This is a genomic window from Blautia sp. Marseille-P2398 (genome assembly GCF_964240315.1).
Lineage (GTDB): Bacteria > Bacillota > Clostridia > Lachnospirales > Lachnospiraceae > Blautia_A > Blautia_A wexlerae.
This window is the reverse complement of the sequence record NZ_CAXSTD010000001.1, coordinates 57,672-115,342: the sequence shown is the minus strand read 5'-3', so window position 1 is coordinate 115,342 and position 57,671 is coordinate 57,672. Positions and strand designations below refer to the sequence as shown.

The 57,671-nt window shown below is 41.3% G+C and carries 48 protein-coding genes, 1 other RNA gene and 1 riboswitch (1 of these 50 only partly in view); of the genes, 42 read left to right on the top strand and 7 right to left on the bottom strand.

Annotation, left to right across the window (positions count from 1 at the left end; genetic code table 11):
- Nucleotides 1-121: 121 nt before the first annotated feature.
- The 3 genes from ACESZG_RS00470 to ACESZG_RS00460 all read left to right on the top strand — a co-directional run bounded on the left by ACESZG_RS00470 (nt 122) and on the right by ACESZG_RS00460 (nt 4,024).
- Nucleotides 122-922, top strand: coding sequence for an AraC family transcriptional regulator (locus tag ACESZG_RS00470; protein WP_161275918.1), 801 nt, complete (start codon nt 122-124; stop codon nt 920-922).
- A gap of 469 nt (nt 923-1,391) precedes the next feature.
- Nucleotides 1,392-2,240, top strand: a complete 849-nt coding sequence (gene larE, locus ACESZG_RS00465) for an ATP-dependent sacrificial sulfur transferase LarE (RefSeq protein WP_161275919.1) — start codon at nt 1,392-1,394, stop codon at nt 2,238-2,240.
- Nucleotides 2,237-4,024, top strand: a complete 1,788-nt coding sequence (locus ACESZG_RS00460; protein WP_173702303.1) for an aminopeptidase P family protein — start codon at nt 2,237-2,239, stop codon at nt 4,022-4,024. The genes larE and ACESZG_RS00460 overlap by 4 nt, the downstream gene beginning before the upstream one ends.
- A gap of 87 nt (nt 4,025-4,111) precedes the next feature.
- On the opposite strand, the gene ACESZG_RS00455 is transcribed toward ACESZG_RS00460, so the two are convergent.
- Both ACESZG_RS00455 and ACESZG_RS00450 read right to left on the bottom strand, forming a co-directional pair.
- Entirely contained in the window at nt 4,112-5,878 is a 1,767-nt protein-coding gene (locus ACESZG_RS00455; protein ID WP_118340071.1) for an ABC transporter ATP-binding protein, read from the bottom strand.
- The gene (locus ACESZG_RS00450; RefSeq protein ID WP_118340068.1) at nt 5,875-7,689 is read right to left on the bottom strand and encodes an ABC transporter ATP-binding protein; all 1,815 of its coding nucleotides are present in this window, start codon (nt 7,687-7,689) and stop codon (nt 5,875-5,877) included. The genes ACESZG_RS00455 and ACESZG_RS00450 overlap by 4 nt, the downstream gene beginning before the upstream one ends.
- Before the next feature lie 244 nt (nt 7,690-7,933).
- On the opposite strand from ACESZG_RS00450, the gene ACESZG_RS00445 reads away from it, so the two are divergent.
- The 11 genes from ACESZG_RS00445 (at nt 7,934) to ACESZG_RS00395 (ending at nt 23,343) form a co-directional block, all read left to right on the top strand.
- Nucleotides 7,934-9,205, top strand: coding sequence for a 2-hydroxyacyl-CoA dehydratase subunit D (locus ACESZG_RS00445; protein WP_368208678.1), 1,272 nt, complete (start codon nt 7,934-7,936; stop codon nt 9,203-9,205).
- The gene (locus tag ACESZG_RS00440; protein WP_055152891.1) at nt 9,198-10,877 is read left to right on the top strand and encodes an acyl-CoA dehydratase activase; all 1,680 of its coding nucleotides are present in this window, start codon (nt 9,198-9,200) and stop codon (nt 10,875-10,877) included. The genes ACESZG_RS00445 and ACESZG_RS00440 overlap by 8 nt, the downstream gene beginning before the upstream one ends.
- A gap of 235 nt (nt 10,878-11,112) precedes the next feature.
- A riboswitch (glycine riboswitch) is annotated at nt 11,113-11,244 on the top strand.
- A gap of 136 nt (nt 11,245-11,380) precedes the next feature.
- Entirely contained in the window at nt 11,381-12,796 is a 1,416-nt protein-coding gene (locus tag ACESZG_RS00435; RefSeq protein WP_008703562.1) for a sodium:alanine symporter family protein, read from the top strand.
- Between the two features lie 319 nt (nt 12,797-13,115).
- Nucleotides 13,116-14,027 (top strand): 1-phosphofructokinase, encoded by a 912-nt coding sequence (pfkB, locus tag ACESZG_RS00430; protein ID WP_055060007.1) that lies wholly within the window; start codon nt 13,116-13,118, stop codon nt 14,025-14,027.
- Nucleotides 14,028-14,044: 17 nt separating this feature from the next.
- Nucleotides 14,045-15,958 (top strand): fructose-specific PTS transporter subunit EIIC, encoded by a 1,914-nt coding sequence (locus ACESZG_RS00425; protein ID WP_008703560.1) that lies wholly within the window; start codon nt 14,045-14,047, stop codon nt 15,956-15,958.
- Between the two features lie 59 nt (nt 15,959-16,017).
- Nucleotides 16,018-16,275, top strand: coding sequence for an HPr family phosphocarrier protein (locus ACESZG_RS00420; RefSeq protein ID WP_020993975.1), 258 nt, complete (start codon nt 16,018-16,020; stop codon nt 16,273-16,275).
- Nucleotides 16,276-16,569: 294 nt separating this feature from the next.
- On the top strand, nt 16,570-17,313 hold the full coding sequence (locus tag ACESZG_RS00415; protein ID WP_008703558.1) for a DeoR/GlpR family DNA-binding transcription regulator: 744 nt from the start codon (nt 16,570-16,572) through the stop codon (nt 17,311-17,313).
- 40 nt (nt 17,314-17,353) lie between these two features.
- A complete protein-coding gene (locus tag ACESZG_RS00410; RefSeq protein ID WP_330584157.1) occupies nt 17,354-18,517 on the top strand; it encodes an exonuclease SbcCD subunit D in 1,164 nt (387 codons plus the stop codon).
- Nucleotides 18,514-21,867 (top strand): AAA family ATPase, encoded by a 3,354-nt coding sequence (locus ACESZG_RS00405; RefSeq protein ID WP_368210989.1) that lies wholly within the window; start codon nt 18,514-18,516, stop codon nt 21,865-21,867. Before ACESZG_RS00410 ends, ACESZG_RS00405 begins: the two co-directional genes overlap by 4 nt.
- Before the next feature lie 353 nt (nt 21,868-22,220).
- Nucleotides 22,221-22,772 (top strand): DUF3793 family protein, encoded by a 552-nt coding sequence (locus ACESZG_RS00400; protein ID WP_008703555.1) that lies wholly within the window; start codon nt 22,221-22,223, stop codon nt 22,770-22,772.
- A 148-nt stretch (nt 22,773-22,920) separates the two neighbouring features.
- Nucleotides 22,921-23,343, top strand: coding sequence for a flavodoxin (locus tag ACESZG_RS00395; RefSeq protein ID WP_008703554.1), 423 nt, complete (start codon nt 22,921-22,923; stop codon nt 23,341-23,343).
- A 282-nt stretch (nt 23,344-23,625) separates the two neighbouring features.
- On the opposite strand, the gene ACESZG_RS00390 is transcribed toward ACESZG_RS00395, so the two are convergent.
- Nucleotides 23,626-24,534 (bottom strand): AraC family transcriptional regulator, encoded by a 909-nt coding sequence (locus ACESZG_RS00390; protein ID WP_008703552.1) that lies wholly within the window; start codon nt 24,532-24,534, stop codon nt 23,626-23,628.
- A 114-nt stretch (nt 24,535-24,648) separates the two neighbouring features.
- On the opposite strand from ACESZG_RS00390, the gene ACESZG_RS00385 reads away from it, so the two are divergent.
- The 16 genes from ACESZG_RS00385 to ACESZG_RS00310 all read left to right on the top strand — a co-directional run bounded on the left by ACESZG_RS00385 (nt 24,649) and on the right by ACESZG_RS00310 (nt 42,830).
- Nucleotides 24,649-26,004 (top strand): MATE family efflux transporter, encoded by a 1,356-nt coding sequence (locus tag ACESZG_RS00385; RefSeq protein ID WP_008703550.1) that lies wholly within the window; start codon nt 24,649-24,651, stop codon nt 26,002-26,004.
- Nucleotides 26,005-26,136: 132 nt separating this feature from the next.
- Nucleotides 26,137-26,772, top strand: a complete 636-nt coding sequence (locus ACESZG_RS00380; RefSeq protein ID WP_020993972.1) for a sugar O-acetyltransferase — start codon at nt 26,137-26,139, stop codon at nt 26,770-26,772.
- Nucleotides 26,773-27,056: 284 nt separating this feature from the next.
- Nucleotides 27,057-27,359: an STAS domain-containing protein gene (locus tag ACESZG_RS00375; protein ID WP_008703548.1), complete on the top strand. Its 303-nt coding sequence runs from the start codon at nt 27,057-27,059 to the stop codon at nt 27,357-27,359.
- A 76-nt stretch (nt 27,360-27,435) separates the two neighbouring features.
- Nucleotides 27,436-27,849, top strand: a complete 414-nt coding sequence (locus ACESZG_RS00370; protein WP_306452303.1) for an ATP-binding protein — start codon at nt 27,436-27,438, stop codon at nt 27,847-27,849.
- A gap of 366 nt (nt 27,850-28,215) precedes the next feature.
- The gene (locus tag ACESZG_RS00365; RefSeq protein WP_008703546.1) at nt 28,216-29,505 is read left to right on the top strand and encodes an SPFH domain-containing protein; all 1,290 of its coding nucleotides are present in this window, start codon (nt 28,216-28,218) and stop codon (nt 29,503-29,505) included.
- Nucleotides 29,506-29,529: 24 nt separating this feature from the next.
- On the top strand, nt 29,530-30,618 hold the full coding sequence (locus tag ACESZG_RS00360) for a hypothetical protein (RefSeq protein ID WP_008703545.1): 1,089 nt from the start codon (nt 29,530-29,532) through the stop codon (nt 30,616-30,618).
- 15 nt (nt 30,619-30,633) lie between these two features.
- Complete coding sequence (locus ACESZG_RS00355; RefSeq protein WP_025577097.1) at nt 30,634-31,476, top strand: TPM domain-containing protein; 843 nt, start codon at nt 30,634-30,636, stop codon at nt 31,474-31,476.
- A 286-nt stretch (nt 31,477-31,762) separates the two neighbouring features.
- Entirely contained in the window at nt 31,763-32,539 is a 777-nt protein-coding gene (locus tag ACESZG_RS00350) for an ABC transporter permease (protein ID WP_373217337.1), read from the top strand.
- 62 nt (nt 32,540-32,601) lie between these two features.
- The gene (locus tag ACESZG_RS00345; protein ID WP_055053624.1) at nt 32,602-33,342 is read left to right on the top strand and encodes an ABC transporter ATP-binding protein; all 741 of its coding nucleotides are present in this window, start codon (nt 32,602-32,604) and stop codon (nt 33,340-33,342) included.
- Nucleotides 33,343-33,411: 69 nt separating this feature from the next.
- On the top strand, nt 33,412-34,506 hold the full coding sequence (locus tag ACESZG_RS00340) for an acyltransferase (protein WP_373217334.1): 1,095 nt from the start codon (nt 33,412-33,414) through the stop codon (nt 34,504-34,506).
- Nucleotides 34,507-34,568: 62 nt separating this feature from the next.
- Nucleotides 34,569-35,675: a glycosyltransferase family 1 protein gene (locus ACESZG_RS00335; protein WP_196027565.1), complete on the top strand. Its 1,107-nt coding sequence runs from the start codon at nt 34,569-34,571 to the stop codon at nt 35,673-35,675.
- A gap of 7 nt (nt 35,676-35,682) precedes the next feature.
- Nucleotides 35,683-36,717 (top strand): Stealth CR1 domain-containing protein, encoded by a 1,035-nt coding sequence (locus ACESZG_RS00330; RefSeq protein WP_025577094.1) that lies wholly within the window; start codon nt 35,683-35,685, stop codon nt 36,715-36,717.
- A complete protein-coding gene (locus ACESZG_RS00325; protein ID WP_026649218.1) occupies nt 36,698-37,957 on the top strand; it encodes a CDP-glycerol glycerophosphotransferase family protein in 1,260 nt (419 codons plus the stop codon). The genes ACESZG_RS00330 and ACESZG_RS00325 overlap by 20 nt, the downstream gene beginning before the upstream one ends.
- A gap of 60 nt (nt 37,958-38,017) precedes the next feature.
- The gene (locus ACESZG_RS00320) at nt 38,018-38,434 is read left to right on the top strand and encodes an adenylyltransferase/cytidyltransferase family protein (RefSeq protein ID WP_008703533.1); all 417 of its coding nucleotides are present in this window, start codon (nt 38,018-38,020) and stop codon (nt 38,432-38,434) included.
- A gap of 10 nt (nt 38,435-38,444) precedes the next feature.
- Nucleotides 38,445-39,734, top strand: coding sequence for a CDP-glycerol glycerophosphotransferase family protein (locus tag ACESZG_RS00315; RefSeq protein ID WP_373217332.1), 1,290 nt, complete (start codon nt 38,445-38,447; stop codon nt 39,732-39,734).
- A 207-nt stretch (nt 39,735-39,941) separates the two neighbouring features.
- Complete coding sequence (locus ACESZG_RS00310; protein WP_118571082.1) at nt 39,942-42,830, top strand: CDP-glycerol glycerophosphotransferase family protein; 2,889 nt, start codon at nt 39,942-39,944, stop codon at nt 42,828-42,830.
- Between the two features lie 139 nt (nt 42,831-42,969).
- Here ACESZG_RS00310 and sigG read toward each other — a convergent pair whose 3' ends face one another.
- Both sigG and ACESZG_RS00300 read right to left on the bottom strand, forming a co-directional pair.
- Entirely contained in the window at nt 42,970-43,749 is a 780-nt protein-coding gene (gene sigG / locus ACESZG_RS00305; protein WP_022381304.1) for an RNA polymerase sporulation sigma factor SigG, read from the bottom strand.
- Nucleotides 43,750-43,968: 219 nt separating this feature from the next.
- Nucleotides 43,969-44,223, bottom strand: coding sequence for a YlmC/YmxH family sporulation protein (locus ACESZG_RS00300; protein ID WP_008703528.1), 255 nt, complete (start codon nt 44,221-44,223; stop codon nt 43,969-43,971).
- Nucleotides 44,224-44,503: 280 nt separating this feature from the next.
- Between ACESZG_RS00300 and nrdR the strand changes: the two genes are divergently transcribed.
- Nucleotides 44,504-44,953 carry a transcriptional regulator NrdR gene (nrdR, locus tag ACESZG_RS00295; RefSeq protein WP_008703527.1) on the top strand — a complete coding sequence of 150 codons (450 nt, stop codon included), beginning with the start codon at nt 44,504-44,506 and terminating at the stop codon, nt 44,951-44,953.
- A gap of 137 nt (nt 44,954-45,090) precedes the next feature.
- On the opposite strand, the gene gdhA is transcribed toward nrdR, so the two are convergent.
- A complete protein-coding gene (gene gdhA / locus ACESZG_RS00290; protein WP_008703526.1) occupies nt 45,091-46,425 on the bottom strand; it encodes an NADP-specific glutamate dehydrogenase in 1,335 nt (444 codons plus the stop codon).
- Nucleotides 46,426-46,963: 538 nt separating this feature from the next.
- On the opposite strand from gdhA, the gene ACESZG_RS00285 reads away from it, so the two are divergent.
- From ACESZG_RS00285 to ACESZG_RS00265, 5 genes are all read left to right on the top strand, one after another.
- The gene (locus ACESZG_RS00285; RefSeq protein WP_008703524.1) at nt 46,964-48,325 is read left to right on the top strand and encodes a citrate/2-methylcitrate synthase; all 1,362 of its coding nucleotides are present in this window, start codon (nt 46,964-46,966) and stop codon (nt 48,323-48,325) included.
- 94 nt (nt 48,326-48,419) lie between these two features.
- Complete coding sequence (locus tag ACESZG_RS00280) at nt 48,420-48,923, top strand: YqeG family HAD IIIA-type phosphatase (RefSeq protein WP_008703523.1); 504 nt, start codon at nt 48,420-48,422, stop codon at nt 48,921-48,923.
- The gene (locus ACESZG_RS00275; protein ID WP_008703521.1) at nt 48,920-49,444 is read left to right on the top strand and encodes a shikimate kinase; all 525 of its coding nucleotides are present in this window, start codon (nt 48,920-48,922) and stop codon (nt 49,442-49,444) included. Before ACESZG_RS00280 ends, ACESZG_RS00275 begins: the two co-directional genes overlap by 4 nt.
- A 143-nt stretch (nt 49,445-49,587) precedes the next feature.
- Nucleotides 49,588-50,145, top strand: coding sequence for an elongation factor P (gene efp, locus ACESZG_RS00270; protein ID WP_008703519.1), 558 nt, complete (start codon nt 49,588-49,590; stop codon nt 50,143-50,145).
- A 112-nt stretch (nt 50,146-50,257) separates the two neighbouring features.
- Entirely contained in the window at nt 50,258-51,265 is a 1,008-nt protein-coding gene (locus ACESZG_RS00265; protein WP_025577088.1) for an aldo/keto reductase, read from the top strand.
- Nucleotides 51,266-51,300: 35 nt separating this feature from the next.
- On the opposite strand, the gene ssrA is transcribed toward ACESZG_RS00265, so the two are convergent.
- Nucleotides 51,301-51,649: a transfer-messenger RNA gene (ssrA, locus tag ACESZG_RS00260) on the bottom strand.
- Between the two features lie 406 nt (nt 51,650-52,055).
- On the opposite strand from ssrA, the gene ACESZG_RS00255 reads away from it, so the two are divergent.
- From ACESZG_RS00255 to ACESZG_RS00230, 6 genes are all read left to right on the top strand, one after another.
- A complete protein-coding gene (locus ACESZG_RS00255; RefSeq protein ID WP_020993968.1) occupies nt 52,056-52,736 on the top strand; it encodes a response regulator transcription factor in 681 nt (226 codons plus the stop codon).
- Nucleotides 52,733-54,277 (top strand): cell wall metabolism sensor histidine kinase WalK, encoded by a 1,545-nt coding sequence (locus ACESZG_RS00250; protein ID WP_020993967.1) that lies wholly within the window; start codon nt 52,733-52,735, stop codon nt 54,275-54,277. Before ACESZG_RS00255 ends, ACESZG_RS00250 begins: the two co-directional genes overlap by 4 nt.
- A 219-nt stretch (nt 54,278-54,496) precedes the next feature.
- Nucleotides 54,497-55,135 (top strand): imidazole glycerol phosphate synthase subunit HisH, encoded by a 639-nt coding sequence (gene hisH, locus ACESZG_RS00245; protein WP_008703502.1) that lies wholly within the window; start codon nt 54,497-54,499, stop codon nt 55,133-55,135.
- A 1-nt stretch (nt 55,136) separates the two neighbouring features.
- Nucleotides 55,137-55,895: an imidazole glycerol phosphate synthase subunit HisF gene (hisF, locus tag ACESZG_RS00240; protein ID WP_008703500.1), complete on the top strand. Its 759-nt coding sequence runs from the start codon at nt 55,137-55,139 to the stop codon at nt 55,893-55,895.
- Between the two features lie 32 nt (nt 55,896-55,927).
- The gene (gene ung, locus ACESZG_RS00235) at nt 55,928-56,602 is read left to right on the top strand and encodes a uracil-DNA glycosylase (RefSeq protein WP_008703498.1); all 675 of its coding nucleotides are present in this window, start codon (nt 55,928-55,930) and stop codon (nt 56,600-56,602) included.
- A gap of 45 nt (nt 56,603-56,647) precedes the next feature.
- On the top strand, nt 56,648-57,671 hold the 5' portion of the coding sequence (locus ACESZG_RS00230; RefSeq protein ID WP_008703496.1) for a polysaccharide biosynthesis protein. Its footprint extends 605 nt past the window's final position; only the first 1,024 of its 1,629 coding nucleotides appear in the window; the start codon lies at nt 56,648-56,650; its stop codon lies beyond the right edge, outside the window.

The window sequence follows — 57,671 nt, the reverse complement described above, 5'->3', positions numbered from 1 at the left end:
TAGGTTGCTCATTTGCAATTCCTCCTTTCCTTATTTACAAGTTGATTATAAGATAGGTGTAAAAGGATTGCTTGCCAAATCGAAAGAAGATATAGACAAATGTTGCAAAGGGGAGTATTTCATGCAGTTAAAATATGTTGACACAAAAGAGGAGATCATAGCAATAAATAGGAAGTCAAAACATATTGAACCACATCTTCATAATGCACTGGAGATCGTTTGTGTAACAAGTGGAGCATTAGAATTTGGTGTCGGACAGGAACTATACCATATGGAAAAAGGAGATATAGGCTTTGTATTTCCAGATGTTATTCATCACTATCAGGTACTGACACCCGGTGTAAATAAAGCGACTTATCTGATTGCATCGCCATTTACGATAGCCAAATTTTCAGATATCATGCAATCCATGGCTCCTGAATACCCAATCATCAAAGTGGAAAAGGTTGAACCGGAGGTATATAGAGTTATAAATGCAATTTTAGAGACAGAACAGTCGGATATTACTGTTGCACAGGCATATCTTCAAATTGTGTTGGCACGCTGCATAGGAAAATTAAATTTGGTAGAAAAGAGTAATGTGGGGAGCAACGATCTTATTTACCAGACAGTTTCCTATATATCAGCAAATTTTAAGAAGAAGTTTTCTCTGGAAGAGATGGCAAAAGATCTGGGGGTGAGCAAATATGTTTTATCCAGACTCTTTTCCAAAACATTCCATAGAAACTTTAATCAATATCTTAACGATGCAAGGCTGAACTATGCATGCCATCGTTTGGAAAATACGAGTGATTCTATTACAAACATTTGTCTGGATAGTGGATTTGAAAGTCAGAGAACATTTAACCGAGTATTTAAAGAAAGATATAAAATATCACCGAGTGACTACCGGAGTACATGTCTGAAAGATATGTTGTCATAACATATAGATTAATAAATTCAATAAAAATCTGATTATCAGTCTGAAATAAGTATCTCTGGGTGTTATTTATAATATGGGGTAGTGGTTAATTATTATGTCATGTATGAATGGGGAAGAAACAAACGGAGAACTGCTTCAGAAAAAGAAGTAGACAAACTGTAAATAAAGAAGTTAAGAGAGGCTGTTACTTTAGAAACTATTTAAAGAAGTAACAGAAGTCGGGGAAGCGTTAGAAAAGATACAAGAAACATAAATCAATATTGTTCGTTCTATTTTCAGTAACACATTTCGCAATGCGAAAAATAGGTTGCTGAACAGTCATTGCCTATATTATAATGAAGCTATAGCACCCTGTTAAATAATACATTTGAGAAAGTTCAACTTTCACGCTCTGTTGAGCCAGATCAATATACATTATTTACGAGGAGTGCTACAGGTACAATAAAAAACGGACAAGAGGCAGACTGATATGGAAAATAAACTGGAATATTTAAAAGAATATCTGAAGGGACTTGGCAGTGTAGCAGTTGCTTTCTCAAGTGGAGTGGATTCTACATTCTTATTAAAAGTAGCTCATGATGTGCTGGGTGATAAGGCGATTGCGATTACGGCTCAATCCTGTTCTTTCCCGAAAAGAGAGCTGAATGAAGCGAAGGCATTCTGCGAGAAAGAGGGGATTCAGCATGTGATCTGCCAGTCTGAGGAATTGGAGATTGAAGGATTTTCAAAGAATCCTCCGAACAGATGTTATTTATGTAAAAAAGAACTGTTTGAGAAGATTGGCGATATTGCAAAAAAGAATGGGATTGAATATATTGCAGAGGGATCAAATATGGATGATAACGGCGATTACAGACCAGGTCTGATCGCCGTAAAAGAACTTGGAGTTAAGAGCCCGCTACGTGAGGCGAAGCTGACGAAAGCGGAGATCAGAGAATACTCAAAGGAACTGGGGCTTCCGACTTGGGACAAACAGTCATTTGCCTGTCTGTCCTCCAGGTTTGTCTATGGAGAGACCATCAGTGAGGAAAAGCTTGGAATGGTTGAGAAAGCAGAGCAGCTTTTACTTGACTATGGATTCCATCAGGTACGTGTCCGTATTCACGGTTCACTTGCAAGAATTGAGACTATGCCGGAGGAATTTCCGAAACTTCTGGAAAAAAATGTCCGAGAGGATATTGCAAAGAAATTTAAGGAGTATGGATTCACTTATGTGACCATGGATATTCTGGGATATCGTATGGGAAGTATGAACGAAACACTTGGCGAAAATGACAAAACGACTGCAGATAGCAGCCTTAGGGGTAAAAACGAATGACAGTAAAAGAGAGAATAACAGCACTTCGTGCACGCATGAAAGAGACAGGAATTGATGCATATCTGATCCCTACAGATGATTTCCATGGTTCGGAATATGTAGGTGAATATTTCAAATGCAGAAAATATATCACAGGATTTACCGGTTCTGCAGGCACTGCGGTGATCATGCAGGATATGGCAGGATTGTGGACGGATGGACGTTATTTTATCCAGGCTGCAGATCAGCTGGAGGGAACAGGAATTACTTTATTTAAAATGGGTGAACCGGAAGTTCCCACAGTTCATGAATTTCTGAAAAAAAATCTGACACAGGGAAGGTGTCTGGGATTTGACGGACGTACTGTCAGTGCAAAAGAGGCAGCAGAATTGGAGAAAATGCTGGATGAAAACGGTGTGTCTCTCAGTGTTGATCACGATCTGGCAGGCGATATATGGGAAAACCGTCCGGTACTTTCCTGTGAACCGGTTACAGAGCTGGATATAAAATGGGCAGGAGAATCCAGAGCTGATAAATGCGCAAGAATCCGCAAAGCAATGGAGAAGAAGGGTGCAGATTTATTTGTACTGACTTCTCTGGATGATATTGCCTGGCTGTTAAATATACGTGGGGGAGATATCCACTGTTGTCCGGTGGTTCTTTCTTATCTTGTAATGACAAAAACAGAGATCAGACTTTTTGCAAATGAGAAAGCCTTTCAGACAGATGTACTGGAAGCGCTGGAAAAAGATGGTGTGACCCTTTTTCCCTATGACAGTATCTATGAGTATGTGAAAACATTTAAAAAGGACAAAAAAGTTCTTCTCTGCAAAAAGAAAGTCAACAGTCGTCTGGTTAGCAATATTCCGGCAGACACTCGGATTTTGGATGAAGAAAATCTTACACTTCTTCCCAAGGCAACGAAGAATCCTGTTGAGGTGGAAAATGAACGCATTGCGCATATCAGAGACGGAGTTGCAGTTACAAAGTTCATATACTGGTTAAAGAAGAATGTTGGAAGGAGTCCGATCACAGAATTAAGTGCAGCAGAAAAGCTATATGAATTCCGTTCGGAACAGGAGGATTTCATAGATAACAGTTTTGATCCGATTATTGCCTATGGAAAGCATGCTGCTATTGTACATTATTTTGCAACACCCGAAACGGATATTCCTCTGGAACCATCCGGCTTTCTTCTGGCAGATACAGGAGGACATTATAAAGAGGGAACTACTGATATTACCCGTACTGTTGTCATGGGATCGACTACTGAGGAAGAGAAAAAGTACTTCACAGCAGTTTTGCGGGGAACTCTGAATCTGGGAGCTGCCAGATTTCTTCATGGCTGTACCGGTGTAAATCTGGATATTCTGGCGAGACAGCCGTTGTGGGAAATGGGAGAGGATTTTAAACATGGAACCGGTCATGGAGTAGGATATCTTCTGAATGTCCATGAAGGACCCAATAGCTTCCGATGGAAAATTGTTCCGGGTGGAAATGCAGTGCTGGAGGAGGGAATGATTACCTCTGATGAGCCGGGATATTACAGAGAGGATGGATTTGGAATCCGTCATGAAAATCTGATGGTCTGTAAAAAAGCTGAAAAAACAGAGTATGGTCAGTTTATGTGCTTTGAATTTCTGACTATGGTACCTTTTGATCTGGATGGAGTGGTGCCGGAACTGATGAGTGTCCGGGAACGTAACCTTCTCAATGATTACCATGCGCAGGTATATGAGAAGATTTCTCCGTATTTGAACGAAGAAGAAAAAGAATGGCTGAAAGATGCTACCCGGGCAATCTGATAAAAATAAAAAAACATTTTACAAAATCAAAAAGAGGAACAGCCGTGATGGACAGCTGTTCCTTTTTGATTTATTATCTGGCTTGTTTTATTCAGAAACTTTTGCAAACTGGCTGTTATATAAAGTATGGTAAAATCCACCTTTTGCAATCAGCTCATCATGAGTACCCTGCTCAATGATACTTCCGTCTTTCATAACAAGAATCAGATCTGCATTTCGGATGGTTGAAAGCCTGTGAGCTACGATAAAGCTTGTTCTTCCCTCCATCATTCGTTCAAACGCTTCCTGAATTTGTAATTCTGTTCGTGTATCAATACTGGAAGTGGCTTCATCCAGGATCAGCATCGGAGGCAGACAGAGCATAACTCGTGTGATACACAGCAGCTGTTTCTGTCCCTGGCTTAAGCTGTCTTCGTTGAGCATGGTGTCCAGTCCTTTAGGAAGCCTCCGGATAAATTCCCAGCTGTGGGTAAGCTTGGCTGCTTCGATGATTTCAGTATCTGTAGCTTCCGGTTTTCCAATCGAGATATTGTCGCGGACAGTTCCGTTTTTGATCCATGTTTCCTGAAGCACCATACCATAGCTGCTTCTGAGAGAATGGCGGGTAATGTCTCTGATTGGTTTGCCGTCAACGGAAATAGATCCGGAATTTACATCATAGAATCTCATCAGAAGGTTGATAAAGGTTGACTTACCGCATCCGGTAGGTCCTACAATGGCAACGCGCATACCTGGTTTTACATGGAGATTAAAGTCCTCAATCAGTTTCTTTGATTCATCATAATGGAAGCACACATTCTTAATATCTACTTCACCCTTTACATCTTTCAGTGTCTCAGAAGCCTCTGCAACTTCCGGTTCCTCCTCCAGCAGATCGAAGATTCTGCCTGCACAGGCAAGAGCATTCTGAAGTTCTGTAACAACGGAACTGATATCATTGAATGGTTTCATATACTGGTTGGCATAGGAGAGAAGTACGGAAAGTCCTCCGACTGTCAGTCTGCCTCCAGGGATAATGAATGCACCCACCAGTGCAACACAGGCATAAATAATATTATTGACAAAACGGGTGGAAGGGTTTGTCAGGCTGCTGTAAAAAACAGCCTTCAGACTGCATTCCTGTAATTCTTCGTTAACCTTTGCAAAGCGTTCAGAAGATTTTTCCTCATATCCAAAAGCCTGAACAACCTTCTGGTTTCCAATCATCTCTTCAATGAGAGCAGTCTGACGTCCTCTGGCATCGCTTTGCTTCCGGAACATCTGGAAGGTATGGGAAGAAATAAATTTGGCCACCAAAAAGCTTACGGGGGTCAGGACAATGACCATCAATGTAATCCAGAAGTTTTTGGAGAACATGAAGATCAGTGTTCCGATGATCGTTACGATTCCGGAAAAAAGCTGGGTAAATCCAAGCAACATACCATCGGATAGAATATCTGTATCTGCGATAATACGGCTGATGATATCTCCGGTACTGTGTCCGTCAAGGTAAGAGAGGGGAAGTACCTGAATGTGTCGGATGGCTTTGGCACGGATATCCTTTACTGTCTGGTAGGTCATGCGATTATTTATCACATTCATAAGCCACGTGGCAGCAGAAGAGAGGATGACCATTACAAGGATACGTGACAGGTAATACCACATCATTTCGAAGTTTACCTGATGTTGGGCAATGACCTGATCAATGGCATTTCCGAATAGGATTGGGACATACAGCTGAAGGATAACGGAAACTGCTGCCAGTATGATACTGAAGATCAGCAGAAAACGGTATCTTCCGATGAAACGCAGTACTTTAAAAAAAGTTTCGCTGCTTTTGCTTTTAGCAGGATCTTTTATTGTTGATCTGCTCATACAGTCACCTCCTTCATTATATTACCTGCAGATACAGAGGAGTATCTGGCTCTTTCTTCCGGAAACTGAGAGAAGTAGATTTCCCGGTAAGTATCACAGGTACGCAGCAGTTCAGCATGAGTACCCTTACCTGCCAGAGTACCGTTATCAAGGACAAGGATCAAGTCTGCCTGCTGAATGCTGGAGGAACGCTGGGATACCAGAAATGTAGTTACTTTCCAGTCAAGTCTGTTGAGAGACTTACGCAGTGCTGCATCAGTGGCAAAGTCCAGGGCACTGGCACTGTCATCCAGAATCAGGATTTCAGGTTTTTTTACCAGGGCACGGGCAATGGTAAGTCTTTGTTTCTGGCCGCCGGAAAGGTTTTTACCGTTCTGTTCCAGCATAAAATCAAGCTGTCCCGGTTTACCCTCTACTACCTCTTTTCCCTGTGCTGTGGTAAGTGCCTGCCATAGATCCTCGTCAGAGGCATCTTCCCGGCCCCATTTCAGATTGTCTCGGATAGAGCCTTTGAAAAGAGCTGCCTTCTGTGGAACAACGCCGATTCTGGAGCGGAGATCACTTCTGGTGTAATTTTCAATATTCTGACCATCCAGCAGAACAGTTCCTTTGCTGGCATCATAGAATCTGGAGATCAGATTTACCAGAGTGGTTTTTCCGCTTCCTGTACCACCGATAATACCTACGGTCTGTCCCTTTTTTACAGAAAAACTGATATGGGAAAGACTGGGGGCACCGGCTTTGCTGTACTCAAAGGTTACGTCATTGAATACGATGGCATTTTCAGAAAGTGATGCATCAGCAGTTGCTGTTGCAAGGTCCTTCGATATCTGAGCAGAATATGTGGAGGAAGAGGGGTAATCCATAGTAGATTTCACTTTCAGGATATCTGCCACACGTCCTGCGCAGGCTGCAGATTTGTTCAGGGTGATGATCAGGGAGGCAAGCTTGATCAGTTCCACGATCATCTGAGCCATATAGTTATAAAGGGCAACAACCTGTCCCTGCTGCATACCGCCAAGATTTACTTCTACTCCTGCTTTCTGGATCAGAATAACAGTAGCAATATTGATCAGTACATAAGTGACCGGATTTAACAAAGCGGAAAGCTTTCCTACAAAGAGATTTAACTTTGTCAGCTCCTGATTGCGGGTATCAAATTCTGCAACTGCCTCTTTTTCGCGGCAGAATGCACGGATAACGCGGACGCCTGTAAGGTTTTCTCTGGTCAGTCCGGTTACTGTGTCCAGTTTTCCCTGTACCTTTTTAAACAGAGGAATACTGAAAAACATAATGACAAAGACAACCAGAAACAGAAACGGGATCGCAACAGCAAAAACCAGAGCACATTTAAAATCAATGGTAAATGCCATGACCATGGATCCAAGTACGATAAACGGACTTCGAAGAAGAAGACGAAGCCCCATGTTCAGTCCGTTCTGGACCTGATTGATATCGTCGGTAAGTCTTGTGATCAGGGTGTCTGTTCCCAGGGTATCCAGCTCTGTAAAAGACAGATGCTGTACATGGTCATAAACTGCCTGTCTTAATTTAGTGGCAAAGCCCACGCTGGCTTTGGCTGCAAAGAACTGAGCTGTAATGCTGCTGGCAAGACCAAGAGCTGCCATTAAAATAAGAATAAAAAATCTCTGGACAATGTATTTGTTGTCATGGTTTGCAATACCTACATCAATGATCTGTGCAATGACGATAGGCACGATCAGGTCAAATACAACCTCCAGAAATTTAAAAAATGGCGCCAGGATGCTTTCTTTTTTGTAGTTTTTTAAATAAACTGCCAATGAACGCATTTTAAAAATTCCTTCCTTTCGTAAAAAATCTTTCCTATATTATTTCTTCCTTTTTTTGAAAAATAATACATTCAAAAGTGTATCATTTGAGACTTTTTTGTCAAGAAGAATGTGCAAAAACAGCTGAACTTTGGAGAAAATTCAGCTTGACTTCAAAAAAAGATATTATTAAAATATTCCGTGGCACTATTTGTGCACTGACAATTGATAAATTATTATTACCATAATGAGGAAGAGACAGACTATGGAGATTATTGAGACATTTGGTCATTATGTGGAAAATCTGACGGATAAAAAGCCTCAGTCAGCCCGCCGGCTGTTAAAAACCGGTTGGGAGGTGCAGAATCTGAAGTTCCGTTACATGCAGGACAAGAGACTGATGCCTGCAGACAGGCACCTTGCAAATCTGATGATGGATACCATGCTGCGTCCACTTCAGAAACCGGAAGATTCTGTTATTGTAAGTATTTTTACTCCCTGTGAAATGATGCAGGAGGTGGGATTACATCCCTATAATGTAGAAGGATTTTCCTGCTATCTTTCTGCAAGCAAAGCAGAGAGGGCATTTTTGCAGCAGGCAGAGAATCAGGGAATTGCAGAGACACTGTGCAGTTATCACAAGACATTTCTTGGTGCAGCGCAGAAAGGACTTCTGCCAAAGCCTAAATGTATTGTTTATACCAACCTGACCTGCGATGCTAACCTGCTCACCTTCCGTACCCTGGCAGATTTTTACCAGGTACCTGTATTTGCCATTGATGTACCATGGAATCAGACCACAGAGAATGTACAGTATGTGGCAGATCAGTTAAAGGATTTAAAAATATTTCTGGAAAAAAATACAGGAAAAACAATCTCTGAGGACAGATTAAAGGAACGTCTTGCCTGCAGTAAGCGGACTCTGGAGAATTACAAAAAATATCAGCAGATGCGTGCAGACAGATATGTGCCCTCTGATCTGGTCACACCCTTGTATGCAGGAATGACAAACAATATCCTTCTGGGAACAGCAGAAGAAGAGAAGTATACACAGATGCTTCTTGAAGATATTAAGAAAGCACCGGCAGCGAAAGGGAAGCACATTTACTGGATGCATACCATTCCATTCTGGTCGGATGCAGTGCGCCAGGAGCTTTGCTTCAGTGAGAAAGCCCAGATCGTAGGATGTGAACTTGCAGAAACCTGTGAGCCGGATTTTGATCCTGAGAACCCCTTTGAAGCAATGGCAGAAAGAATGGTATATCATTCACTGAACGGAAGTGCCCTTAGAAGGATTGAAGCCGGTATCCGCCATGCGAAACAGGCAGGAGCAGACGGTGCTGTGTGGTTTGGACATTGGGGATGTAAACATACGCTTGGTGCGGCACAGCTTGCAAAGAAGAAGTTCGAGGAAGCCGGTCTGCCCCTTTTGATCCTGGACGGTGACGGGTGTGATCGAAGCCATGGAGGAGAAGGACAGACTTCCACCAGGCTGGGAGCTTTTCTGGAAATGCTGGGAGGTGCTGAGAATGAATAAAACTTACTATGTCTGTAAATATACCCCAATTGAACTTCTGGAATCTCTTGGCGGGGAATGTGAGAACTTTAATCATATGCCGGAGGGATTTGACCTGGCCGATCAGGTTTCACATCCCAATATCTGCGGTTTTGGAAAAACACTTCTGGAAGGAGTCATGGAGGGGAAAATCAAGGAACTTGTCCTGGTGAGCTGCTGTGATACTATCCGGAGTGTCTATGACATTCTGCTTGAAAGCGGCAAGCTGGATTTTCTCTATATTTTGGATGTGCTTCACTGTGACAGTGCCTGTAGCAGAGAGCGTATGGCTGTACAGTTAAAAGGGTTGGCGAAGGCTTATGCACAGTACAAAGGCACAGAGTTTGATGCCGGAAAATTCCGGGCTGCTTTCCATGCACAGGAGAAAATCACAAAGTCCCATATTGCAGTGCTTGGCGCCAGAATGGGGCAGGAATTATTTGAAATGACCAGCAAAGCTATGCCTCTTCCTGTAGAGAATGATACCTGCGTGCATAACCGTTCTGTGGGAAATATACTTCCACCGGAGGGTGCTTCTTTTGATGAGCTGATGGACTGGTATGCAGGTGAGATTCTGGGGCAGATTCCATGTATGCGTATGATGGACCCGACAGGTCGTAAGAAGCTTTATAATGATCCGTCTGTTGCGGGGATTATTTATCATACAGTGAAGTTTTGCGATTTTTACAGCTTCGAATATGCTGAGATCAAGAATCATACAGATGTACCTCTTTTAAAAATCGAATCAGATTATACTATTCAGAGCAGCGGTCAGCTTCTTACCAGACTGGAAGCTTTTGCAGAGAGCATTCAGCCTGAAACACTGGAGCAGACCATAGATGGAGACACAAAAGGAGAGAGAAAAATGGGAAAAGGTTATTTCGCAGGGATTGACAGTGGTTCCACCAGTACAGATGTGGTGATTTTAAATAAAGATCATGAGATTGTGACCAGCATTATCCTGCCTACAGGAGCAGGAGCTGCTATCGGAGCAGACCGTGCCCTTGCAGAGGCATTGAAGGAGGCCGGATTGCAGAGAGAAGATATTGATGCGCTGGTTACTACCGGATACGGACGTACAGCTATTAAAAATGGTGATAAGAGTATCACAGAGATCACCTGTCATGCAAGAGGTGCGCATTTCCTGAATCCGGAAGTCCGTACTGTTATTGATATTGGCGGACAGGACAGCAAGGTGATCCGACTGGATGAGAAAGGTGCAGTTGCAAACTTTGTTATGAATGACAAATGTGCGGCAGGAACCGGACGATTTCTGGAAATGATGGCACGTACCATGGAAATGAATCTGGATCAGATGAGCGAATGTGGGCTGGAATTCAAAGAAGATATTACAATTTCCAGTATGTGTACAGTATTTGCAGAATCAGAAGTTGTATCCCTGATCGCCCAGAATAAGGCAACAGATGATATTGTTCATGGTCTGAATAAGGCGGTTGCCGTAAAAACCGCAGCTCTTACCAGACGTGTGGGCGGTGAGGAGAAATATATGATGACCGGTGGTGTTTCTAAGAATAAGGGCCTGGTAAAGACACTGGAAGAGAAGCTTGGAACAAAGCTGGTAATCAGTGACAAGGCTCAGCTTTGCGGTGCACTTGGCGCGGCGCTGTTTGCAGCTGATATGGCTGATGTATAAAAATTATTTAAATATCCAGGGATTTTACAAGGTGGAAATCTCTGGAATTTTTATACTTTTTTTATAAAAGTTTAATTTTCTATTGACGAGTTCAAATTTAAGAGCTATAGTATACCACAGTAACAGCAAATTAACGAGGTGAAGTTTGCAGGAAAGAGGAAGCCACACAAAAGGCTATACCCGCCGAAGGAGTAAAACTCTCAGGTTCCCTGGATGCAGGGAAGAACTGCAAATGGATCGTTTCTCTGGAGACACCCGTTAGATCGGGGGCCGAAGGTGCAAATAACACGAATTATCAATAGCTACCCACAAATGGTTATCTGATTCGTGTCTTGAATCTCTCAGGCAAAAGGACAGAGGATGCTTTATCATCCCCGCTGATTCATATGAACTATATGAACAGTATTTTCTGAACTTCTGATTTTTGAAACGGTCTGTTATTACTTTGTTTCCCAGCTGTACAATATATTACACTTTTTAAAAGAAAAAGGAGATTTATTATTATGTGGGAAGCGATCAATTCTTTTTTGACAACAGTAGACAATCTGGTCTGGGGCGTGCCCCTTATGGTCCTGATCATGGCAGGTGGTATCCTGTTAACTGCCAGACTTGGACTTCTTCAGATGCGAAGACTCCCTCTTGCATTGAAATGGATGTTTAAGAACGAAGAAGAAGGCGATGGTGAGATTTCCAGTTTTGCAGCTTTATGTACAGCACTGAGCGCCACAATCGGAACCGGTAATATCGTCGGTGTTGCAACTGCTGTCTGTGCCGGAGGTCCCGGAGCTTTATTCTGGATGATTCTTGCAGCATTCTTCGGAATGGCAACAAAATTTTCCGAAGGTCTTCTTGCAGTGAAATACCGTGTGGTAGCAGAAGACGGTCACAGCCTTGGCGGTCCTTTCTATTATATTGAGAAAGGTATGGGAACAAAATGGAAATGGCTTGCAAAGATCTTTGCATTCTTTGGTGTATGTGTAGGTCTTTTCGGAATCGGTACATTCAGCCAGGTAAATGGTATTTCCAGTGCAGTTCAGAACTTCTTTGATCCGAACAAATCAAACTGTGTAAATATTCCGTTCCTTGGAGAGTATTCCTGGGCAGTTGTAATTTCTTCCCTGATTCTTGCAGCCTGTGTTGCAGCAATCCTCATCGGTGGTCTGAAACGAATTGCAACAGTCAGCCAGATTATTGTACCGTTTATGGCGGTGATCTATCTGATCTTCAGTGTAGCGCTGATTCTTTTAAACATTACAGAGATCCCGGCAGCTATCGTAACAGTTGTGAAGGGAGCCTTTAATCCGTCAGCAGTGACAGGCGGTGTGGTAGGAACAATGATCGTATCCATGCAGAAAGGTGTGGCTCGTGGTATTTTTTCAAATGAAGCAGGTCTTGGTAGCGCACCTATCGCAGCGGCAGCAGCTCAGACAAAAGAGCCTGTACGTCAGGGTCTTGTAAGCATGACTGGTACATTTATTGATACAATCGTGATTTGTACAATGACAGGCCTTTCCATCGTGCTGACAGGTGCATGGCAGGTAGAAGGTCTGGAAGGTGTTCAGGTAACAACCTATGCATTCCAGCATGGACTTCCGATCCCTGGACAGATTTCTGCATTTGTATTAATGATCTGTCTGGTATTCTTTGCATTTACTACAATTCTTGGATGGGATTATTACAGTGAAAGATGTCTGGAATATCTGACAAACGGACATAAGAAAACAATCCTTACATACCGCTGGCTTTACATTCTGGCAGTATTTATCGGACCGTACATGACAGTAAGTGCTGTATGGACGATCGCAGATATTTTCAACGGACTGATGGCGATTCCGAATATGATCGCATTGTTCGCATTAAGTGGAGTGATCGTAAAAGAAACAAAAGCATTCTTTGCAGCAGAAAAGCATAAAATGTAAGGAATCAAAAGTAATAAAATAACAGAAAACAGTAAATCCTCTGATTATGGAATTTATAGCAATCCTGATCAGAGGATTTTTTTGCTTACATTTGACTGACTATGACTTTTTTGTGCAAAGTGAACCAAAATCAGTCATTATTTTTATGGATTAGTTTGATTGACTTTGAACGAATATGACAGTATACTAAGAACGTAAACAAAAAACAGTCACGAACATGCAGAAAAGACATGACAATATGTACTTTTGGAATCTTTTGGTGCAAGTGAAATAAAGACTCCGAAAGGATACCAATATAAAACAGGAGGGAAAAGAAGAGATGATTTACACAGTGACTTTTAATCCATCTCTGGACTACATCGTTTCGGTAGATGATTTTAAACTGGGGCTGACAAACAGAACAAGTTCAGAGCTGATGCTTCCGGGGGGAAAGGGAATTAATGTTTCCACAGTCCTTATGAATCTTGGGATTGAGAACACTGCACTTGGATTTACCGCAGGGTTTGTAGGGAAAGAAATTATCCGTAGATTACATGAGATGGGAGTAAAATCTGAGTTCATTCAAATTAGTGAAGGGGTTTCAAGGATCAATCTGAAACTGAAATCTATTGACGGAACCGAGATCAATGGTGCAGGACCGGTGATCAGCAAGGATAAAGTAGAGGAATTGATGAAGAAACTGGAACAGCTTGGAGAAGGCGATGTACTTTTCCTGGCAGGCAGCATTCCATCTTCTATGCCGGATGACATGTATGAACAGATCATGGCAAGGCTGGATGGAAAAGGTGTGATGATCGTAGTTGATGCCACAAAGGATCTTCTGGTCAATGTTCTGAAATATCATCCGTTCCTTGTAAAACCAAATAATCATGAACTGGGCGAGATCTTCGGTGTAGAATTAAAAACAAGAAAAGATGTAATTCCTTATGGAAAGAAACTTCAGGAAAAAGGTGCAAGAAATGTGCTGATCTCCATGGCCGGCGAAGGTGCAGTTCTGGTAGCAGAGGATGGACAGGTATTTGAAGAACCTGCACCAAAAGGCAGGCTGGTAAATGGTGTGGGTGCAGGAGATTCCATGGTAGCAGGATTCGTTGCAGGCTGGATGGAGAAGAAGGATTACGAACATGCATTCCACATGGGAATTGCAGCAGGAAGTGCAAGTGCATTTTCTGAAAATCTTGCAAGAAAGGAAGAAATAGAAGCGGTTTATCGTCAGATAACCGAAAAATAATAAAGGGGGAAGAAAAGATGAGAATAACAGACCTGCTTGACAGACGAAGCGTATCGTTAACAGCTGCTCCGAAAACAAAGTCAGAAACTCTGGATATGGCAGTTGATCTGATGGTAAAGAGTGAGAAGATCAGCAATCGTGAGGCTTATCGTAAACAGGTATATTTAAGAGAAGAAGAGAGCACAACAGGTATTGGCGAGGGAATTGCTATTCCTCATGGTAAATGTGATGCAGTTAAGAAGCCGGGACTTGCGGCAATGGTCATCAAAAATGGTGTAGAGTTTGAGGCACTGGATGATGAACCTGTAACCTTATTATTCCTGATCGCAGCGCCGAATACAGAGGATAACATTCACCTGGATGTACTCAGCAAGCTCTCTGTGATGCTGATGGATGAGGAGTTTACAGAATCTCTTCGCAATGCATCGTCTGTAGATGAGTTTATGGATATTATTGACAGGGCAGACAGTGAAAAGAAAGATATTGATGAGAGACTGGCAGATACCGGATCAACAGAAGGAACACAGGCTAAGATCCTTGCTGTTACTTCTTGTCCTACCGGTATCGCACATACGTACATGGCAGCAGAAGGAATTGAAAAAGCTGCAAAAGCAAAGAACTGTTTTATAAAGATCGAAACCCGCGGATCCGGCGGTGCAAAGAATGTGCTGACAGATCAGGAGATTGCTGATGCAGACTGTATTATTGTCGCAGCAGATGCCAAAGTTCCCATGGAACGTTTCGATGGTAAAAAAGTGATCGAATGTCAGGTATCCGACGGAATCAGTAAAGCAGATCAGCTCATTGACAGAGCAATCAATGGGGATGCACCGGTCTACCACGCAGCAGCCGGTTCCCAGACATCTTCTGCCGGTAACAAATCCGGCGGCAGTGTAGGACATAAGATCTATATGCAGCTGATGAATGGCGTATCTCATATGCTTCCGTTGGTTGTAGGCGGTGGTATCCTGATCGCCATTGCGTTCCTGATCGATGGATTAAGTGTAGATTTAAGTGCGCTTCCGGCAGATCAGAGAGCAAACTTCGGTACCATTACTCCGGTAGCGGCTCTGTTTAAAGGCATCGGTGGTACAGCATTCGGATTTATGCTTCCGATCCTTGCCGGATTTATTGCAATGGCAATCGGTGACAGACCGGCACTTGCACTTGGTCTGGTAGGCGGTATGATGGCAGCCAACGGTAAATCTGGTTTCCTTGGAGCTTTGCTTGCAGGCTTTGCAGCCGGATATATTATTCTTGGACTTCGTAAATTATGTGATAAACTTCCGGAAGCCCTGGAAAAGATCGCTCCTGTTTTAATCTATCCTGTAGTTGGAATCCTTGTTATGGGACTCCTGATGACATTTATTGTAGAGCCGGTTATGGGCGGTATCAACACAGGTCTGAATAATGCCTTGACAGGAATGGGAAGTTCTAGTAAAGTAATACTTGGCATTGTGCTTGGCGGAATGATGGCTATTGATATGGGTGGTCCGTTCAACAAAGCAGCATATGTATTCGGAACAGCTGCAATTGCAGCAGGTAACTATGATATTATGGCAGCAGTTATGATTGGCGGTATGACACCTCCCTGTGCAATTGCACTGGCAACACTGCTGTTTAAGGATAAGTTCACAAAAGAAGAGAGAGATGCAGGTCCTACCAACTTTATCATGGGTCTTGCATTTATCACAGAAGGTGCGATTCCATTCGCAGCATCTGACCCCCTTCGTGTACTTCCTTCCTGTATCGTAGGATCTGCGGTGGCAGGAGCGATTTCCATGGCATTCGACTGTACACTGATGGCACCACACGGTGGAATTTTCGTATTCCCTGTGGTTGGAAACGCAGTTATGTACCTGGTCGCACTGGTTGCGGGAACAGTAATCTCTGCAGTTCTTCTTGGTCTGTTAAAGAAGAAAGCAGCATAAGCAGCGAAATAAAAAAGCAATAACAAAAAATTAAAATAAAGAACATGGAGGATATCAAAATGAAAGAATTTAAGTATGTAGTTACAGACAACGAAGGAATCCACGCACGTCCTGCAGGAGAACTTGTAAAACTGGTAAAGGGATTTGAGTCAACAATCTCTATTGAAAAAGAAGGTAAAAAAGTAGACTGCAGAAAACTTCTTGCACTGATGGGACTTGGCGTTAAGAAAGGTCATGAAGTAACATTCACAATCGAAGGTGCTGATGAAGAAGCAGCATATGAAGCAGTGAGCAAATTCATGCAGGACAACCTGTAAATTTACGGAATAAAATAAGAAACTGACAGACAGGAGATGATGCATTCATCTCCTGTTTCTGTTATAATGAAATATCAGGGTCAAAAGGCAGAAAGTCGTTCGTGCTTGCACGATAAGACTTTTGAACTTGGGACCCGCCAAACATGAGGAAGTAGCGATTTACGAAGTAAATCTGCGGATTCCGAATGTTTGTAGAATTGCGGGAGCTACGAAGCAGCGGAGCAATTCGTAGATATCGGAGAAAATAATCAGAAGTAAACAATCAAAGCAAATATACAATGGAGGCAGGGGTACATGCTTACAGAACAGAGATTTGATATTATTCTGAAGCTTCTGGAAGAAAAAAAGAGTGTTACAGTAACAGAACTGAGAGAACTTCTGGATGCATCAGAGTCCACAGTGCGCAGAGACATTACTGCATTGGACAAAGCAGGAAAACTTACCAAGGTTTTCGGCGGTGCAGTAGCATTAAATCATAAAGTAACTGCCTATGAACCGACAGTAGCGCAGAAATCAGAATTAAATAAAGAAGAAAAGCAAAAGATCGCAAAATATGCAGCCAGCCTGATCACACCGGATGATTTTGTTTATCTGGACGCAGGAACCACCACTGGCCTGATGCTGGAATATCTGGCAGGTGTAAGAGCTGCCTTTGTCACCAATGCAGTATCCCACGCCCAGACTCTGGCAAAGATGGGAATCCGGGTTTATTTGATCGGAGGAGAACTGAAGAGTTCCACAGAAGCAGTCGTAGGCAGTCAGGCAATGCAGATGATCCAGATGTATCATTTTACAAAGGGATTTTTCGGAACAAATGGAATCACCAGAAGAGAAGGCTTCACCACACCGGATACCAGCGAAGCAATTGTAAAGAGTACTGCAATGAAGCAGTGCAAAGATGTATATATTCTGACAGATAAGTCAAAGTTTGGCGAAGTAAGTTCTGTGACATTCGGCGGGTTTACAGATGCTAAAATTCTTACAGAAGAAATTCCGGAGGAGTATCAGGATAGCAAAAATATTCTGAAAGTGAAATAAATAATTGACAGTATGCCGCCGGCAGACAGAGCAGGCAGGAATGATATTAAGATTGGAGAGATGTGGGATGAAGTTTGCGCATATTGGGGATTTGCATATTGGAAAAAGGGTGCATGATTTTTCCATGCTGGAGGATCAGAGGTATATTCTGGATCAGATGATGAAAATCTTTGCGGAACAGAAAGTGGATGGAGTTTTAATCGCAGGGGATGTTTATGATAAGACAGTGCCGTCGGCAGAGGCAGTGCAGTTGTTTGATGAGTTTATTACAGGACTGGCTAAAGCTGAGATTCCTGTGTACATGATCAGTGGAAATCATGATTCAGCAGAAAGGCTTTCCTTTGGGGCAAAGCTGTTTGAAAGCAGTGATATTTATATTTCGCAGGTTTATGATGGAGAGATGAAAAGGATTGTGTTAAAAGATCAGTATGGACCAATATCTGTATATCTTCTGCCTTTTTTGAAACCTGCGGCAGTACGCCATGCTTTGCAGAGGGATGACATTAATACTTATGAAGAGGGTGTTATGGCTGCTCTGCAGGAGTGTGAGATCGATACGACACAGAGAAATGTGCTGGTGGCACATCAGTTTGTGACCGGAGCAGACAGAAGTGACTCAGAAGAAACATGGGTTGGCGGTCTTGACAATGTCAGTGCGGAAGTATTTAAGGATTTTGACTATGTGGCACTGGGACACATCCACAGACCTCAGAAAATGGGGAGAGAGACCTTGCGTTACAGTGGGACGCCGCTTAAGTATTCTTTTTCGGAAGCAGATCATAAAAAGTCGGTAACGATTGTGGAGCTTCTGGAGAAGGGAAATGTGAGGGTCAGTACAGTACCTTTGATTCCCAGACGGGATATGCGTAAGCTGAGGGGAACCTATATGGATGTGACAGCGAAGGATCATTATACTGCTGAAAATAAGATGGATTATCTTCAGATTACTCTGACAGATGAGGAAGATGTGCCGGGGGCACTCCAGAAGCTGCGTACTGTTTATCCCAATCTGATGCGTCTGGAATATGACAATAAACGAACACGTGAGAACCGGGAGGTTCAGGCAGTGGAGGTTCAGGAACAAAAGTCAGAGCTGGAGCTGTTTGAGGAGTTTTATGAGCTGTTAAATAATGAACCTATGAAAGAAGAGCAGACAGAGTTTGTGGAAAAACTGATCCAGGATCTGAAGGAGGTGCGCGTATGAAACCATTGAAGTTGACATTATCTGCATTTGGTCCATATGCGGATGAGACTGTGATCGATTTTACACAGCTTGGAGGACAGGGCCTTTTTCTGGTGACCGGAGATACGGGAGCGGGAAAAACGACGATCTTTGATGGGATTACATTTGCGTTGTATGGGGAGACAAGCGGAGGAGTCCGGGAGGCATCCATGCTCAGAAGTAAGTATGCAAAACCGGAAACACCTACGTATGCGGAATATATTTTTGAATATAAAGATGCAGTGTATACAGTGAAGCGAAGCCCGGATTATGAGCGGCCAAAGACCAGAGGCACTGGAATGACTACCCAAAAGGGGGAGGCGTTGCTTACTTTTTCTGATGGAAGAGCTCCTGTGACAAAGCTAAAGGAAGTGAACCAGGCGGTTACTGAACTGATCGGACTGGATATGAAGCAGTTTACGCAGATCGCTATGATCGCACAGGGAGATTTCAGGAAATTGCTGCTGGCTGATACAGAGGAACGCAGCAACATTTTCAGAAAGCTTTTCCATACGGATATTTATAAGGTGATTCAGGAAAAATTAAAATTCGAGGCCGGTGGTCTGGACAAGGCGTATAAAGAGCTGTTGAGAAGTATCCGCCAGTATACGGAACAGGTCAGATATTCTACAGAAGATCAGCTGGGACAACAGTGGATATTGATGGAGAAGAATGGCTTTGAAGGAAATCTGGAAGAGAGTCTGGAAATTCTGGAGCAGTTTCTGAAGGCAGATAAGGATAACTTGAAAGCTGTAAATAAGCAGATCAAAGAGAATGATACAGAACTTGAAAAAGTAAATCAGCTTTTGGGAAAGGCTCATAAAGAAGCAGATGCAAAGGCAAGGAAGGAACAGCTTCTGCAAGAGAGAGAAGGATTGCTTCCACAGTTGGAACAGGCACAAAAAGATGCAGAAAATGGGGCAAAGGAACCAGAGGAGATCCAACGCCTGATACTTTCCATACAGAAAGAAAAAGAGAATCTGAAGCGTTATACAAATCTGGAAAATCTGCGCAGAGAAATAGAAAATGTTTCAAAACAGATTGAAAAATTGGCAATAGACAGTATTGCACTGCAGAATCGTCAGAAAGAAAAGAAAACTGTTCTTGAACAAAAACAAAAAGAATATCAGACAACAGACAGTGCGGAGAAAGAAAAAGCAGAAACAGATTTCCGGAAAGAGAAAATAGATACTCTTTATGCAGGAGTTTATAAGAACTGCGGAAATCTTGAGTTTCTTCAGACAAAAATCAGTGAACTGAAAATACAGTCCGGACAGGAAGAACAACTTGCGAAACAGATAAAAAAGGATTTGACTGATCTGGAAGAGAAAATTGTTTCCGGTGGGAATTTGGAAATCAAAGAGAACAGCCTGGTCGTATGTTTGCAGCAGATACAGAAAATAGAAGATCAGCAGAAACGGTATCAGGATCTGGAAAAGAAAGCAGAAAGCAAAAAGAAGGCTTATCTGACCGCTTCTCAGAAACGGGCAGAAATAAAAGAAATTTTAAACAAAATGGAGCAGGCCTATCTGGATGCGCAGGCGGGTGTTCTGGCAGCAGATCTTCAGGATGGGATGCCATGTCCGGTATGTGGTTCTGTTCATCATCCGAAGCTCACACAGATTCCGAATGAAGTTCCCACAGAAGAACAGCTGAAAAAACAGAAAAAGTTAACAGAAGCTGCGGAAAAAACGGCATCTGACGCAAGTGTGCAGGCAGGAGAGGCAGCAGGACTGATGCAGCGCTGCAGGGAAGAACTGACAGAAGGGGTTAAAGGCTATATAGCGCAGTTTCTGCCAGAAGAGGAGACACAAGAGATACTTCGAAAGGAACTTCCTGATCATGAATTATGTTTATTTGTAAAAAATCAGGAAAGCAGTGTACAGACAGGATTGGAAGAAATCAAAAAACAGAAAAAAGTTCATCAGGATTTACTGAAGAAAAAAGAAGAGTTCATCACACAGTCAGAACAACATGCAAAAGAATTTCAGAAATTACAGATCAGTCTTGAAAAGAGGAAGAGCCAGCTGGAAAGTATTCAGGAACAGCTGCAGAATCAATTGGACGAACCTGTACTGACATGGATCCATGAAGAAGATATAAGACAGAGAATGAAAACTGATCCGGAACTGTCACAGGATCACAGCGGTGAAATAGTGTATCAAAAGGAAATCTGTAATGTATCACAGGCTTTGCTGCAGGGAAAGAGAGCAGCAGAATGGCTGAAACAGCAGCAAAATATTCTGGGACAGAAACAAAAGGATCTGACAGCACTTCTGGAACAGAGAAAACTTCTGGAGATGCAGATTGGTAAAACTCAGACAGAACTTACAACGATCACAGACCAGATCAATCAGAATCAGCAGCAGACAGCAGCAGAGAAATCCAGATATGAACAGCTGCAGAAGCAGAGAGAGAATATGGAAAAAGAGCTGGGTGAAAGGACAAAGGAAGAAATCCTGTCTCAGATCCAGCTTAAGACTGAGGAACAAAAGAAGCTTGAAATACATTACAAAACAGTAACAGAAGCGAGAGAAGTATTAGAAAAGAGAATGACAGAGCTGGATTCTGTAATCGCATCTCTGACAGAACAGTTAAAAGAATCCATAAGTATTTCAGCTGAGGAACTGAATGTTCAGAAAGAAAACTTTGCACAGCAAAAGAAATCACTTTCAGAAAATCGTGATGAAATCCATGCCCGTCTGGAAATCAACAGTGACATGTATGAAAAAATCCGCAGACAGCAGACAGAACTTCTGAAAACGGAAACCCGCTGGAAGTGGATGAAATCTCTCTCAGACACTGCCAATGGTACGATCACGGGTAAGGCAAGGATCATGCTGGAAACTTACATCCAGATGCAGTATTTTGACCGCATTCTTGCGCGTGCCAATATCCGTCTGATGACCATGAGCAGCGGTCAGTACGAGTTAGTTCGCAGAAAAGAAAACAAGAGCAGGGTAGGGAAAACCGGTCTGGAACTGGATGTAGTAGACCATTACAATGGAACTGTTCGAAGTGTCAAGACCTTATCAGGCGGAGAAACATTTCAGGCATCTCTGTCTCTGGCACTGGGACTTTCTGATGAAATTCAGTCAAGCTCCGGCGGAATCCAGCTTGATACCATGTTTGTGGATGAAGGTTTCGGATCTCTGGATGAAGATGCTCTTGATCAGGCAATCCGCGCATTGAAGGATCTCAGTCAGGGAAGCAGACTGGTGGGGATTGTTTCCCATGTAGCAGAGCTGAAAGAACGTATTGATAAGAAGATCATAGTAACAAAGAAACGGACAGAAGATGGAGTTGGAAGTACGATCTGTATAGAAGGATGAGATTTTATGGAATTGCTCTGCTGCAAAGCGGCTCCCACAATTCTCAATAAGAAATAGAGTAGAAAAACAGAGGGGATACAGTATGTATATTCCTCTGTTTTTTGCGATTTAAAAAATTACTAAAAAGTTATATAAAATTAACTTGACAGAATATCAGAGATAGTATATATTAAACTATAGAGTTAGATGCAAATAACTTAAGCTACTGACCAATCTGTTGAAGGTCTTTTTGCAGCAGTAAATTCAAGCCTTACAGCAAACAAAAGCAATAAAATGTTTCGTAAAGCTTTATTTTTTAATAAATGGTTAGTGCATTCTAACCGATATTTTGTTATTGAGAAAGGAATCATAACATGCTGGAGAAATCTGTGATCGAACATTGTTCACCTACATTAGCATCTATTAAAACCGGAAATCTTTTTACATATAAATATGAATCTGAGGAAGAATTATGGAAAAGCGTAGAAGGTTTTAATGAATGTGTAAGAGAAAAAGGCGTTTCCCTCACAGTACTTCGCAGGAGTGAGAAAAAGGCGCTGATTTATGTCTGCCGGTTCTCAAGCCTTGAAAGAGATCTGAAGAAACCTGGTGTTGCGAATTTCATAAAGAAGTATGGGTATGAGAGTACAGATCCTGCATATGCACTTGAGAGACTGAGAAGCCGCCTGGCCCAGAGAGAAGATTTTCCTCATGAAATCGGATTGTTTCTGGGATATCCACTGGGAGATGTGATCGGATTTATCAAGAATGCAGGGCAGAACTGTAAATGTGTAGGTTGTTGGAAGGTTTACTGCAATGAATGTGAGGCAATAAAGGCTTTTGCCAGATTTAAGAAATGTACCAACGTGTATGTACGTCTTTGGAATCAGGGAAGAAGTGTACGCCAGCTGACAGTAGCTGCGTAAGGAAGAAGCTATATACAGTAATATAGCAGGGACGGAGAGTCCATTTAAGAATCAGTATAATAGAAAAGCCGTATGACTTTTTATTATAATATAAATCATGGCTTTGCGGCAAAGAAAAAGCAGAGCGAATTTAAGGAGGATTTTAATCATGAGTAAAGTAGCAGTTGTATATTGGAGCAGCACAGGAAACACAGAGGCAATGGCAAATGCAGTTGCAGACGGAGTTAAGGGAAAAGGCGGCGAGGCTGTTCTTCATACTTGTGAGGATTTTGACGGATCTAAAGTAACTGAATATGATGCAATTGCTTTTGGATGCCCGGCAATGGGAGATGAAGTTCTGGAAGATACAGAGTTCGAGCCGATGTTTGATGGATGTAAAGATGCACTCAAAGGCAAAAATATCGCTCTTTTTGGTTCTTACGGATGGGGAGATGGCGAATGGATGCGCAACTGGGAAGATTCCTGCAAGGAAGCTGGTGCAAACCTTGTATGTGAAAGTGTGATCTGCCAGGAAGAACCAGATGATGAAGCTACAGAAGCATGCAAAGCACTGGGTGCTGCATTAGTATAATTGAAATAAATATGAGAAAATAATGATTTACGTAATAAATCAGCGGGTTCTAAATATTTAAAGTGCGAAAAAGAGACTGTTTACATATTAAGATGTAGCAGTCTCTTTTATAGTTTTGCTAAATTAAGTAAGTCTCCTGCATTAATTACGAAGGATAATGAGCAGCGGATGGGAAATTACTTATACCGGGAAAAGTGCAAGCCTCTTCTTATAAACTGCGAGACAGTTATTTGGCGTAGAGCTACATAACGAAATCGGGGAATAGTATCGTACAGATAATAATCAAGTCAAAAGTGTTTCGTGTTCATGGAGCGTACGATATTCTCTTGGCGTACATCCATAACATTCCATAAAATATTTGGAAAAATAACTTAAATGATTAAATCCGCACAAGATAGCAATCTCTGTTATGCTTTTCTGCGTAGTGCACAGGAGACGGCAGCTGATCTTTAATCGGTAGGTATTGAGAAAATCCACAGGAGACTGCTGCATATAATGTTTAAATATCTGGCAGCATTTACTCCTTCCTACATGACCGGCGGCTGCAATATCCGTAAGAGATATTTTCTCAGGATAATGCTGATAAATAAAGGATACCATATCTTTCTGAATGTTCAGTTCCTGTTCGGACTCTGATTTATTTTTTGCAGCTGACAGCAGATCAGTGCGGATAAGAAAGCTCCATAGTTCCAGCATACAGCTTATAACACCTAATTCATAACCTGAATCAGAATCTTCTTTCAACAGGAGAACTTCCTGTAAATATCTGCCGACTTTCACCCCTGCTTCATCATTTGAGTAAAAATGATGAAATTCCAGGCTGGTGTTTTCGAAAAAAGGAAGAAAATATTTTTCCTGTAATATCTGGTTATTCCCAAACAAAGAAGGGTGAAACAGAATACAGAGAAAATAGCAGTCCTGTTGTTCAAAAGCATATCCGTAATGCATCTGTCTTGCATTGACCATCAGGGAATCACCTTCATTTAAGATAAGTCTTTTTCCGTTCACATAATATCTCATTTTTCCAGTGATAATATAGATCCATTCAATATCATCATGCCAGTGGCAGGGAGCACACATGTTATAATAAGAAGCAAGATGTGCCGCCCGGATATACAAAGGAATTCCGGCATGATCATAAGGAACTACTTCTGAAGAATCTGGCATAAGTTCTGTTCTGATTAATCCCATAAATTCACCTCGCGTACGATTTTTATAAAAAATAAGGACTATTCTGATAGATTACTGTATCTGAGAATACTATAATTATAACATCTGCAGATGTAAAAAATCAATCAGAGGGATATGATGGAATCAGAAAAAAGAATTTTTTACAGAAAGCTATGGGGACTGGTATTTCCAATCGCAATCCAGAATCTTATGACTGCGCTGGTAAGTGCTTCTGATGCGTTTATGCTGGGATTTGTCAGCCAGACATCATTATCTGCTGTTTCACTGGCAACACAGATACAGTTTGTACATAATCTGTTTATGCTTGCCCTTACGATTGGCGCGACAACTCTGGCTGCGCAGTACTGGGGAAAAGGCGATACAGATTCAGTAGAGGAGATTCTGGCAATCGTTCTTAAAATTTCTATGGCTGTATCAGTTGTATTTTTTATAGCTGCAATGTTTTTTTCGGGATTTCTTATGAGAATATTTACGAATGACATAAGATTGATTCAGGCAGGAATTCCGTATCTTCGAATTGTGAGTGTTTCTTATCTGTTTATGGGATTTTCGCAGATTTATCTCTGTATTATGAAAAACAGCGGAAGAACTGCAAAGAGTACCATCTATGGATCAGTAGCGGTTGTGATTAATATTGGATTTAATGTGATATTTATTTTCGGGCTAGCGGGATTTCCTGCTATGGGAATTGCGGGGGCTGCACTTGCAACTACAGTTTCCAGGGCGCTTGAATTGCTACTGACTATTTATGAAAATATGCACCGTTCATTAGTATGTGTCCGACTAAAATATATCCGAAACAGCTCGAAGAAACTGAAAAAGGATTTCTGGCACTATACGACACCTGTTCTTGGAAATGAACTGGTCTGGGGATGTGGATTTACCATGTTTTCGGTTATTATGGGACATCTGGGCAGTGATGCGGTGGCCGCCAATTCCGTAGCAAATATTCTGAAAAATATTATCGCATGTGTATGTAATGGAATCGGAATCGGAGCTGGTATTATTGTCGGAAACGAGCTTGGAAAAGGCGAGATGGAACGGGCCACGGAATACGGAAACAGACTTTTTAAGCTTGCGGTATTTGCAGGCGCAGTTTCAGGGCTTATACTTTTGGCAGTGAGCCCGGTTTTAAGGATATTTACGGGCAGTCTCAGTGCACAGGCACATTCTTATTTAAAGAATATGATGTATATCTGTACCTATTATATGATAGGAAAGTCGGTGAATGCTACAGTGATTGCCGGTGTATTCTGCGCAGGCGGAGACACGAAATTTGGACTGAAATGTGATGCAGTAACGATGTGGGTGATTCTGATCCCGATAGGGATGATAACAGCATTTGTGCTGAAACTTCCGATCATGGTGGTTTATTTTATTATCAGCATGGACGAGATAATAAAACTTCCTGCTGTATATAGACATTACAAAAAATATAACTGGGTGAGAAACCTTACAGAACTCAATTAAATCAGAATATAAATGCTTGGAAATAGTGTAACTATTAAGGCTTCTGGCACATCATTTACAAAATAATGATGTGATAAGGTTGTGCAGGGTATTTAACAGTTAAAAATAAAAACGTAAAGGAGAAGATAACAAATGAATCAGAGAGAAAGAATGTTAAGCGGACTTCCGTACAAAGCGTGGTTAGATGGGCTTGAAGAGGACAGACAGGCATGCAAACAGAAGATTTATGATTTTAATCAGCTGCCACCATCCAGGCAGAGCAAGGAAGCACCTCAGATGATAAAAAATATTTTTGGAAAAACAGGCGAAAATGTCTGGGTGGAAGCACCATTCCACTGTGACTATGGCTGGAACATTGAAGTAGGTGAGAATTTCTATTCCAATTATAATCTGACAATCCTTGATGTGGGAAAAGTAACATGTGGAAAAAATGTTCAGATCGCGCCAAATGTCTCCATTTATACAGCGGGTCATCCGGTTCATCCGGACAGCCGTAATTCAGGATATGAATACGGAATTCCTGTAACAGTGGGAGATAATGTATGGATCGGCGGAAATACAGTGATTCTTCCGGGTGTTACCGTTGGAAGTAATGTAGTGATCGGTGCAGGAAGTGTAGTATCCAAAGATATCCCGGATAATACGATCGCAGCTGGAAATCCATGTAAAGTAATCCGCAAGATTACAGACGAAGACAGAATCTATTACTTTAAGAAACAGAAATTTGATGATGAGGCGTGGGAAGAAGTAAAGAATAAAAATAAATAGCAGAACTGACAGTTTGCCTATGCCAAAATCCCGAGACATACTTTGCGAAGCGTGTTGCTGTGAACGGAGTGAACAGTAATCAATTCCACAAAATACAGATAAATAATAGACAGGAGATGATGCATTCATCTCCTGTTTATGTTACAATGAATATGATAAATATGGGAGTTGTTCAGTAATGGAGCAATTTGCAGATATCAGGGTGGATAGAGTGAATATACAGATGGAGGCAGAAGATGCTGACAGAACAGAAATTTGACATTATCTGAAAAAGGAGAGAGAAAATGAGTCTGAAAATTGAAAAGAAAAATGAAGGAACAAAAGATACGGTATTTTTGACCGGGAGATTAGATACAGCAACTGCACCTGAATTGGATACTTTTGCCGAGAAAGAGTTGATCAATACTCAGGAACTTGTATTGGATTTTGCAGGGCTTGAATATATTTCATCAGCCGGCCTGCGTGTTATTCTGAAAATGCAGAAATTTATGAATGTAAAAGGAACTATGAAATTGATTCATGTGAGTGATATCATACAGGATGTATTCGATATTACGGGATTTGCAGACATACTGTCAATCGAATGACTGTGGTTGTAAAGATACAGAACTGCACAGCGAAAAGGGGGATTCTATTTACCTGAACTGAATGAAGGAAGGAGAAGTGGATTTGAAAAGTATTACAGAAGAAGCAAAAATAGAGAATATAGCGGTAATTACAGATTTTGTAAATTCCATACTGGAAGCAAATGGATGTTCTGCAAAAGTACAGATGGAGATAGATATTGCGATAGATGAGATATTTGGCAATATTGCCTATTATGCTTATACGCCAAAAACTGGAGAGGCAACTGTACAGGTTGAAATAAAGAATTTTCCTGAAAGACTGGAACTGACGTTTATAGACAAAGGCATTCCTTATAATCCATTAGAAAATAAAGATCCGGATGTTACCCTGGATATAGAAAAAAGAAAAATCGGGGGGCTTGGAATTTTTCTGGTTAAGGAAATGATGGATGAGGTTTCATATGAATATGCAGACGGGAAAAATATATTGAAATTAAAAAAGAATTTATAGATTTCATACATTGTAAGTGTATATTGCTATTCATGAACTTTTGAATAACTGCGCGTCGCATTATAGTTACTGTGGAGTGGACTGCAGCGATTTATGTGCTCATATGTTGCAAAATGACAGAAAAGAGGAGTTTTTGCGCATGACAATTCGGAAAATGTATGATATGATGAACTTATAAATATCAATTTGTAACTGTAAAAATATTATATTGTAAAAAAACACACACAATTACCCGCAAAATAAGAAATTTAGACGCAAGATTGTTCGAGAAATCAACTTGTCGGCACACTAACAGGAAATATGGGTAGAAAATATCTGTAAGAAATATGTATAAAATAATATGTAATCAGGAAGGAGATATAAATTATGGGATTGATCAAAGCAGCAGCCGGTGCATTTGGCGGAACAATGGCAGATCAGTGGAAGGAGTTTTTTTACTGCGATGCAATAGATAAAGATGTTCTGGTTGTAAAGGGTGAGAAGAGAGTAGGCGGACGTTCTTCCAACAAAAAAGGCAGCGATAATATTATTTCAAGCGGTTCCGGAATTGCTGTTGCAGATGGTCAGTGTATGATCATCGTAGAACAGGGAAAGGTTGTGGAGGTTTGTGCAGAACCCGGACAGTTTACCTATGATGCATCCACAGAACCAAGTATTTTTGCCGGAAGTCTGGGAGAGGGGATCCACAGGACTTTTGATACAGTAAAGAAGCGTTTTACATTTGGCGGCGATACAGGCAAAGACCAGAGGGTTTATTATTTTAATACAAAAGAACTGGTAGATAATAAATTCGGAACAGCAAATCCAATCCCATTCCGGGTAGTTGACAGAAATATCGGTCTTGACATAGATGTATCTGTGCGCTGTAATGGAGTATATTCTTATAAGATTGTCGATCCGCTCCTGTTTTATACAAATGTGTGCGGAAATGTTGAACAGCAGTATGACAGAGAAGAAATTGAAGTTCAGTTAAAGACAGAATTTGTAAGTGCTCTTCAGCCTGCATTTGCAAAAATCTCAGAACTTCAGATCCGTCCAAGTGCCATTCCGGGACATGTTCTGGAATTATGCGATGCCATGAATGAAGCCCTTACGAAAAAATGGCAGCAGACCAGAGGTCTTGCGGTTGTTTCCATTGCCATGAATCCTGTGACTCTTCCGGAAGAGGATGCACAGCTTATCAAAGATGCACAGAAGAATGCCATTCTCAGAGATCCGACTATGGCAGCAGCGACACTTGCCGGTGCTCAGGCAGATGCAATGAAATCAGCAGCCTCCAACACTGCAGGTGCTATGACCGGATTTATGGGAATGGGCATGGCAGGCCAGGCAGGTGGAGCGAATATGCAGAATCTCTATCAGATGGGGGCACAGCAGCAGGCAGCACAGCAACAGGCAGCACAGAATATGCAGCCGGCATCCGGGGCAGGAACATGGAAATGTGAATGTGGTGCAGAGAATACAGGAAAATTCTGCTCTGAATGTGGTAAACCGAAACCGCAGCGGGAAGAGTGGATATGCAGCTGCGGCGCAGTAAATACCGGTAAATTCTGTTCTGAATGCGGAAGCCCAAGACCGACCGGAAAGTGGACATGCAGCTGTGGTGCGGTAAATACAGGAAAGTTCTGTGCAGAATGTGGAAAGCCAAGACAGTAAAATACAGCAGGGGGAGAAATGTCTATGTCTGATCTGAGAGAATATAAATGCCCTGCCTGTGGCGGTGCAATAGAATTTGACAGTAAGTCCCAGAAAATGAAGTGTCCATACTGTGATACAGAATTTGAACTGGAAACATTAAAAGAACTGGATGCGCAGATGGAGCGTGAAGCCGGACAGCAGGATGATCTGTCAGGATGGCAGACAGATGCCGGTGGAGAATGGCAGGAAGGTGAGACAGATGGAATGAATGTCTATACCTGTCAGTCCTGTGGTGGTGAGATTATCGCAGATGAGAATACAGGAGCATCAAATTGTCCGTATTGTGGAAATCCCGTAATTATGACAGAGAAGTTTAAAGGTGCATTAAGGCCGGATCTGGTGATTCCGTTCAAATTGGATAAGAAAGCGGCAAAAGAAGCATATTACAGGCATATTAAGGGAAGAACATTTTTGCCAAAAGCATTTCGCAGGGAAAATCATATTGATGAGATTAAGGGGCTATATGTTCCGTTCTGGCTTTTTGACGGGGATGTTGATGCTGATGTGCGTTATAAGGCGACAAAGGTAAGAATGTGGAGTGACCATGATTATGATTATACGGAGACCAGCTACTATTCTGTGGAGCGAAGCGGAGAGATGACATTCGTTTCTGTACCTGTAGATGGATCAGAAAAGATGGCAGATGATTTGATGGAATCCATTGAACCATTTAAAATTTCAGAGTCTGTGGATTTTCAGACCGCATATCTTTCCGGATATCTGGCAGATAAGTATGATGTCAGTGAAAAAGAGAGCATCAACAGGGCACATGACCGTATGAAAAAGAGCGCAGAGGAAGTACTGGCAGATACAGTGAAGGGTTATGCTTCTGTTGTTCCCGAAAATACAAACGTAAATATTTCAGGCGGAAAAGCACAGTATGCACTGTATCCGGTATGGATTCTGAATACAACATGGAAAGATAAGAAATATATATTTGCAATGAACGGACAAACCGGAAAAATGACAGGAGACCTTCCGATTGACAGGGGAATTTATTTGAAATGGCTTGCCGGACTGACCGCTGTATTTACGGTTGTTTTGTGCCTTGCCGGACTGCTGATTTTTTAGGGGAGGACGAAAGATATGCTGAAGAAAAAGATCATACCTGTATTTCTGGCTTCTGTCCTTACTGTATCAGGTACAACAGGATTTGTGACGGAAGCATTTTCAGAAAATGTTTATGCAGCAGAAGAAGTGCATACAGAAAGGCTGGCAGATTTTGCAGATCTGTTAGATGATGGGCAGGAAGAAGAACTGGAGGCGAAACTGGATCAGGTCAGCGAGGACTACGGCTGTGATGTTGTGGTTGTCACAGAGGAGACTCTGGATGGTGCAGTTCCGCAGGATTATGCAGATGATTTCTTTGATTATAATGACTATGGCATGGGAGAGGACAAGAGTGGTATATTGTTTTTGATAACCATGTCAGAACGTAAGTGGTGTATCTCCACACATGGAGAGGCTATTCAGATTTTTACTGATGCAGGACAGGAATATATGACGGATAATTTTGGGTCATATTTATCCGATGGTGAGTATTATGAGGGCTTTATGAAGTTTGCTGATCTGTGCGAAGAATTTATCATTCAGGCACAGAGCGGAGAACCGTACGATGTAGAAAATCTGCCGGAGGAAACCATCCCTTTTTATATGATATTTCTCATTTCGCTTGTGGTCGGATTTGTGATCGCGCTGATCGTAACCGGAGTAATGAGAAGCCGGATGAAGACTGTACATATGAAGCCGGATGCAGCAGATTATATGAAAGACGGAAGTCTTCATATTAACAGAAGCCGGGATATATTTCTGTATCATCAGGTCACACGTACGGCGAAGCCGAAGGAAGAGAGTTCCGGTGGCGGTGGAAGCAGTACCCATACAAGTTCTTCGGGTGAGACGCATGGGGGTTCCAGTGGATCATTTTAACTGACTGGCATGACATATAAAAATCCTGATCTTTTATATTATTTTATGGGATAACCATAAAATGACAGGAAAGATTGGGATTTTATTTTGCGCAAAATTACGGATACCGGTTGCAAGACATCAGAGAATATGATACAGTACAAGGTGGTTTGTTTTGTGTAGAGACAGTTGTCCGGCAAAAAGAAAATAAACTGCGAAGCGGATTGCAAATATCCGCCTGACGATAACAGATTTCTGCACAAAAGAATTATAAAATGAAATAAAAAACAGAAATAATGGAGAGGACATGAAAAAATACGTTGATAATTTTATGCAATACCGGTTTCTTTTGTCAGAACTGGTAAAAAAAGGGATTAAGCTGAAATACAGACGTTCTTATCTGGGAATGATATGGTCTATGTTGGAGCCGTTGCTTACCATGATCGTGCTTACAATTGTATTTGGTACTTTGTATGGAAATACAGACAGGACCTTTCCTGTATATATCCTGACCGGACGACTCCTGTACAGTTTCTTTTCACAGTCCACCAAGGCCGCTTTGAAATCTATACGTCAGAACTCGGCAATGATCAAAAAGGTATATGTACCCAAATATTTGTATCCGCTGTCCAGTGTGCTTTTTAACTATGTGATCTTTCTGATCTCACTGATCGTACTGGCAATGGTGAGTGTGATACTTGGTGTAAAGTCTACGTTCTATCTGCTTCAGGCACCAATCGCACTGATACTGATTCTTATTATGTCATATGGATGCGGAATGATCCTGGCAACAATAGGTGTATTTTTCAGAGATATGGAATATCTCTGGTCTGTAGCACTTATGCTGGTTATGTATACATGTGCGATTTTCTATTATCCTGAAAAGCTTTTGAAGAGTGGATGGGCATGGATACTGAAATATAACCCATTGTATTGTGTGATTGATATTTTCAGATGTTCAGTATTTGGAAAAGCGATGAATATTCATTATTTTGCATATGCACTTATCTTTTCCGTTGTGGCAATGGTGATTGGATTATTCTGCTTCAAGAAGAAACAGGATGATTTTATTCTTTACATCTGAGAACTGAGACAGAAAGCTGCAGGGCAGCGGAACGAATTATTTTTGAAAAATAAGGAGAAAAAATGAGCAAACAACCAGCGATTATTGTTGATAATGTGAGTATGAAATTTAATCTCAGCAAAGAGAAAGTAGACAGTCTGAAAGATTATATTATCAAGTCAATTAAAAAAGAGATTAAATATAATGAATTCTGGGCTTTGCAGAATGTGAGCTTTACAGTGGAAAAAGGAGACAGGGTAGGAATCCTCGGACTGAATGGTGCAGGAAAGAGTACTCTTCTTAAGGTTATCGCAGGCGTTTTCAAACCAACAGAAGGTTCAGTTACAAAACATGGGAAGATGGTTCCGCTTCTGGAACTGGGTGCAGGATTTGATCAACAGTATACAGGAAAGGAAAATATTTATCTTTACGGAGCAATGCTTGGATATTCCAAAGAATTTATTGATGAGAAGTATGATGAGATCGTGAAATTTTCCGAATTGAAGGATTTTATTGATGTGCCGATCAAGAACTATTCATCAGGTATGAAATCCAGACTTGGATTTTCGATTGCTACAGTGGTTTCTCCCAAAATTCTGATATTGGACGAGGTATTATCTGTAGGTGATGCGAAATTCCGTAAGAAGAGTGAGAAGAAAGTACTCAGCATGTTTGATTCGGGTGTAACAGTGTTGTTTGTCTCTCATTCTCTGGCACAGGTTCAGAGAATCTGTAATAAGGCGATGATCCTTGAAAAAGGAAAACTGATCGCTTACGGAGATATCGATACGATTTCTAAACAGTATGAGAAAATGACTAACTGACAGGGACAGACAGAGATATCTGTCTGACAGAGAAAAAATTTAAGAAGTCAGAAATATCCGGAGGAGTATATGACAAACGGATTAAAAAAAGAAGATTCAGCAGCTTTAAAAGGTCTTGCAGTGTTACTGCTGATCTTTCACCACTGCTACCGTCTTGCAGACAGAATCGAAAGATATCAGGTGGATCTGTGCGGGCTGACAACAGAACAGCTTGTTGCTATTGCGGAATGCTGTAAAATCTGCGTGGCAATATTTGCATTTGTATCCGGTTACGGGCTGATGTATGGATATTCGGCTAAAATGAAAAATAAAGAAAAGTATGCAGTATCAGAATGGATATCCGGACATCTTCTTTCCACTATGTCCGGATTCTGGTTTACTGCAGCTGTATCCTATCTTATTTACTTTGGACTTGGACTTAAGGATCCGAGCAAGTGGGGAGAAACCTTTTATGAAAGAGGATTCGCCGTATTTGCAGATATACTGGGAATCTCCAGACTTTTGGAGACTGAAAGTCTTAACGGGGCATGGTGGTATATGAGTGCTGCGTTTGTATTTATTATATTGCTTCCTCTGTTAGATGGGACGATTGAGAAATTTGGAGGCATATTCTGTATTGCAGTTATCTTTTTGCTTCCTAGAATTCTAGGTATTGGATTTCAGGGAGGCTCAAAGCCATATTCATTTCTTTTGATATTTGTGGCAGGAATGTTATGCTGTAAATATAATTTCTTTCAAAAATTGCATGAATACAGGCGGAAAAAATTAAAATTCATCTGTTTGTCTGCTTTACTGTGTGCCGGCCTTTTCTTGTACCATAAAATCGACCTGAAAATTTTCTGGGAATTCCGGTATGCACTTGTTCCATTCCTGCTGATTCTCTTTTGCGTTGAATATTTGTTCAGGATTACGCCTGTATCCTTGTTCCTTCAGTATCTGGGCAAGCATTCCATGAACATCTGGCTGGTACATACATTTGTGAGAGATTCTCTGGGAAAATATGTATTTGCATTAAAAAAATTCTGGCTGATTCCTGTTGCAGTTCTTGTGATTTCGCTGGGAATCAGTTACTGCCTGGATTTTCTTAAGAAGATTACAGGATATCAGAAACTGATACGGCTGTTAAAGAAAAAGGTGACGGAACATTATGCGGTACAGGAATGATTTTTCGAGAGGATCGCAATAGGATTTAGAGTGGACAATAGTGACGGATGGGAGAGCGTATCATGAAAATACTGCAGATTGGAATGGGAAATGTTGCCGGAGGTCTGGAAGCATTTGTGATGAATTACTATAGAGTTCTGGTGCATATGGATATACAGTTTGATTTTGTGTGTATGTATGATAAAATTGCATATGAAGAGGAAATCAGGAAACTGGGTGGAAGGATCTACTATATTCCAAATGTAAAAAAGAACTATCAGGGCTATATAAAAGAACTGAAAAAAATATTAAAAGAAACAAAATATGATGCAGTACATGTAAATATGCTTTCAGCTGCAAATATTGTTCCGTTACGTGTGGCTCATACAATGAAAGTGCCAAAGATAATTGCGCACAGCCACAGCTCTTCCTGTCCCGGACTGATCAGAAAAATCATGGACAACTGGAACAGACCAAAGATTGCAAAATATGCTACTGACAGGATTGCATGCGGAGAAATGGCGGGCAGGTGGCTGTTTGGAGATAAAGCTTTCCAAAGCGGTCAGGTTACGTTGATCAATAATGCCATTCAGGCAGAGAAGTTCAGTTTTTCAGAAAAAGACAGAGATTCACTCAGAAAGGAACTGGGATGGGAAAATAAAACAGTGATCGGTCATGTAGGAAGATTTGATATTCCGAAGAATCATGACAGAATGCTTGATATTTTCCAACAGATCGTTTCCGAAAAGAAAGATGTGATGCTGTGTCTGGTAGGTCCAAAGGAAGGTCTGTACAAAGAGATAAAAGAGAAAACAGTGCAGAAAGGACTGGAAGATAAGGTATATTTTGCCGGTAAACAGGAGAATATCCGCAGGTATTTATCTGCTATGGATGTTTTTCTGTTTCCGTCTGTTTTTGAGGGTGTGCCATTTGCGCTTATTGAAGCCCAGGCAAATGGACTTGCCTGCGTAATGTCAGAGGCGGTGTCTGAGGAGGCAGTTGTTTTTCCTGAGAGAGTCAGACGGCTGTCACTTGACAGAGATAATATACAGTGGGCGGCAGCAGTGATGGCAATGAGTTCTATGAACAGAGAAGCGGCTGATCTGATAAAGAAGCGGCTGTCAGATGCGCATTTTAACATTGAGACAGAGGCAAAACGTTTGAAAGATTTATATTATCATACGAGGTAAATTACAGATGGACAAGATTGATTTTGTATTGCCATGGGTGGATGGATCAGACTCAGCCTGGATAAAGCAGAGAAATGAGTATCTGGGAATTAAAAATGACCAGACACAGGACAGCAGATTTCGGGACTGGGAAAATCTGCAGTACTGGTTCAGAGGTGTTGAAAAATTTGCTCCATGGGTGAATCATATATATTTTGTGACATGGGGGCATATCCCTTCCTGGCTGAATACAGATCATCCGAAACTGACAGTTGTAAAACACGAGGATTATATTCCGAAGCAGTATCTGCCCACATTCAGCAGTCATCCCATTGAACTGAATATGCATCGGATCCGAGGTTTATCCGAACAGTTTGTATATTTTAATGATGATACCTTCATCATAAATAAAATGGAACCGGAAGACTTTTTCAGAAATGGTCTTCCAAGAGACTATTGTATAGAAACAGCGTTGGTACAGGATGATATCAATAATCCGTTTGCCTGCATTCTTATGAACAATGCGGCACTTGTAAATATGCATTATTCAAAGAGAGAAGTGATTGGCAGAAACTGGAAAAAATGGTTTCATCCTGCATATGGAAAAATGGTATTCAGAAATATGCTGATGCTTCCGTACAGGGAGTTTTCCAGTTTTAAATATTCTCATATCTCAAGCTCTTTTTTGAAAAGTACCTTTGAAGAAGTGTGGAGGGAAGAAGGCGAAGTGCTGGACAGAGTATGCAGGACACGATTCCGTTCTCCGGGGGATGTAAATCAGTATGTGATGAAATACTGGCAGTATATGGAGGGAAAATATGAACCTCAATCACCGAAAATCGGGAAATTTTTTACCATAGGTCTTCACGACCGGCAGATACATGATGTACTCAGAAATCAGAAGTGTAAAATATTGTGTATAAATGATACGGAAAATATAGGAGATTTCAGACAACAGAAAAGAAATATCAAAGATTCTTTTGAGAGTATCCTTCCCGAAAAGTCTGCATTTGAATTATCTTACAAAGATTCCGGAGGCATGTATGACAAAAAGTGCGATTAAAAAATATACGGAAAGGCTGGGCTTTTTCGGAATGATCCTGCACTATATCGGTCGTTTTATGACAAAAACAGAGCAGCAGGTCATTGGAAAGCTGACTGTGCGTTTTGGAAAAGTAAAGAAAAACCGGCTTGTGTTTAAAAATCGGGAAATGATGGACTGCACAGATAATCCGGAAGCTTTTTATGAATATCTTATAAGTTCCGGGTATAATAAAAAATATGAGATCATCTGGCTGGTCTCTGAAAAAAGAAAATTCAGAAATCAGAATACCGGAAATGTAAAATTTGTAACTGCTGAAAATAAATATGGATGGAGCAGTCCGCTGGCATATTATTATGGTGCTACAGCCGGATTTTTCTTTTATTCTCATAACAGTGCAGGACTGAACAGGTATCGGTGTAAAGGACAGACAGTTGTAAATCTGTGGCATGGGTGCGGTTATAAAGATGCAGAGCAGGGAAAGAAAAAACAGAATATAAAGCCTGATTTTGACTATGCACTTGTTCCCGGACCGGTATTTGTGAAAACGAAATCCGGACTATGGAACTGCGAACCGGACAGGCTGTTAATGATGGGATATCCCAGATATGACTGGATGCTGCATCCGTCAATGAGTAAGGATGAAATTCTGGACAGTCTGTTCGGATGGAAAGGGAAAAAAGCTGTTCTGTGGATGCCGACTTTCAGAAAAAGTGATCTGGGAGGGTGTGCGGAAAATGAAATTGAGCTTCCCTGTCAGCTTCCGGCAATACAGAATATGAACGAGCTGAAAGAACTGGACAGTTATCTAAGGGAGCAGGAGATTATTCTGATCATAAAGAAGCATCCGCTTCAGACGGAATGGGATGAGAATGAACAGGAGTTTACCAATATACGTTATGTTGCGGAAGCCCTGTTGGAGAAAAAACAGATAAAACTTTATGAACTGATAGGGATCAGCGACGGTCTGCTCTCTGATTACTCGTCAGTGGCAGTAGATTATCTGCTGTTGGACAGACCGCTTGGATATGTGCTTGCGGATTACAATATATATAAAGAAAAAAGGGGATTTGTATTTGAAGATCCGCTGGAATATATGCCGGGTGAGAAAATCTATAATGCCTGTGATATCAGAAAATTTATGAAACATCTGACTGATGGAACAGACAGTTACCGGCAGGAGAGAGCAAAGAATCTGAAACAGATGCACAATAAAACAGAAAACTATTGCAAAAGGCTTGCAGATTATTTACAATTGTAGCTGTTATATGAATGCGAAGAGAACAGTTATCTATTAATGCAATAAAACAGGGAGAATGTAATGGAGAAAAAAATAGGATATACACAGGGAACCTTTGATATGTTTCATATAGGACATCTGAACCTGATCAGAAATGCAAAAAAACATTGCGATTATCTGATTGTCGGTGTGAATGCGGATGATCTGGTAGAGTCATATAAAAACAAAAGACCGATTGTTCCGCTGGAAGAAAGGGCAGAGATTGTACGGGCCATCAGATATGTTGATGAAGTGATCGTGACGACAACCCTGGACAAAAAGCAGGTATGGGAAAAAGTCCACTTTAATGAAATCTATATCGGAGATGACTGGAAGGGCAATGCACGTTGGGAAAAGACCGGAAAAGAAATGGAAGAGCTGGGCGCTAAGCTGGTATTTCTGCCATATACCAAAGATACATCCTCAACGATGCTTCGTGAGAAATTAAAAGAATTCTAGGGAGCCAGATATGAAAAAAAGAATAAAAAAGAAAATAAAAAAACTGAAAAAATCCATTAACAAGATTAACAAGGTCAGAGTTCAAAAGGGAAGAAAAGCTATGTTGCAGGAGACATGGGCAACTGTGACCTATGGATTATATGATAATCGCAAGATCAGACGCCTTAAGAAATTCCCCCCTGCACTTGTAGAGAATAGAATGCTCTTTGAAACAAATGATGATTTTACGGATAATGGTCGTGCTTTGTTTGACTATCTTATTGAGAAAGGATACAACAAAAAGTATGAGATTGTATGGCTGGTCCATGAACCGTCTAAATATAAAGAATATCAGTTTGAAAATGTGAAATTTGTGCAGAACTTTAAGAAAGGTTCCACGATCCGAAGAGCAGAAGCATATAAATATGCACTGACATCAAAATATATTTTTTACACCCAGGCTTTTAACTGGATTGGTATGTCGAGAAGAAATCAGCTCTTTATCGATCTCTGGCATGGCTGTGGTTACAAGGCAAATAAGAACGGGCGTAAGGTTTTCTTTGATTATTGTCTGGTACCAGGGGACATTTTTATTAAGACCAAAATGGAATTTTTTGGATGTACTTCCAAAAAACTGCTCTCGTTTGGATATCCCCGTTATGATATGATGCTTAAGGGCAGTGAACGTGCAGATGAATATAAAAAGAAACTTCTGAAGGAAACAGACAGCGAGAAACTGATCCTGTGGATGCCAACCTACAGACATGCTTCCAGTGAGCGTCTGAACGAGGAAACCTTAAATAATGAATTCAATATTCCTATCATTGATGATGCAGATAAGCTTCTGGAACTGAATAAGTTCTGTAAGGAGAATCATATTCTTATTGTTATTAAGAAGCATTACCTTCAGGTACCTTATGATTTTGGTGAGAATGTCCTTACCAATATTGTTTATCTGGAGAACAGAGATCTTGCGGATAACGGACTGCAGCTTTATGAGTTTATCAACTGTTCAGATGCGCTGGTTTCTGACTATTCTTCTGTTGCAATCGATTATCTGCTGTTAGACAGACCGCTTGGATTCACACTGGATGATTATGAGGCTTATACGGAATCCAGAGGATGGGTGTTTGATGATCCGCTGGAATATATGCCTGGCGAACATATGTATAATATGCGGGATTTTGAGAATTTCATCCTGGATATTAAAAACGGAAAAGATAATTATAAAGAACAGCGTGCCAGTGTAAGAGCAAAAACACATAATGTGTGTGACAATTACTGCCAGCGTGTGTTGGATTATTTTAACATTACAATGTAATGATATTATATCAATTCCATAAATTACTGCAAACAATCCAATCCATCATAGCGTGAAGTCCTGTGTCAGATATCTTTGCCGTGCGTCAGCACGCCTGCAGATATCTTCCTTGTCCTTCACACTCTGCTGAACTGTCTTGATTGCATTATTTTATGGAATTGCTATAGGATATAGATATCAGAAAGTCATAACAGGAGAAAAAGATAAATGAAAATATGTATTTGGTGCACCAAGATATTTGATCTTGGCGGAACTAAGCGAGTTGTCACACTTCTTGCGAATGAACTTGTAAAAGAGCATGATGTGACGATCATGGTATATCAGGACAGATTTAAAGAAGACCGGAATATGTATCATATGAGTGAGGATATCAAGGTTGACTTTATTGATAATAATGAGTTTGTCAATCGACATCATACACCGGCTTTCTGCTGGCGTTATCTTGTTCAGAAACTGAATGCCAAATATGGGATTTTTAATAAAGAAAAATATAATGATATTCTGGCAGATGCGATTTTCCCGAAAAAGACCAGAGAAAAATGGGTAAAATATTTAAATGAGCAGAATTATGATATTATTATCACAACTGCAAGTTTAAGCCTTCGTCTGGGTATGCTGGCGCCGGAGCTGAATGCAAAGACAATCGGATGGCAGCATAACTGTTATGCCGGATATCTTGATGTTCCTAATGTCGTATTCTGGAAACAGGAATGTCTGCTCCAGGAATATCTGCCGAAGCTGGACAGATACATTGTTCTCAGTGACTATGATAAGCGCGATTACAAAAAATTTCTGGATATTGATACAGAAGTTAAAATTAATCCCCGAAGCTTCGTGAGTGAGAGAAAATGCGACCCAAAATCCAAGCGTTTCCTTATGGCTACACGATTTGTATATGCCAAGGGTCTTGATCTGATGATGGAATCTTTTGAAGAGTTCTGTAAGCAGGATGATGAATGGCAGCTGGATATTATCGGAGCCGGTGATCTCTGGAATCAGATTGTGGCGGATGCAAAGAGACGTGGTATTGAGGACAGAGTTAATTTTGTCGGTTATACAAATGAGCCGGAGAAGTATTACCTGAATTCTTCTGTTTTCCTTCTTCCATCCAGGTGGGAAGGATGGCCGATGGTTATCATGGAAGCCTTTGAATTTGGTCTTCCTGTCATCGCATTCCATACAGGAGCGATGGATCTGATTATCGATGATGGAAAAACAGGATATCTGCCGGAAGCTTTTGATACAAAGAAATTTACAGATGCGATGCTGAAGCTGGCACATGATGAAGAACTCCGCAGAGAGATGTCCAGAAATGCAATCTGGAAATCTGAGGACTTTGCCATTGAGAAGGCAGTTAAAGAGTGGAATCGTCTTTTTAATCGTGTAATGGGAATCAAGACCTTTTATATGAAAAATGAAGAACAGATTCTGGAGTGCAGGGAGAAATATCCGCTTAGAACCAGCTATGCCGAGTTTGTAAAGGAATACCAGATAAGAGATAATACAATTCTTTATGAAGCTTTTGGCGGACGTGGTATGATCTGTAATCCTTATGCTCTGTTTTTGTATCTTCTTGAAAAAGAAGAGTATCAGGATTATACCCATATCTGGGTGCTTGAGGACTTTGAGGATAACAGAAAACAAATTGAAAAATACGAAAAATATCCGAACGTGCGATTTGTAAAATATAAATCAAAGGAATACTGTAAAGAACTTGCGACAGTGAAATATCTGGTAAATAATGTAAGCTTTCCAAGCTATTTCCTTAAAAGAGAAGGTCAGGTACTGATCGATACCTGGCATGGAACTCCTCTGAAGAATATGGGATTTGATATTCCGGGAGCAAATATTTCTCAGGGAAATACAGCAAGAAATCTGCTCAGTGCAGATTATATAGTTTCCTCCGGACCTTATATGACAAAGACAGCATACAAAGATTCGTATAAAATGCAGAATCTGTATGAAGGCACAGTGCTGGAAGAGGGCTTCCCGCGTAATGATAAGCTTTTTGACAGTGACAGAGCAGAAGTGATACAGGAACTTAAGGATTGCGGAGTGGACGTAAAGGAAGATAAAAAGATTATTCTTTATGCACCGACATGGAGAGGCGAACAATACAGCCGTCCGGATACAGATTTGCAGGATGTCTATAAGCTGATCAATGTAATGGAGAACAGTATAGATACAAATGAATATCAGATCTTTGTCAAGCTTCATCAGATCGTATATCACTATATGAAAGAGAATGCCATGGAACCTGGTGATGCGCAGACAAAATTTATTCCTGCAACAATGGATACAAATGAGATTTTGTCAGTGACAGATGTACTGATTTCTGATTATTCCAGTATTTTTTATGATTTCATGCTGACAGGAAAACCGATTCTGTTTTATGTGCCGGATGCGGAGAATTTTGAAGATTACAGAGGTCTGTACTTCGGATTTGACAAACTTCCGGGACCGGCAGTGTCTACCCCTGAGAAGCTTGGTGAACTTCTGAAGGATCTTCCGGGAGTGGCTGCTTCCTGTAAAGAGAAGTATGAAAAAGCAAGAGAACAGATATGTCCGAGAGATGATGGAAAAGCATGCAAACGTATAGCAGAAGTCCTGCTTGATGGAAAAGAACCGGTAAATCCGATATATCTGAATCAGACAGATAAAGTAAAACTTCTGGTATATGCAGGAGATTTCAGTGATACACAGGAGACAAAGGCATTCTATGAATTTCTGAACAAAGTGGATTATGAGCATTTTGATGTGACGTTGATCGGGAATGGTGCAAAAGAAGAGGAGTCTTCTGAGAAACTGGATAGTCTGCCAAAAGAAATCAGGGTTTTATACTGGAAGCGTTCCTACCCGGCTACGGACGAAGAATATGTATGTCATAAAAAGTTTATGAAATCTAAGAAAACAGAAGTGCCGGAGATGCTTCTGGATTTTTACAGGCGTGAGCTTCGCAGGATGATCGGAATGTCAAAGTTCGACTATGCTCTGGTATTTACTGATATGAAGAAGTTCTTTCCTGCAATGTCAGGGGCTCTGGATGTGAAGCAGATATTTAATATAGAAAACTGGCAGAATTTGTTGAAGTGTTAAAGCTTCATTGAAGCTTCACAGACAGATCAGAACCTCATTGGAAAGAGGCGGAAAACGGTATATTTTAAAAGATATGTAAGGCAGTCTGGCAGGTATTGGGCCAGGCTGCTTTTCTGAATACGGATCTTGAATTATCATTTTATGGACGCAGATAATTACGCATGGATTTCAGTGCATTTTTTTCGAGACGGCTGACCTGTGCCTGGGAGATGCCGATTTCCTGAGCTACTTCCATCTGCGTCTTTCCTTCGTAGAAGCGCAGTTCTATGATATGCTTTTCGCGGCTGTTCAGCCTCTGCATAGCTTCGCGGAGAGCAAGATTTTCAATCCAGCGTTCTTCTTTGTTTTTTTTGTCACTGATCTGATCCATGACATAAAGAGTATCACCGCCTTCTGTATAGACCGGTTCAAAGAGACTCACAGGATTTTGGATAGCATCAAGGGCATATACGATCATTTCTTTTTCGATACCAATTTCCTGTGCAATTTCGGTAACTGTAGGTTCTTTCAGGTGCTGCTTCATATAATTTTCGCGGGTATAGATTGCTTTGTATGCAATATCACGAAGAGAACGGCTGACGCGGATACTGTTGTTATCCCTGAGATATCGTCTGATTTCGCCTATGATCATTGGAACTGCATAAGTGGAAAATTTTACCTGTAAAGTGGTATCAAAGTTGTCAATGGCCTTGATCAGACCAATACATCCGATCTGAAAAAGGTCATCGGCATTTTCGCTGCTGTTCTGAAATCGTCGTATTACGCTGAGAACAAGACGTAGATTTCCTTTAATGTACAATTCACGTGCCTGTTCATCGCCGCTTTTGATCCGTCTGAACAGTTCCGCTTTTTCTTCTGCTGTAAGAACAGGAAGTTTCGACGTATTGACTCCGCAGATTTCAACTTTGTTCAGTGCCATCTTATTGAATCCTCCTTATTATCTCTGGATGTAAACCGACTATTCGCAGATATGAGCCAGGATCCTCCGAAATCATTTCAGGAAATAAAAAAAGGACAGTGGCTGCCGAATAGTTGTCATATACTTCAGTAAGAATGATTCTCATATAGCAGTGGATTTATACTTTGACCGGGAAAATATAAAAAATATAGGTCCTTGACAATTCTCTGCGGTGAAATATCAGCCTTTATGGAAACATTTTTCTTCGTCTATTTTCACAAGGATGATATCGTCCCCGATCTGGCTGATACATTCCCAGGGAATGATATATTCATTATCACGTCCGAACAGGCAGCAGAATCTTCCGGGGCCTGGAAGTATAAGGGCGGTGAGTTGACTGCTTTTGCAGTCAAATTCCGCATCAATGGGACATCCGAGACTGCGGCAGGTACAGATATTAATTACTTCTTTTTGCTTTAATTCACAGATTTTCATAAATCAGATACAGTCCTTCCGGTTAAAATCAGACTGTCGTGCCAATGCTTTCAGAATCTGATATGCGTTTGATAACAATTTATGTATTTTTGCAAAAATTTATGCAAGTCCTTTTATTGACACCTTAAATAGAAATACAGTATAATAAAACTATATATAACTGTTTGTATTTGTGTTACTGAGAATGGAGTGAACAGTAACGTATTTGTAGCCGTTTAACCGAATCAAGTATATAGTACATAAGCAGAAAACAGTAATACGAATTAAAGGGGGACGTCGTATGAAGTGTCCATTTTGTAATCAGGATAATACGAGAGTAGTTGATTCCAGACCGGTAGAAGATACCAATTCTATCCGTCGCCGTCGTTTGTGTGATGCCTGCGGAAGGAGATTTACCACATATGAAAAGGTGGAAAGTATTCCGCTTACTGTGATCAAAAAAGATCAGAACAGAGAACAGTATAATCGCAGTAAAATTCAGTCGGGAATTCTGAGAGCCTGCTATAAAAGACCAATATCCATAGATAAGATTGAAGAGATGATGGATGCCATAGAGGGAGAAATCTTTAATACCGAAGAGAAAGAGATTTCCAGCACCAGAATTGGTGAGATCGTTATGGAACATTTGAAAGATCTGGATGCAGTTGCTTATGTACGTTTTGCGTCTGTATACAGAGAATTTAAAGATGTCAGTACTTTTATGGACGAGCTGAAGAAGTTTATGAATTAAATAAGAGTTCTGTGTGAACAAGTAATGTATGAATGCTCTGTGTGAAAGGATTTACGGGCAAATATAAAGAGCCGACGAGAATAATATCCCGCCGGCTCTTTATGTGTATTTTTATGGGGGTAATTAACTAAAATAAATTAAACAATACCCTGAGCGATCATAGCATCTACAACTTTCTCGAAGCCTGCGATATTAGCGCCTGCAACATAGTTGCCTTCCATATCATAACGCTTGGAAGCATCATCAACTTTATGGAAGATATCAACCATGATCTGATGAAGTTTTGTATCAACTTCTTCTGCTGTCCAGGAAAGTCTTGCAGAGTTCTGGCACATTTCAAGTGCGGAAGTAGCAACACCACCGGCATTAGCTGCTTTACCAGGCATAAATGTTACACCGTTTGCCATAAGGTAATCAGTTGCCTCGCGGGTAGTAGGCATATTTGCACCTTCTGCAACATATTTGCATCCGTTTGCAATAAGGATCTTAACAGCATCAAGGTCAAGTTCATTCTGAGTTGCGCATGGAAGATAGATATCACATTTGATGTTCCAGATACCTTTTCCTTCTGTATAAGTAGCGCCTTCTACGCGATCTGCGTATTCTTTGATACGTCCACGTTTTACTTCTTTGATATCTTTAACGATGTCAAGTTTGATTCCTTCCGGATCATAGATATATCCGTTGGAGTCGCACATAGCAACAACTTTACCGCCAAGTTCGGCAGCTTTCTCTACTGCGTAGATGGCAACATTACCGGAACCTGTTACGATGAGAGTTTTACCGGAGATTGTGTCGTTTTTAGCTTTAACCATTTCGTTTAGCATATATACAAGACCATATCCTGTAGCCTGTGTACGAATCAAAGATCCACCGTAGGAAAGACCTTTACCTGTGAGAACACCCTCGTATAATCCACGGTTTCTCTTGTACTGTCCATACAGATAACCAATCTCACGTCCGCCTACACCGATATCACCTGCAGGAACGTCCATGTCAGCACCGATATATTTGGAAAGTTCTGTCATAAAGCTCTGGCAGAATGCCATAACTTCTCTGTCAGATTTTCCTTTAGGATCAAAGTTTGAACCACCTTTACCGCCACCGATCGGAAGACCTGTAAGGGAGTTCTTGAAAATCTGTTCGAAACCTAAAAATTTAAGGATTCCCTGGTTTACTGACGGATGGAATCTTAAACCACCTTTGTATGGTCCGATCGCACTGTTGAACTGTACACGATAACCTTTGTTTACCTGTACAACACCTTTATCGTCTACCCACGGAACTCGGAAAGAGATGATTCTTTCAGGCTCAACAAGACGTTCCAGAATGGAAAGCTTGCGGTATTTCTCTTCATTTTTGTCGATTACGACTTTAAGGGAGTCTAAAACTTCCTTTACTGCCTGATGGAATTCAGGCTCATTTGGATTCTGTGCTACGACTCTTTCGTATACTTCTTCAGTATAAGACATTATGATTTCCTCCTCGTCCATCGTATAATTATTTTTTAAATCGACGTTATTATACACTAAAGTGTTACAAATGGAAAGAGCCAAATGAAAATTTTTTTATGAAAATTTTTTGAACAAAATTTGTACTTGCGAAATGGCGCCAAGTATGAGAAAATGTTAAAAATCATCCATACAATTTATAGCAATTTCTAAAAAATACAGTATATTTATAAAAACTGCGTAAATTCGCACTGTACGTTTCGGTTCTTATATTGCCATGTATCCGTAAGAAACTGCAAATGGAAAGTCAAGCGGATATTCGCAATTGAAGCAGGGGACTTACTTGATTCGGTTAAAAAATGCCTCGCAGGACAGTAGTGCGTGAACAGTAAGCGGTAATCTGTTTTTTTATGTTCAGAAACAGAATATATAAGATGTAGACCGAAAGAGAAAAAAATGCTATAATATTTACAGAGATGTGCATCTACAAATTGTTGCGATGACAGAAACGAGGAGGGAATCATTATCGAGAGAATTGTGAAGAAAGGAGATTTATTACATGGCGGGATTTAAAACCAAAGTAACACCTGAAATTGAAAATCTGACGGAGGTTTGCAAGGAACATACAAGTCTGGATCTTTCTCTGTATGCAAAATATGATGTGAAGAGAGGTCTTCGTGATATTAATGGAAAAGGGGTTCTTGCAGGCCTGACTCAGGTTTCTAATGTGAAAGCCACAAAGATCGTTGATGGCAAAGAAGTTCCATGTGCTGGAAGTCTTTCCTACAGAGGATATGATATCAAAGATCTTACCAGAGGATTTATCGAAGATGACAGATATGGATTTGAAGAAGTTACCTATCTTTTATTATTTGGCAGTCTTCCAGATAAGAAACAGCTTGCAGATTTTACACAGCTTCTGGCAAATCAGCGGTCACTTCCTACAAATTTTGTGCGTGATGTTATAATGAAGGCTCCGAGCAAGGATATCATGAACGGGCTTTCCAGAAGTGTGCTTACTTTATATTCTTATGATACCAACCCTGACGATACATCATTGCCGAATGTGCTCAGACAGTGTCTGAATCTGATCAGTGTATTTCCGCTTTTATCTGTTTATGGATATCAGGCTTATAACCATTATATTAAAGATAAGAGTCTCTATATCCATAATCCGAAGAAAGAACTTACCACAGCAGAGAACATTCTGAGAATGCTTCGCCCGGATAAGAAGTATTCACATCTGGAGGCAAAGATTCTGGATATTGCGCTTATCCTTCATATGGAACATGGCGGAGGTAATAACTCTACATTCACAACTCATGTGGTTTCCTCATCAGGAACTGATACATATTCTGCGATTGCCGCAGCACTTGGCTCATTAAAGGGACCAAAGCATGGCGGTGCCAACATTAAAGTTGTCAGGATGTTTGATGATATGAAGAAGGAAGTTAAGGATTGGAAGGATGAAGACGAGGTCCGGACATATCTGAAGAGACTTCTTCATAAAGAGGCATTTGACCGGAAGGGACTGATCTATGGAATGGGACATGCGATTTATTCAGTGTCTGATCCGCGAGCTGAAGTTTTCAAGGCATATGTGGAAACTCTGGCAAGGGAAAAAGGCAGAATGAAAGATTATGCCCTGTATTCTATGGTGGAACGTCTGGCACCTGAAGTAATTGCAGAAGAGCGTCGTATTTATAAAGGTGTAAGCGCCAATGTAGACTTTTACAGCGGTTTTGTGTACAGTATGCTGGATCTGCCACTGGAATTATATACACCGATGTTTGCAGTTGCACGTATCGTAGGATGGAGTGCGCACCGTATGGAAGAGCTCATTAATGCAGATAAGATCATCCGTCCGGCATATAAGAATGTTCTGGAACCGGCAGTATATGTTCCTCTTAATGAACGCTGATCATAATGATTCAGTATTTCGGGGACAGCGTACTGTCAGACACTTATCGCTGATCTTGTTTTCAGAAAAATATAAATAAAGGAAATGACTACGGATGTTTAATTGCTTTTTTCCGGATGAATATCTGGATTCTACCTATGTGATAAACTTCGATGATCTGTATGCGCAGGGATACAGAGGACTTCTGTTTGATATAGATAATACTCTGGTACCTCATGGTGCACCGGCAGATGAGAGAGCATGTGCGTTGTTTGCACATCTGAAGGAACTTGGATTTAAATGCTGTTTTCTGTCAAACAACCAGTACGAGAGAGTTTCTTCTTTTAATGATGCGATAGGAGCGCAGTTTATCGAGAATGCACACAAGCCTTCAACAAAAAATTATATCAGGGCAATGGAACTTCTTGGGACAGACAGAAGTAATACAGTTTTTATAGGAGATCAGCTCTTTACTGATATATATGGTGCGAAACGCACAGGAATCCGGAATATTCTGGTGAAACCACTCAATCCGAAAGAAGAGATTCAGATCGTACTGAAACGATATCTTGAAAGAATTGTACTATATTTTTACCGCAAAGAGGAGGGGAATTCATGAACCATATTGTTATCATAGGATTTATGGGTTCAGGTAAGACAAGAGTAGGAAAACGGCTGGCAAAAGATTTCAATCTTCCTTTTGTAGACGTTGACCGCGTAGTATCAAAGAAGATGAACCTTACAATGAAAGAAATCTTTGACAGATTCGGAGAACCATTTTACAGAGCTCTTGAGACAACTGTGATCAAGGCACTGATCGATGATCCGGAACAGAAGATCATTTCTCTGGGGTCCGGTCTTCCGATGCAGGAACAGAATGCAAAATATATTAAAAAACTGGGAACTGTAGTATATTTGAAGGGATCTTATGCAACGTTGAAGAAGAGACTGGAAAATTCCAGCAGCAATCCTCTGATCGAGGGAGAAGACAAAGAAGATAAGATCAGAAAACTTCTTAAACAGCGCGATCCGGTTTATACAAAGTTTGCAGATGTTGAGATGATCACAGGAGACAAGCCATTTGAGGATCTGATTGGTCAGCTTGAAGAAAAATTAAAAACATGTGTAAAAAATAGTTGAAAAAAACAGCAGAATATTATAAAATTAAATAAGAGTGTGTCACAAAACTGAGAAAAGCATGAGAGGGACACACACTTTGAACGGCTGTTGTTGTCAAAAGACACAGCATTGCTGAACTGTACTATTAAGGAGGAAATATAACTATGATTTCAGCAGGTGATTTCAAAAACGGTATCACACTTGAAATTGACGGAAACGTATGTCAGATCGTTGAATTCCAGCACGTAAAACCAGGAAAGGGTGCTGCTTTCGTAAGAACAAAATACAAAAACATTATTACAGGAGCAGTTCTTGAGAAATCTTTCCGTCCAACAGAGAAATTCCCGGCTGCACGTATTGAGCGTGTAGATATGCAGTATCTGTATGATGATGGTGATCTGTACTACTTCATGAACGTAGAGACATACGATCAGGTTGGTCTTACAAAAGATCAGGTTGGAGATTCTCTTAAATTCGTTAAAGAGAACGAGATGGTTAAGATCTGTTCCCACAACGGAAATGTATTTGCTATTGAGCCTCCTCTGTTCGTAGAACTTGAAGTTACTGAGACAGAGCCGGGATTTGCCGGAAATACAGCACAGGGTGCTACAAAACCGGCTACTGTAGAAACAGGTGCACAGGTTCAGGTTCCGCTGTTCGTTAACCAGGGCGACAAACTGAAAATCGATACAAGAACAGGAGAATATCTTTCTCGAGTATAATCAGGATGAAACCAGTTGTTTTTTCTGATTAACAGTTGTAAAGAGATAATCAGACTGCCATCGGTAAGATCCGGTGGCAGTTTTTATCTTTGATTGGAATAGGAGAAAAAATATGGAATACGTAACACTTGGAAAAACCGGTCTCAGGGTTTCCAGAATGGGCCTTGGCGGGATACCGATCCAGAAAATTGATGCGGAAGGAACAAAGACACTGCTGCATAAGCTGGCAGACCGGGGAGTAAATTATATTGATACAGCCAGAGGATATACGGTCAGTGAAGAATATCTGGGATATGCACTGGAAGGTATCAGGGACAGATTTATAATTGCCACAAAGTCCATGGCACGTACAAAGGAAGCCATGGCTGAAGATATTGAGAAGAGTCTTCATAATCTTCGTACAGATCATATTGAATTATACCAGGTGCATAATCCGAGTATGGAACAGCTTGATCAGGTGCAGGCGGCCGGTGGTGCCCTTGAAGCACTGCAGGAGGCAAGAGCAGCAGGAAAAATCGGACATATTGGTCTGACCGCTCATTCTGTGGAGGTTTTTGCCCGGGCTCTGGAGCTTGACTGGGTGGAAACTATTATGTTTCCATATAATATTGTAGAGAGTCAGGGGGAAGAGCTGATCTCAAAATGTGAGGAGAAAAACATCGGCTTTATTGATATGAAACCTCTGGCCGGTGGTGCAATTGAAAATGGAACGCTGGCATTGCGTTATGTCTGTTCGAATAAGAACGTTACTATTGTGATCCCGGGAATGGCGGAAGAGAAGGAAATCGAGGAGAATATAAAGGCCTGTCTTGATGATTCCCCGTTAAGCGAGAAAGAATTGGAGGAAGTTCAGACAGTACGGAATCAGCTTGGCACAAATTTCTGCCGCAGATGTAATTACTGTGCTCCATGCAGTGTGGGAATCGATATTTCGGGTGTGTTCCTGTTCGCAGGCTATCTTAACCGTTACGGGCTGGGAGACTGGGCAAGAAACCGTTACAGTTCTCTTGCGGTGAAGGCTTCCGCCTGTATAGAATGCGGCAAATGTGAAACCAGATGTCCGTACCATCTGCCAATCCGCGAAATGCTGAAAGAATGTGCACAACAGTTTGGTGAATAAAAAACATCCACAGGGAATTACCCTGTGGATGTTTTTTATGGACCTGGCGGGAATTGAACCCGCGTCCGAAAGCCTATTCATTGAGGCATCTCCCATCACAGTCGCTGTTTTAACATTCCCTTGGATGTACGCCCACCGACAGGCTTACAACCTTAGTAGCTTCATGATACATCTACCGGGGCAAAGCTTACCCGGCAAGGTTTCTCACATGGTTGACGTCAGATTCCTGAAGTGTGAGTGCATCAGGGCTGACGAGCAGCAATTAGGCTGCTAACGCGTACTGTTCGTCTGCGTTTATATTTAGTTTCCCGGTTGGTACGCAGTCTGGGAGTCTGCGGATGGCTTCCCCAACTTCAAAGCCCCCGTCGAAACCAGTACAAGCCCTGAAAATGAGTCTGCAACGCTGTTTTTTCATAAAACAGCACTGGTGATGAGACGAAAGCACTTTTTAATATTGATATATCATTCATTATATAAGATATATCGACTGATTAACAGTATAGAAATAAAAACAGAATTTGTCAAGAAGATTTTTATATTTGGGCCTGCTTGGTGTTGTGAACAGCAATACTTATAATTTTTCTGTCATATGTTCACAAATCTTACATAAATCTCTGCTATAGTAACCATATGAAAGATAAAATCTGTTGCTGAGGGCGATTTTCCCGGATTTTGCGCTGTGGCTGTAAAGGCGCTGAACAGTCGTGGATTTTAACAATACTCGGAAAACAGTATAAATAAAAAGTAAAAACTGTTTCGGAAAATAATGAAGAAAAACGGAGGGGATCAAATGGATACATTAAAAATCCTGGTGGTGGACGATGAGAGCCGCATGAGAAAGCTGGTAAAGGATTTCCTGACAAAGAAGAATTTCCAGGTACTGGAAGCCGGTAATGGTGAAGAAGCTATGGATATCTTTTATGAGGAGAAGGACATCGCACTGATCATTCTGGATGTCATGATGCCGAAGATGGATGGATGGGAAGTTTGCCGTGAGATTCGCAAGAACTCAAAAGTTCCGATCATTATGCTGACTGCAAGAAGTGATGAGAGAGATGAGCTTCTTGGATTTGATCTGGGGGTAGATGAATACATCTCCAAACCATTCAGTCCGAAAATCCTTGTTGCAAGAGTGGAGGCAATTCTGAGACGTACAGGTCAGAATAATCCTGAAGATGTGATTTCAGCAGGCGGCATTGTTATAGATAAAGCAGCACATCTGGCTACTGTGGATGGTAAGCCTATGGAACTGAGCTTTAAGGAATTTGAACTTCTGACATATTTTCTGGAGAATCAGGGAATCGCACTTTCCAGAGAAAAGATCCTGAATTCTGTATGGAATTATGACTACTTTGGAGATGCCCGTACGATTGATACCCATGTTAAGAAGCTCAGAAGTAAAATGGGAGATAAAGGTGAATATATAAAGACTGTATGGGGTATGGGATACAAGTTTGAGGTAGACGAATGACAGGAAACGGAAAAACAGATAAAAAATTTCATACTCTGCAACATCAGATTTCAGTAGTGTTTATATGTCTGTTACTGCTTTCGATCTTTACCATTACTCTGATCAATGGTCTTTTTCTTGAAAAATATTATGTATCCAAAAAAGTAGAAGTGCTGGAGGAGGCAAAAGAAGTGTTGTCTCAGATGAATCTGGATGACATCCTGCAGTATGATACAGATATAGAAGAGGACAAAAAAGGGGCAACAGATGAGATTTCGGATGAGATTGAGAGGAGCAGTTCCAGAAATAACCTTACCTGGATCATAGTAAATGAGGAAAACAGCGGTTATTATTACTGGGGAGAGAATAATATGGCAAAAATGCTCCGCAGTAAGCTGTTTGGGTATATTAATAATCTGGATCAGGATATGCAGCACAGTCGTGTGCTCAAAAAGACAGATACCTGTACCATGTGGCAGGTGCATGATCGCTTTGCAGGCATGGAATATGTGGAATGCTGGGGACAGTTTGATAATGGTTACTATTTCCTGATCCGTTCTCCTCTGGAAAGTATTAAGGAAAGTGCATCTATTTCCAACAGTTTTTACTTCATTGTAGGAATAATCATAATTGTGGTCAGCGGTATTGTGATTCTTGTGATGACAAATCGTATTACCCGCCCGATCAGTGAACTGACCAAATTATCAGAGAAGATGTCTGATCTGGATTTTGATGCCAGATATCAAAGCAGGGCAGGTAATGAGATTGATGTACTTGGCGATAACTTTAACAAAATGTCCAGAAAACTTGAGAGCACGATCTCAGAGTTGAAATCGGCTAATAACAAGCTTCAGAAAGACATAGAAGATAAGATTAAAATTGATGAGATGCGTAAGGAATTTCTTGATAATGTTTCTCATGAGCTGAAAACTCCTATTGCATTGATCCAGGGATATGCGGAGGGGCTGAATGAAAATATTTCCGATGATCCGGAAAGCAGGGAATTTTACTGTGAAGTTATTATGGATGAGGCTTCAAAGATGAACAAGCTGGTCAAAAACCTGCTGACGCTGAATCAGCTGGAGTCCGGTAAAGATGCCCCGGTGATGGAAAGATTTGACATTGTATCTCTGATCAGGGGTGTACTTGGTTCTATGCATATTATGATCGAACAGAAAGAAGCAACTGTGATTTTTGAAGAAACAGAACCTGTATATGTATGGGCGGATGAGTTTAAGATTGAAGAGGTTGTGACCAATTATACAAGCAATGCACTGAACCATCTGGACGGAGAACGAAAAGTAGAAATTAAGGTTCTTCAGGAAGAGGACTGTGTGAAAGTAACCGTATTTAATACAGGTACTCCGATTCCAGAAGAGGATATCCCAAATCTCTGGAATAAATTCTACAAAGTAGATAAGGCACGGACAAGAGAATATGGCGGAAGTGGTATCGGACTTTCAATTGTTAAGGCAATCATTGAGAGTATGAACCAGAAATATGGGGTATGCAATTATGATAATGGCGTGGAGTTCTGGTTCACTCTGGATTGCAGGCAGTGATAAGATATCCGGGTATTGTGAACGGAGTGAACAGTAACCGGTAGTATGACCGGAATAAAAACAGACAGAAGCAAAGAAAGCACTTTGCAACTGTCTGTTTTTGGGTTATACTGTATTGGAGCGTTTTGATCGGATATTTTATTCCGGTCTGACATGTGATCCGGAAAACCTTTGGATTACCATAATGAGGAAAACAGATAATGACATCAGGAGGATAACATGATTGCAATAATTGATTATGATGCCGGAAATATTAAAAGTGTAGAAAAAGCACTTCATTATCTTGGGGAAGAAACAACAGTAACCCGCGATCCGCAGACTTTGTTAAATGCGGATAAAGTAATCCTGCCGGGCGTGGGAAGCTTTGGACAGGCGATGGAGAATCTTCATACATACGGACTTGTACCTGTGATCCATGAGATTGTAGAGAAGAAGACGCCATTTCTTGGAATCTGCCTGGGACTTCAGCTCCTTTTTGAAAGCAGCGAGGAGACACCGGGGGTGGAAGGCCTTGGAATCCTGAAAGGGAAAATTGTTAAGATTCCGCCTGCGCCCGGGCTTAAGATTCCACATATGGGATGGAATTCCCTGCATTTTCAGAATAATGGCAGACTGTTTCAGGGAATCCCGGAACAGACCTATGTATATTTTGTGCATTCTTATTATCTGCAGGCAGAGGAGCCTGAGATTGTAAAGGCTACTACAGAATACAGCACCTGTATTCATGCTTCCGTAGAAAAGGACAATGTATTTGCCTGCCAGTTCCATCCGGAAAAGAGCAGCAAATGGGGACTGAAGATACTTGAAAATTTTGCTGCTGTGGGAAAAGACGGCAATACTGAGAAGGAGGGAAAATAAAATGTTTACAAAGAGAATTATTCCCTGCCTGGATGTAAATAACGGACGTGTGGTAAAGGGCGTAAATTTTGTGCAGCTTCGCGATGCGGGTGATCCGGTGGAGATTGCCAAAGCCTATGATGCAGCAGGAGCAGATGAACTGGTGTTTCTCGATATTACAGCATCCTGCGAACAGAGAGATACGGTAGTTGACATGGTAAGACGGGTTGCTGCCAATGTATTTATCCCGTTTACAGTAGGCGGCGGTATCCGTACTGTAGATGATTTTAAGAAACTGCTGAGAGAAGGAGCAGATAAGATTTCCGTAAATTCTGCAGCAATTGACAGACCGGAACTGATCAGTGAGGCGGCTGACAAGTTTGGAAGCCAGTGCGTAGTTGTGGCTATTGATGCCAAGCGCAGAGAAGACGGCGGATGGAATATTTACAAACATGGCGGAAGACTGGATACAGGGATTGATGCCATAGAGTGGGCAAAGAAAGTGGAAGCTCTGGGTGCAGGGGAAATCCTTCTCACAAGTATGGACTGTGACGGTACAAAAGCAGGATATGATCTGGCTCTTACCAGAGCAATTGCTGATGCTGTCTCCATTCCTGTGATCGCATCAGGCGGTGCAGGTACACTGGAGCATTTTTATGATGCACTGACCGAAGGGGGAGCAGATGCTGCACTGGCTGCGTCTTTGTTCCATTATAAAGAACTGGAGATTTCTCAGGTGAAGGATTATCTGTCTGACAGGGGAATTTCTGTCAGACGATGACCACGAAAAATATAAGAGGTGAAGGATAAGGTATGTCAGCAATTTCAGGTGACTGGCTGGAAGCCCTGAAGGGAGAGTTTCACCAGCCGTATTATGCAAAATTATATAAAACGGTGATGACAGAATATCAGACCAGGAAGATTTTTCCTCCTGCGGATGATCTGTTTAATGCATTTCATTTTACACCGTTAAACGAAGTGAAGGTAGTGATTCTGGGTCAGGATCCCTATCATAATGACGGGCAGGCTCATGGGCTTTGTTTTTCCGTAAAGAGAGGAGTGGAGACGCCGCCGTCCCTGGTGAATATTTATCAGGAGCTTCATGATGACTGTGGATGCTATATCCCCAATAACGGCTATCTAGAGAAGTGGGCGAAGCAGGGGGTGCTTCTTCTGAACACAGTTCTGACTGTACGCGCCCATCAGGCAAATTCACACAGGGGGATCGGCTGGGAGCAGTTTACGGATGCTGCGATCCAGGTTCTGAATGAGCAGGACCGTCCTATTGTATTTCTGCTCTGGGGACGTCCGGCGCAGATGAAAAAATCCATGCTGAATAATCCGAAGCATCTGATTCTGGAGGCACCTCATCCAAGTCCTCTGTCTGCTTACAGGGGATTTTTCGGATGTAAACATTTCAGTAAAACAAACGAATTTCTTGTTGCCAATGGTCTGGAACCAATCGACTGGCAGATAGAAAATATATAAGAAAAGAGGTAATGTGTAGTCAGGTAAAAGACACACAGTGATAACATGAATCAGAAAAACAATTTAGTAAAAAATGCATCCTTTCTGATGATTGCAGCTATGATCTCCAAGGTGATCGGTCTTCTGTACAAGAGTCCCCTTTCCAATATTATCGGAAGCCTTGGAATGGGCTATACAAGCCTTGCGCAGAATGCCTATATGATCCTTCTGATGATCGCATCCTTTAGTATTCCACAGGCGGTATCCAAGCTGATCTCCGAGCGTATTGCTCTGAAGGATTACAGAAATGCACATAAGTTCTTTAAGGGTGCCATGATCTATGCCATGGTGATTGGCGGAGTGGTCGGTTTGTTCTGTCTCTTTGGAGCAGGGCTGATCATCCCTCAGAATCAGAAGGATGCAATTCCGGCACTTCAGATCCTGGCTCCGACGATTTTTTTGTCCGGTATTCTTGGGGTATTCAGAGGATATTTTCAGGCATACAGAAATATGATGCCAACATCTATCTCCCAGATCATTGAGCAGGTATTTAATGCGGCAGTCAGTCTTCTGGCAGCCTGGGGATTCATCAATGCATTCTCAGATGGAACAGAGAACAGCATTGCAAAATGGGGGGCAGCAGGTTCCACAGTAGGAACCGGAGCCGGAGTGGTGACTGCATTGGCATTCATGCTTCTGGTATATGGTGTGAACCGCAGAAAAATCCTGCACCGGGTAGAGAAGGACCACAGACATCAGGAAGAGTCCTACAAAGAGATTTTTCGTGTGATTATCCTGGTTGTTTCGCCGATCATTCTCAGCGCCTTTGTTTATAATGTAAATGCTTATATCAATGGGTATCTTTTCTCGGATATTCTGGGAAGAAGAGGTGGAGATGCGGCACAGATTGGTATTTTATATGCAGAGTATGCTACTTACTTTATGACAATTATTAATATTCCTCTGACGCTGTCCAGTACGGCACCTACTTCCATGATTCCGGAGGTTTCCGCCCTGTATGCCACCGGAGACATTGAAGCGACCAGAGAGTGCATTGACCAGACCGTACAGCTTTCTATGGTAGTTTCCG

What these genes read in the sequence shown, in the direction of transcription:
- ACESZG_RS00310 (WP_118571082.1), top strand. Translation starts at nt 39,942, where the DNA reads ATGAAAATATGTATTTGGTGCACCAAGATATTTGATCTTGGCGGAACT.
- ACESZG_RS00450 (WP_118340068.1), bottom strand. Translation starts at nt 7,689, where the DNA reads ATGCGTTCATTGGCAGTTTATTTAAAAAACTACAAAAAAGAAAGCATC.
- ACESZG_RS00410 (WP_330584157.1), top strand. Translation starts at nt 17,354, where the DNA reads ATGATATTAAGATTGGAGAGATGTGGGATGAAGTTTGCGCATATTGGG.
- ACESZG_RS00405 (WP_368210989.1), top strand. Translation starts at nt 18,514, where the DNA reads ATGAAACCATTGAAGTTGACATTATCTGCATTTGGTCCATATGCGGAT.
- ACESZG_RS00375 (WP_008703548.1), top strand. Translation starts at nt 27,057, where the DNA reads ATGAGTCTGAAAATTGAAAAGAAAAATGAAGGAACAAAAGATACGGTA.
- ACESZG_RS00255 (WP_020993968.1), top strand. Translation starts at nt 52,056, where the DNA reads ATGGATACATTAAAAATCCTGGTGGTGGACGATGAGAGCCGCATGAGA.
- gdhA (WP_008703526.1), bottom strand. Translation starts at nt 46,425, where the DNA reads ATGTCTTATACTGAAGAAGTATACGAAAGAGTCGTAGCACAGAATCCA.
- ACESZG_RS00340 (WP_373217334.1), top strand. Translation starts at nt 33,412, where the DNA reads ATGACAAACGGATTAAAAAAAGAAGATTCAGCAGCTTTAAAAGGTCTT.
- larE (WP_161275919.1), top strand. Translation starts at nt 1,392, where the DNA reads ATGGAAAATAAACTGGAATATTTAAAAGAATATCTGAAGGGACTTGGC.
- ACESZG_RS00325 (WP_026649218.1), top strand. Translation starts at nt 36,698, where the DNA reads ATGACAAAAAGTGCGATTAAAAAATATACGGAAAGGCTGGGCTTTTTC.
- nrdR (WP_008703527.1), top strand. Translation starts at nt 44,504, where the DNA reads ATGAAGTGTCCATTTTGTAATCAGGATAATACGAGAGTAGTTGATTCC.
- ACESZG_RS00415 (WP_008703558.1), top strand. Translation starts at nt 16,570, where the DNA reads ATGCTTACAGAACAGAGATTTGATATTATTCTGAAGCTTCTGGAAGAA.
- ACESZG_RS00395 (WP_008703554.1), top strand. Translation starts at nt 22,921, where the DNA reads ATGAGTAAAGTAGCAGTTGTATATTGGAGCAGCACAGGAAACACAGAG.
- ACESZG_RS00315 (WP_373217332.1), top strand. Translation starts at nt 38,445, where the DNA reads ATGAAAAAAAGAATAAAAAAGAAAATAAAAAAACTGAAAAAATCCATT.
- ACESZG_RS00285 (WP_008703524.1), top strand. Translation starts at nt 46,964, where the DNA reads ATGGCGGGATTTAAAACCAAAGTAACACCTGAAATTGAAAATCTGACG.
- ACESZG_RS00280 (WP_008703523.1), top strand. Translation starts at nt 48,420, where the DNA reads ATGTTTAATTGCTTTTTTCCGGATGAATATCTGGATTCTACCTATGTG.
- ACESZG_RS00440 (WP_055152891.1), top strand. Translation starts at nt 9,198, where the DNA reads ATGAATAAAACTTACTATGTCTGTAAATATACCCCAATTGAACTTCTG.
- ACESZG_RS00350 (WP_373217337.1), top strand. Translation starts at nt 31,763, where the DNA reads ATGAAAAAATACGTTGATAATTTTATGCAATACCGGTTTCTTTTGTCA.
- ung (WP_008703498.1), top strand. Translation starts at nt 55,928, where the DNA reads ATGTCAGCAATTTCAGGTGACTGGCTGGAAGCCCTGAAGGGAGAGTTT.
- ACESZG_RS00460 (WP_173702303.1), top strand. Translation starts at nt 2,237, where the DNA reads ATGACAGTAAAAGAGAGAATAACAGCACTTCGTGCACGCATGAAAGAG.
- ACESZG_RS00250 (WP_020993967.1), top strand. Translation starts at nt 52,733, where the DNA reads ATGACAGGAAACGGAAAAACAGATAAAAAATTTCATACTCTGCAACAT.
- ACESZG_RS00390 (WP_008703552.1), bottom strand. Translation starts at nt 24,534, where the DNA reads ATGGGATTAATCAGAACAGAACTTATGCCAGATTCTTCAGAAGTAGTT.
- ACESZG_RS00335 (WP_196027565.1), top strand. Translation starts at nt 34,569, where the DNA reads ATGAAAATACTGCAGATTGGAATGGGAAATGTTGCCGGAGGTCTGGAA.
- ACESZG_RS00380 (WP_020993972.1), top strand. Translation starts at nt 26,137, where the DNA reads ATGAATCAGAGAGAAAGAATGTTAAGCGGACTTCCGTACAAAGCGTGG.
- ACESZG_RS00425 (WP_008703560.1), top strand. Translation starts at nt 14,045, where the DNA reads ATGAGAATAACAGACCTGCTTGACAGACGAAGCGTATCGTTAACAGCT.
- ACESZG_RS00355 (WP_025577097.1), top strand. Translation starts at nt 30,634, where the DNA reads ATGCTGAAGAAAAAGATCATACCTGTATTTCTGGCTTCTGTCCTTACT.
- ACESZG_RS00320 (WP_008703533.1), top strand. Translation starts at nt 38,018, where the DNA reads ATGGAGAAAAAAATAGGATATACACAGGGAACCTTTGATATGTTTCAT.
- ACESZG_RS00345 (WP_055053624.1), top strand. Translation starts at nt 32,602, where the DNA reads ATGAGCAAACAACCAGCGATTATTGTTGATAATGTGAGTATGAAATTT.
- ACESZG_RS00330 (WP_025577094.1), top strand. Translation starts at nt 35,683, where the DNA reads ATGGACAAGATTGATTTTGTATTGCCATGGGTGGATGGATCAGACTCA.
- ACESZG_RS00360 (WP_008703545.1), top strand. Translation starts at nt 29,530, where the DNA reads ATGTCTGATCTGAGAGAATATAAATGCCCTGCCTGTGGCGGTGCAATA.
- ACESZG_RS00275 (WP_008703521.1), top strand. Translation starts at nt 48,920, where the DNA reads ATGAACCATATTGTTATCATAGGATTTATGGGTTCAGGTAAGACAAGA.
- ACESZG_RS00265 (WP_025577088.1), top strand. Translation starts at nt 50,258, where the DNA reads ATGGAATACGTAACACTTGGAAAAACCGGTCTCAGGGTTTCCAGAATG.
- ACESZG_RS00300 (WP_008703528.1), bottom strand. Translation starts at nt 44,223, where the DNA reads ATGAAAATCTGTGAATTAAAGCAAAAAGAAGTAATTAATATCTGTACC.
- ACESZG_RS00385 (WP_008703550.1), top strand. Translation starts at nt 24,649, where the DNA reads ATGATGGAATCAGAAAAAAGAATTTTTTACAGAAAGCTATGGGGACTG.
- efp (WP_008703519.1), top strand. Translation starts at nt 49,588, where the DNA reads ATGATTTCAGCAGGTGATTTCAAAAACGGTATCACACTTGAAATTGAC.
- ACESZG_RS00435 (WP_008703562.1), top strand. Translation starts at nt 11,381, where the DNA reads ATGTGGGAAGCGATCAATTCTTTTTTGACAACAGTAGACAATCTGGTC.
- pfkB (WP_055060007.1), top strand. Translation starts at nt 13,116, where the DNA reads ATGATTTACACAGTGACTTTTAATCCATCTCTGGACTACATCGTTTCG.
- sigG (WP_022381304.1), bottom strand. Translation starts at nt 43,749, where the DNA reads ATGGCACTGAACAAAGTTGAAATCTGCGGAGTCAATACGTCGAAACTT.
- hisF (WP_008703500.1), top strand. Translation starts at nt 55,137, where the DNA reads ATGTTTACAAAGAGAATTATTCCCTGCCTGGATGTAAATAACGGACGT.
- hisH (WP_008703502.1), top strand. Translation starts at nt 54,497, where the DNA reads ATGATTGCAATAATTGATTATGATGCCGGAAATATTAAAAGTGTAGAA.
- ACESZG_RS00455 (WP_118340071.1), bottom strand. Translation starts at nt 5,878, where the DNA reads ATGAGCAGATCAACAATAAAAGATCCTGCTAAAAGCAAAAGCAGCGAA.
- ACESZG_RS00445 (WP_368208678.1), top strand. Translation starts at nt 7,934, where the DNA reads ATGGAGATTATTGAGACATTTGGTCATTATGTGGAAAATCTGACGGAT.
- ACESZG_RS00365 (WP_008703546.1), top strand. Translation starts at nt 28,216, where the DNA reads ATGGGATTGATCAAAGCAGCAGCCGGTGCATTTGGCGGAACAATGGCA.
- ACESZG_RS00400 (WP_008703555.1), top strand. Translation starts at nt 22,221, where the DNA reads ATGCTGGAGAAATCTGTGATCGAACATTGTTCACCTACATTAGCATCT.
- ACESZG_RS00420 (WP_020993975.1), top strand. Translation starts at nt 16,018, where the DNA reads ATGAAAGAATTTAAGTATGTAGTTACAGACAACGAAGGAATCCACGCA.
- ACESZG_RS00470 (WP_161275918.1), top strand. Translation starts at nt 122, where the DNA reads ATGCAGTTAAAATATGTTGACACAAAAGAGGAGATCATAGCAATAAAT.